The 54,364-nt window shown below is 68.7% G+C and carries 48 protein-coding genes; 21 read left to right on the top strand and 27 right to left on the bottom strand.

Features of this window, described 5'->3' with window-relative positions; genetic code table 11:
- Together OXS49_RS12730 and OXS49_RS12725 are read left to right on the top strand one after the other, a co-directional pair.
- A partial coding sequence (locus OXS49_RS12730; RefSeq protein ID WP_346016944.1) for a hypothetical protein occupies positions 1-279 on the top strand: 279 nt, incomplete at its 5' end.
- Positions 280-634: 355 nt separating this feature from the next.
- A complete protein-coding gene (locus tag OXS49_RS12725; RefSeq protein ID WP_267424591.1) occupies positions 635-1,315 on the top strand; it encodes a VOC family protein in 681 nt (226 codons plus the stop codon).
- A gap of 26 nt (positions 1,316-1,341) precedes the next feature.
- On the opposite strand, the gene OXS49_RS12720 is transcribed toward OXS49_RS12725, so the two are convergent.
- Complete coding sequence (locus OXS49_RS12720) at positions 1,342-1,965, bottom strand: ribonuclease D (protein WP_267424590.1); 624 nt, start codon at positions 1,963-1,965, stop codon at positions 1,342-1,344.
- A gap of 76 nt (positions 1,966-2,041) precedes the next feature.
- Here OXS49_RS12720 and OXS49_RS12715 point away from each other — a divergent pair, with 76 nt between their 5' ends.
- Entirely contained in the window at positions 2,042-2,470 is a 429-nt protein-coding gene (locus OXS49_RS12715; protein WP_244007212.1) for a cupin domain-containing protein, read from the top strand.
- On the opposite strand, the gene OXS49_RS12710 is transcribed toward OXS49_RS12715, so the two are convergent.
- From OXS49_RS12710 to OXS49_RS12690, 5 genes are all read right to left on the bottom strand, one after another.
- The gene (locus OXS49_RS12710) at positions 2,467-3,348 is read right to left on the bottom strand and encodes an EamA family transporter (RefSeq protein ID WP_267424589.1); all 882 of its coding nucleotides are present in this window, start codon (positions 3,346-3,348) and stop codon (positions 2,467-2,469) included. The genes OXS49_RS12715 and OXS49_RS12710 overlap by 4 nt on opposite strands.
- A 513-nt stretch (positions 3,349-3,861) precedes the next feature.
- Positions 3,862-4,101 carry a hypothetical protein gene (locus tag OXS49_RS12705; RefSeq protein ID WP_267424588.1) on the bottom strand — a complete coding sequence of 80 codons (240 nt, stop codon included), beginning with the start codon at positions 4,099-4,101 and terminating at the stop codon, positions 3,862-3,864.
- Between the two features lie 21 nt (positions 4,102-4,122).
- Complete coding sequence (locus OXS49_RS12700) at positions 4,123-4,542, bottom strand: hypothetical protein (RefSeq protein WP_244007206.1); 420 nt, start codon at positions 4,540-4,542, stop codon at positions 4,123-4,125.
- A gap of 570 nt (positions 4,543-5,112) precedes the next feature.
- Positions 5,113-5,841 (bottom strand): acetoacetyl-CoA reductase, encoded by a 729-nt coding sequence (gene phbB, locus OXS49_RS12695; protein ID WP_244007204.1) that lies wholly within the window; start codon positions 5,839-5,841, stop codon positions 5,113-5,115.
- A gap of 115 nt (positions 5,842-5,956) precedes the next feature.
- A complete protein-coding gene (locus OXS49_RS12690; protein ID WP_244007202.1) occupies positions 5,957-7,141 on the bottom strand; it encodes an acetyl-CoA C-acetyltransferase in 1,185 nt (394 codons plus the stop codon).
- Positions 7,142-7,459: 318 nt separating this feature from the next.
- On the opposite strand from OXS49_RS12690, the gene phaR reads away from it, so the two are divergent.
- Together phaR and OXS49_RS12680 are read left to right on the top strand one after the other, a co-directional pair.
- On the top strand, positions 7,460-8,047 hold the full coding sequence (gene phaR / locus OXS49_RS12685; RefSeq protein WP_244007200.1) for a polyhydroxyalkanoate synthesis repressor PhaR: 588 nt from the start codon (positions 7,460-7,462) through the stop codon (positions 8,045-8,047).
- A 95-nt stretch (positions 8,048-8,142) separates the two neighbouring features.
- A complete protein-coding gene (locus tag OXS49_RS12680) occupies positions 8,143-8,457 on the top strand; it encodes a hypothetical protein (protein WP_267424587.1) in 315 nt (104 codons plus the stop codon).
- A 16-nt stretch (positions 8,458-8,473) separates the two neighbouring features.
- On the opposite strand, the gene rpmF is transcribed toward OXS49_RS12680, so the two are convergent.
- Complete coding sequence (rpmF, locus tag OXS49_RS12675) at positions 8,474-8,662, bottom strand: 50S ribosomal protein L32 (protein WP_003601373.1); 189 nt, start codon at positions 8,660-8,662, stop codon at positions 8,474-8,476.
- 310 nt (positions 8,663-8,972) lie between these two features.
- Between rpmF and OXS49_RS12670 the strand changes: the two genes are divergently transcribed.
- Positions 8,973-9,338: a helix-hairpin-helix domain-containing protein gene (locus OXS49_RS12670; protein ID WP_244007195.1), complete on the top strand. Its 366-nt coding sequence runs from the start codon at positions 8,973-8,975 to the stop codon at positions 9,336-9,338.
- Between the two features lie 106 nt (positions 9,339-9,444).
- Here the strand turns inward: OXS49_RS12670 and OXS49_RS12665 are convergent, their stop codons facing one another.
- Entirely contained in the window at positions 9,445-10,116 is a 672-nt protein-coding gene (locus tag OXS49_RS12665; protein WP_244007192.1) for a hypothetical protein, read from the bottom strand.
- Positions 10,113-10,430, bottom strand: coding sequence for a hypothetical protein (locus OXS49_RS12660; protein ID WP_267424510.1), 318 nt, complete (start codon positions 10,428-10,430; stop codon positions 10,113-10,115). The genes OXS49_RS12665 and OXS49_RS12660 overlap by 4 nt, the downstream gene beginning before the upstream one ends.
- Positions 10,431-10,547: 117 nt before the next feature.
- On the opposite strand from OXS49_RS12660, the gene OXS49_RS12655 reads away from it, so the two are divergent.
- The gene (locus OXS49_RS12655) at positions 10,548-13,427 is read left to right on the top strand and encodes a phosphoenolpyruvate carboxylase (RefSeq protein WP_267424509.1); all 2,880 of its coding nucleotides are present in this window, start codon (positions 10,548-10,550) and stop codon (positions 13,425-13,427) included.
- 283 nt (positions 13,428-13,710) lie between these two features.
- Here OXS49_RS12655 and OXS49_RS12650 read toward each other — a convergent pair whose 3' ends face one another.
- The 4 genes from OXS49_RS12650 to OXS49_RS12635 all read right to left on the bottom strand — a co-directional run bounded on the left by OXS49_RS12650 (position 13,711) and on the right by OXS49_RS12635 (position 18,637).
- Positions 13,711-15,423 carry an ATP-binding protein gene (locus tag OXS49_RS12650; protein WP_267424508.1) on the bottom strand — a complete coding sequence of 571 codons (1,713 nt, stop codon included), beginning with the start codon at positions 15,421-15,423 and terminating at the stop codon, positions 13,711-13,713.
- Entirely contained in the window at positions 15,420-16,937 is a 1,518-nt protein-coding gene (locus tag OXS49_RS12645) for an ATPase domain-containing protein (RefSeq protein ID WP_267424507.1), read from the bottom strand. The genes OXS49_RS12650 and OXS49_RS12645 overlap by 4 nt, the downstream gene beginning before the upstream one ends.
- Positions 16,938-17,209: 272 nt before the next feature.
- The gene (locus tag OXS49_RS12640; protein ID WP_244007182.1) at positions 17,210-17,659 is read right to left on the bottom strand and encodes an NfeD family protein; all 450 of its coding nucleotides are present in this window, start codon (positions 17,657-17,659) and stop codon (positions 17,210-17,212) included.
- 3 nt (positions 17,660-17,662) lie between these two features.
- Positions 17,663-18,637, bottom strand: coding sequence for an SPFH domain-containing protein (locus tag OXS49_RS12635; RefSeq protein WP_267424506.1), 975 nt, complete (start codon positions 18,635-18,637; stop codon positions 17,663-17,665).
- A gap of 297 nt (positions 18,638-18,934) precedes the next feature.
- On the opposite strand from OXS49_RS12635, the gene OXS49_RS12630 reads away from it, so the two are divergent.
- The 3 genes from OXS49_RS12630 to OXS49_RS12620 are packed head-to-tail and all read left to right on the top strand — an operon-like array spanning position 18,935 to position 22,150.
- A complete protein-coding gene (locus OXS49_RS12630; protein ID WP_267424505.1) occupies positions 18,935-20,029 on the top strand; it encodes a glycosyltransferase in 1,095 nt (364 codons plus the stop codon).
- 1 nt (position 20,030) lies between these two features.
- Positions 20,031-21,110: a glycosyltransferase family 2 protein gene (locus OXS49_RS12625; protein ID WP_267424504.1), complete on the top strand. Its 1,080-nt coding sequence runs from the start codon at positions 20,031-20,033 to the stop codon at positions 21,108-21,110.
- A complete protein-coding gene (locus tag OXS49_RS12620; protein WP_244007174.1) occupies positions 21,107-22,150 on the top strand; it encodes a glycosyltransferase in 1,044 nt (347 codons plus the stop codon). The genes OXS49_RS12625 and OXS49_RS12620 overlap by 4 nt, the downstream gene beginning before the upstream one ends.
- A 60-nt stretch (positions 22,151-22,210) precedes the next feature.
- Here the strand turns inward: OXS49_RS12620 and OXS49_RS12615 are convergent, their stop codons facing one another.
- The gene (locus tag OXS49_RS12615) at positions 22,211-22,393 is read right to left on the bottom strand and encodes a hypothetical protein (protein ID WP_244007172.1); all 183 of its coding nucleotides are present in this window, start codon (positions 22,391-22,393) and stop codon (positions 22,211-22,213) included.
- A 176-nt stretch (positions 22,394-22,569) separates the two neighbouring features.
- Between OXS49_RS12615 and OXS49_RS12610 the strand changes: the two genes are divergently transcribed.
- The 4 genes from OXS49_RS12610 (at position 22,570) to OXS49_RS12595 (ending at position 28,297) form a co-directional block, all read left to right on the top strand.
- The gene (locus OXS49_RS12610; protein WP_267424503.1) at positions 22,570-23,865 is read left to right on the top strand and encodes an efflux RND transporter periplasmic adaptor subunit; all 1,296 of its coding nucleotides are present in this window, start codon (positions 22,570-22,572) and stop codon (positions 23,863-23,865) included.
- A 9-nt stretch (positions 23,866-23,874) separates the two neighbouring features.
- A complete protein-coding gene (locus OXS49_RS12605) occupies positions 23,875-27,015 on the top strand; it encodes an efflux RND transporter permease subunit (protein WP_244007168.1) in 3,141 nt (1,046 codons plus the stop codon).
- Positions 27,016-27,090: 75 nt separating this feature from the next.
- Positions 27,091-27,648 carry a DUF4337 domain-containing protein gene (locus tag OXS49_RS12600; RefSeq protein ID WP_267424502.1) on the top strand — a complete coding sequence of 186 codons (558 nt, stop codon included), beginning with the start codon at positions 27,091-27,093 and terminating at the stop codon, positions 27,646-27,648.
- 121 nt (positions 27,649-27,769) lie between these two features.
- Entirely contained in the window at positions 27,770-28,297 is a 528-nt protein-coding gene (locus OXS49_RS12595; RefSeq protein WP_244007166.1) for a phosphate-starvation-inducible PsiE family protein, read from the top strand.
- Positions 28,298-28,492: 195 nt separating this feature from the next.
- Here OXS49_RS12595 and OXS49_RS12590 read toward each other — a convergent pair whose 3' ends face one another.
- Positions 28,493-29,014, bottom strand: a complete 522-nt coding sequence (locus tag OXS49_RS12590; RefSeq protein ID WP_267424593.1) for a TspO/MBR family protein — start codon at positions 29,012-29,014, stop codon at positions 28,493-28,495.
- Positions 29,015-29,096: 82 nt separating this feature from the next.
- On the opposite strand from OXS49_RS12590, the gene OXS49_RS12585 reads away from it, so the two are divergent.
- Positions 29,097-30,302, top strand: coding sequence for an aminotransferase class V-fold PLP-dependent enzyme (locus tag OXS49_RS12585; protein ID WP_267424501.1), 1,206 nt, complete (start codon positions 29,097-29,099; stop codon positions 30,300-30,302).
- A 40-nt stretch (positions 30,303-30,342) separates the two neighbouring features.
- Here the strand turns inward: OXS49_RS12585 and OXS49_RS12580 are convergent, their stop codons facing one another.
- The gene (locus OXS49_RS12580) at positions 30,343-32,016 is read right to left on the bottom strand and encodes a methyl-accepting chemotaxis protein (RefSeq protein ID WP_267424500.1); all 1,674 of its coding nucleotides are present in this window, start codon (positions 32,014-32,016) and stop codon (positions 30,343-30,345) included.
- A 363-nt stretch (positions 32,017-32,379) separates the two neighbouring features.
- On the opposite strand from OXS49_RS12580, the gene OXS49_RS12575 reads away from it, so the two are divergent.
- The 3 genes from OXS49_RS12575 (at position 32,380) to OXS49_RS12565 (ending at position 35,217) form a co-directional block, all read left to right on the top strand.
- Positions 32,380-32,844 carry a hypothetical protein gene (locus tag OXS49_RS12575; protein ID WP_267424499.1) on the top strand — a complete coding sequence of 155 codons (465 nt, stop codon included), beginning with the start codon at positions 32,380-32,382 and terminating at the stop codon, positions 32,842-32,844.
- Between the two features lie 102 nt (positions 32,845-32,946).
- A complete protein-coding gene (locus OXS49_RS12570) occupies positions 32,947-33,876 on the top strand; it encodes an AEC family transporter (protein ID WP_267424592.1) in 930 nt (309 codons plus the stop codon).
- Positions 33,877-33,987: 111 nt separating this feature from the next.
- Positions 33,988-35,217, top strand: coding sequence for an acyl-CoA dehydrogenase (locus tag OXS49_RS12565; protein WP_244007162.1), 1,230 nt, complete (start codon positions 33,988-33,990; stop codon positions 35,215-35,217).
- Between the two features lie 217 nt (positions 35,218-35,434).
- On the opposite strand, the gene OXS49_RS12560 is transcribed toward OXS49_RS12565, so the two are convergent.
- The 3 genes from OXS49_RS12560 to tcuA all read right to left on the bottom strand — a co-directional run bounded on the left by OXS49_RS12560 (position 35,435) and on the right by tcuA (position 40,817).
- The gene (locus OXS49_RS12560; RefSeq protein ID WP_267424498.1) at positions 35,435-35,926 is read right to left on the bottom strand and encodes a VOC family protein; all 492 of its coding nucleotides are present in this window, start codon (positions 35,924-35,926) and stop codon (positions 35,435-35,437) included.
- A gap of 68 nt (positions 35,927-35,994) precedes the next feature.
- Positions 35,995-39,159 (bottom strand): double-strand break repair protein AddB, encoded by a 3,165-nt coding sequence (addB, locus tag OXS49_RS12555; RefSeq protein WP_267424497.1) that lies wholly within the window; start codon positions 39,157-39,159, stop codon positions 35,995-35,997.
- 164 nt (positions 39,160-39,323) lie between these two features.
- Complete coding sequence (gene tcuA / locus OXS49_RS12550; protein WP_244007159.1) at positions 39,324-40,817, bottom strand: FAD-dependent tricarballylate dehydrogenase TcuA; 1,494 nt, start codon at positions 40,815-40,817, stop codon at positions 39,324-39,326.
- Positions 40,818-40,935: 118 nt separating this feature from the next.
- Here tcuA and OXS49_RS12545 point away from each other — a divergent pair, with 118 nt between their 5' ends.
- Complete coding sequence (locus OXS49_RS12545; protein WP_244007158.1) at positions 40,936-41,589, top strand: GntR family transcriptional regulator; 654 nt, start codon at positions 40,936-40,938, stop codon at positions 41,587-41,589.
- 151 nt (positions 41,590-41,740) lie between these two features.
- On the opposite strand, the gene OXS49_RS12540 is transcribed toward OXS49_RS12545, so the two are convergent.
- The 8 genes from OXS49_RS12540 to OXS49_RS12505 all read right to left on the bottom strand — a co-directional run bounded on the left by OXS49_RS12540 (position 41,741) and on the right by OXS49_RS12505 (position 51,452).
- Positions 41,741-43,048: an MFS transporter gene (locus tag OXS49_RS12540; protein WP_267424496.1), complete on the bottom strand. Its 1,308-nt coding sequence runs from the start codon at positions 43,046-43,048 to the stop codon at positions 41,741-41,743.
- A gap of 24 nt (positions 43,049-43,072) precedes the next feature.
- Entirely contained in the window at positions 43,073-44,455 is a 1,383-nt protein-coding gene (locus tag OXS49_RS12535; RefSeq protein WP_267424495.1) for a 2-hydroxycarboxylate transporter family protein, read from the bottom strand.
- A 360-nt stretch (positions 44,456-44,815) separates the two neighbouring features.
- On the bottom strand, positions 44,816-46,447 hold the full coding sequence (locus OXS49_RS12530; protein ID WP_267424494.1) for a porin: 1,632 nt from the start codon (positions 46,445-46,447) through the stop codon (positions 44,816-44,818).
- A 942-nt stretch (positions 46,448-47,389) separates the two neighbouring features.
- Complete coding sequence (locus OXS49_RS12525) at positions 47,390-49,024, bottom strand: porin (protein WP_267424493.1); 1,635 nt, start codon at positions 49,022-49,024, stop codon at positions 47,390-47,392.
- A 406-nt stretch (positions 49,025-49,430) separates the two neighbouring features.
- A complete protein-coding gene (locus OXS49_RS12520; protein ID WP_267424492.1) occupies positions 49,431-50,120 on the bottom strand; it encodes a metal ABC transporter permease in 690 nt (229 codons plus the stop codon).
- Positions 50,121-50,186: 66 nt separating this feature from the next.
- Positions 50,187-50,573 carry a LysR family transcriptional regulator gene (locus OXS49_RS12515; RefSeq protein WP_244001660.1) on the bottom strand — a complete coding sequence of 129 codons (387 nt, stop codon included), beginning with the start codon at positions 50,571-50,573 and terminating at the stop codon, positions 50,187-50,189.
- A gap of 50 nt (positions 50,574-50,623) precedes the next feature.
- The gene (locus tag OXS49_RS12510) at positions 50,624-51,220 is read right to left on the bottom strand and encodes a HupE/UreJ family protein (RefSeq protein WP_267424491.1); all 597 of its coding nucleotides are present in this window, start codon (positions 51,218-51,220) and stop codon (positions 50,624-50,626) included.
- 76 nt (positions 51,221-51,296) lie between these two features.
- A complete protein-coding gene (locus OXS49_RS12505) occupies positions 51,297-51,452 on the bottom strand; it encodes a hypothetical protein (RefSeq protein ID WP_267424490.1) in 156 nt (51 codons plus the stop codon).
- A 387-nt stretch (positions 51,453-51,839) separates the two neighbouring features.
- Here OXS49_RS12505 and OXS49_RS12500 point away from each other — a divergent pair, with 387 nt between their 5' ends.
- On the top strand, positions 51,840-53,327 hold the full coding sequence (locus OXS49_RS12500) for an ABC transporter substrate-binding protein (protein WP_267424489.1): 1,488 nt from the start codon (positions 51,840-51,842) through the stop codon (positions 53,325-53,327).
- Positions 53,327-54,271: an ABC transporter permease gene (locus OXS49_RS12495; protein WP_244001652.1), complete on the top strand. Its 945-nt coding sequence runs from the start codon at positions 53,327-53,329 to the stop codon at positions 54,269-54,271. The genes OXS49_RS12500 and OXS49_RS12495 overlap by 1 nt, the downstream gene beginning before the upstream one ends.
- Positions 54,272-54,364: the final 93 nt, after the last annotated feature.

The raw sequence follows: 54,364 nt of genomic DNA, 5'->3' as shown, positions 1-54,364 counted from the left end.
CCATGGGTTCTGATCAATGAGGGTTGGTATAACTCGCTTGTCAACGCCACCATTGATGAGAATAAATCAGAGGTTGATCTTGTTGCGTCTGGATCGAGCGAAGGCGTTTTTATTAAAAAGCAGTTCAGTTATAAGACAGGTAGAGAGGCATACAGCAATAATGATGGCGTTGTGTATGTGCGAGATACCTACGGTGTTGGCGTTTATTTGAGACACGACCCGAGTTCGTCGCGCGGATTTCGCGTCCGGACAGCATATCCGCGAACTGAAGGAGACTGATATGCAAAAACCGCCTGAATTCAAAAAATTTTCACTCCAGTTTTACTCTGGCATATTGGAAGATGTTGAAAATTAAGAAGAATTAATTGATAGTGTTTTATCCCCATTTTCGGATCCACAACAACGAGCACGACTACGTTCATATCTTGATGCCATAACTCGGGATGATATAGACGACCAAGAATTGCAGGCTATCTGGTGGTCATCTTCCGCAGACACGGTGTTTCGCGACAGCTATGTTCTACGTCAGCTTTTAAAAATGGCACGAGACCGAATTTAATCTTATTTCAATAGTTAGCCCGCGCCAAAATGATGACCTGGCCCGATGACGCTTCAGAATTAGGGGCATACTAAGATGTCGATCGAGCCAAATGTCATCGCCCCATCCTTCCGCTGTGATGCTTACCTCGACCACCTCGTCGTCGTCGCGCCAGATCTTGCGGAAGGTGTCGCGCATATTCGCGACTGCCTCGGCCTTACCATGCCCGAGGGCGGCCGCCACCGCGAGATGGGCACCCGCAATCACCTGCTACGCCTCGGCGAAGCGATGTTCCTGGAGGTGATCGCCGTCGATCCCGAAGCGCCTGCCCCACCCCACGCCCGCTGGTTCGGACTGAGCGACCCGGCACGCGTGCGGGCGGACTGGGAATCAGGCCGACGGCTGCGCGGCTTTGTCGCCCGCACGGACGATCTCGACGGCGTGCTCGCCGCTGATCCGAACCTTCTCGGGCAGGCTGCCACGATGACCCGTGGCGGCCTTTCGTGGCGCTTCGGCGTCCGCCCGGACGGGGCCTGGCCGGCGGACGGCGCAGCGCCGTACGTGCTGGATTGGGGACCGCGCGGCAGCCCAGCCCGGACGATGCCGGATCTCGGAGCCCGGCTCGATGCGCTTGTCCTTACGCATCCGGATCCAGACGCCGCGCGACAGCTTCATACTGCGCTCGGGCTGGCGGAGCCTCCGGAAATCGTACAGGGCGACGGCCCACGCTGGACCGCCCGGATCACGACGCCGTCCGGCTCCAGCACGCTGACCTGACGGGCCAGCAGCCCGACTCCGTAGCCTCAGCTATGCGAAAAGATATCCACCTCGGGCCAGCCGTCGAGGTCGAGGCGGGCGCGGGTCGGCAGGAAGGCGAAACAGGCGGCGGCGAGGTCGGTCCGGCCTTCCCGAGCTAGCATCGCGTCGAGCCGGTCGCGGGCCGTGTGAAGGTGGAGCACGTCCGAGGCCGCGTAATCGAGCTGCGCCTGTGACAGAGTCTCGGCGCCCCAATCCGAGGATTGCTGCTGCTTCGACAGGTCGACGCCCACGAGTTCGCGCACCACGTCCTTGAGCCCGTGGCGGTCGGTATAGGTGCGGGCGAGCTTCGAGGCGATCTTGGTGCAGTAGACCGGCTGCGGCATCACCCCGAGGGCCTTGTAGAGCGCGGCGACGTCGAACCGCGCGAAGTGGAAGATCTTCAGCACACCCGGATCCGCCAGAACGCGCTTGAGCACCACGGGCTCCGGGCCGCTCTGCGGGATCTGCACCACGTCGGCGGTGCCGTCTCCAGTGGAGATCTGCACCACGCAGAGCCGGTCGCGATGGGGATTGAGCCCCAGCGTCTCGGTGTCGATGGCGACCGCCCGGCCCGCATCGTAATCGGCGGGCAGGTCACCGCGGTGGAGGCGTACGGTCGGGCTCGGCATCAATCTCGGACCTTGCGGGTTTCCGGCCGGTAGCATCGGTGCCAAGTGTCAGCAAGTAAGCGACGAGGAGACGGGCATGACGGCGGCGGAGGTGATCGCGACCCTGGGGCTGAAGCCGCACCCGGAGGGCGGCCACTACCGCGAGACCTTTCGCGATCCGCACACCGTCAATGGACGCTCGGTCGGCACGGCGATCTATTTCCTGCTCGATGTCGGCGAGGTCTCGGCCTGGCACCGGGTCGACGCCGCCGAGATCTGGCACTGGCACGCCGGGGCGCCGCTGGTGATCACCACGAGCCCGAACGGGCACGATGCCGAGGCTCGGCATCTCGGGCCGGACCTCGCCGCCGGCCAGCGCCCGCAATGCGTGGTCCCGGCGGGCCATTGGCAGACCGCCACCAGCCTCGGCGCCTGGACGCTGGTGGGCTGCACGGTCTCGCCGGGCTTCGAGTTTTCGGGATTCGAGATGGCGCCGCCGGATTGGCGGCCGACGCCGCGGGGTTAGGTCTGTTTCGGCGTAGCCCGGGAAGCCCGCACCGCCGTCAGCGCGCCGGCCACGATCAGCAGGCAGGCGAGCGCCAGGGCTGGCCCCGGGCTGGCATAGCCCGTGACCACAAGGACCAGCGTCGAGAGAACCGGCGCCGCGTAGGCCGTGACGCCGAGCAGCCGGACGTCGCCGCGCTTGCAGCCGATATCCCAGAGATAGAAGGCGGCCCCGACCGGTCCCAGCCCGAGCAGCAGCACCGTGCCCCACTGGATCGCGTCGGCCGGCCAGATCGTCGTCTCGAAGACGAGGTGGCAAACGAGGCTGAGCGCGGCCGTCGCGAGGCAGAAGCCCGCAACCGCATCGGTCGGCACCTGTCCAACCCTTGCCGAGAGAACCGAATAGCCGGCCCATACGAAGGCTGCCGCGAAGGAGGCCGCGTAGCCGGGCAGCGCCCCGGCGGGGAAGTCGAGATCGCCCCGTCCGGCGAACAGGGCCGCAACGCCGGCGAGACCCAGGAGCGCACCGGCGAGGTGGCCCGGACGCAGCCCCTCGGATCCCGGCAGGCGGGCGGAGAACAGCACGATCAGCAGCGGCCAGAGATAGTTGATCAGTCCGGCCTCGGCCGGCGGCGCGAGGCGCAGGGCGCTGAAGTAGAGGGCGTGATAACCGAACAATCCCCCGACCCCGAGCAGCCAGACCGGCCAGGGTTGGAGCAGCGCGCGGGCGCGGGCCGGACGCGCGATCCAGACGGCACAGCCGCACAGGCCGCCGAGCAGAAACGTGATGGCGGCGAGCTGGAACGGGGGCACGGCGCCCAACGCCGCCGTAAACAAGGCGAGGAGCGACCAGAGCGCGATCGCGCCGAAGCCCGCCAGGGTCGCGGCGGAGCGGCTCATTGGGCGGGACGTTATCGGCACGGATCCACTCATGACCGGCCGCTACCATGCGGGGCTCTGAGTCGGCGAGCGGGCCACGTCGCTATCACCGCCCAGGACCTGTACCCGCGCGGGCCGTGCGCGCTCGGCTCGGCCTGATCGCGTGGCGCCTGCAGCGCTCCCGCCCGCTGAAGGATGGCGGCTACGATCATCGATCGCTCGAGCCGGTCGTGACCGGGGACGGCGCCATCCTCCGACTGCCGTGCGGGCAGGTCGGCGTCACGGACGTCTTCTCCGGACTGCCCACGACGACTGTCTCGGCCGACTGCGTCGGCACGCCGTCAGTGCGGCTCAGTCGGCCCACAGGGCCACCAGGGAGAAAAAGCCGGCCATCAGGACGTTGACGACGAGGATGCCGGCGATGATCAGGGCGAGCGTCATGGTGGCCTCCGAAGCGGGGCAATCGGGCGGGACATGTGGATTCGAGCGCGGCCCGGTCTTCTGGGACCCCCGCCGCGGGGGTCGGTGGCCGCTTCAGTGTGGGTTGATCACCCGCATGAGATCGGCGAGGTAATCGACGTTCAGCGGCGTCCAGCCGAGCCGGCGCCGGATCAGGCTGTAGACCGTGCAGAGCACGGCAACCGAGCCGATGACGGCCAGCGTGAACCAGTGTATGTCGCCGGTGCCGAAGCCGACCGCGACGCCGATCAGGGCCGTCGTCACGAAGATGATCCGGCTCGGGTTGGCCGGGCCGCGCGGCGTCACGTCAGACATGGCAACCTCCCTCGATCCGGATCAGCGGGCGCGGCAGTTGGGGCCGTACCAAGTCATGGTCCGGTGATCCATGCCGCCGTCATACGATGCGCCACAGACGGGAAAGCGCGTGTCGCCGGTCCGCTGGAGACTCATCGCCTTGTAGAGGTCACGCTGGGCCTCGCGGCGTCGGCTTTGCTCGGCGCGCTGGGCCTGCCAGTACCGGTTGGTGGCGGCCTCCGCGGCCGCGCGGTCCTGATGGAGGCCCATCATGCACTCCGCGAACGCGTCGGTGCCGGGCTCGAAGCCGAAGCCGAAGCATTGGTTCTGATCCATCGCGTGCCGCTCCTGCGGCGTGACGCAGGCGGCGAGCCCCAGGGTGCAGGCGGCGGCCAGCGCGATCTTTGCGGCGGTCGGGAGCCGCCAAGCGTGCCGGCCGCCCGTTTCACCGCCGCACTGCACAGACGTAACTTCGTTCTCGAAAACAGACTGAACGGAGAATTTACCGTAAAATCGTTGCGTCATCACCCACGCGGCCCCGTTTTACTATCGGCGCGGACATCCGCGGCGCGATGGAACGAGACCTATACCGGCGCGTCCGGTTTGTTCGTGCCCCAGAGCACGTGAACAATCTGTTCCCGGACAACCCGCCCTGCGCATCCGCCTGATATGCAGATGACTGTGAGACCGAGACGCAACGGTAATCACGGAAGCTGGCGCGTTACCAGTTTATATAAATTTTTACCGAACAGATAAGCGGCTCTTAGGGTTGTTGCGCCGATAGATACTATACTGGTAGCATAAACACACGAGATATACCGACGAGCCCAAGTTCAGACATGACGACATGCGCATCGCAACCGCAGGCGAACGCACACGGTCAGCCCATTCGAGGGGGCTTTGGCCGGAAGGCGGGGGACGGATACGAAGCGAACGGGCTTCGGCGCCTTTTGGGGCCGGCCGTCGCGCATAGCCTGGCGAAGCTTCGCCGGAAGCGGGCGCGCCGGCGTGAAGCGGCGCGCCCGGGTACGATCAGACGAAGTGCTGACCGCCGTTGATGGTCAGCGTCGAGCCGTTCACGAAGCCGGCCTCGTCGCTCGCCAGATACTCGACCGCATGCGCGATCTCGTCGGCCTCGCCGAGACGGCCGGTGGGGATCGTGGAGATGATCTTGTTGCGGATCTCCTCCGCCACAGCCATCACCATCTCGGTGGCGATATAGCCCGGCGCCACCACGTTGACGGTGATGCCCTTGGACGCGCTTTCCTGCGCGAGCGCCTTGGCGAAGCCGATCACGCCGGCCTTGGCAGCCGAGTAGTTGGCCTGGCCAGCCTGGCCCTTCTGACCGTTGATCGACGAGATGATGATGATGCGGCCGAAGTTGCGGCTGCGCATGCCCTCGATCAGCGGGCGCGTGCAGGTGAACATCGAGTCGAGGTTGGTCTTGATGACCTGCTGCCACTTCTCGAAGGTCATCTTGTGGAAGGCGCCGTCCCGGGTGATGCCGGCGTTGTTGACGAGGATGTCGATCGGGCCGACCTCGGCCTCGATCGCCTTGATCCCGGCCTCGCAGCTTGCGAGATCACCCACGTCGAACTTGAAGACCGGGATACCGGTCTCGGCTTTGAAGGCGTTGGCGGCTTCGTCGTTGCCGGCGTAATTGGCGGCGACCTTGTAGCCTTTGTCCTTCAGCCGCTTCGAGATCGCCGCGCCGATACCGCGGGTGCCGCCTGTGACGAGGGCGACGCGTCCTTGAGTCATTCTTGTTTCCTCCTGTTCGCATCTCGTGATGCCGCGTGCGGATGGCGTCCGCACGCGAATTTTTGTGATCTTGGCTTTAAGTCTTAGTTGTCGAGAAACCGCCGTTACAGAGCGATCAGGTCCGCTCGACGCACATCGCCACGCCCATGCCGCCGCCGATGCACAGGGTGGCGAGGCCCTTCTTGGCGTCGCGCCGCTTCATCTCGTGCAGCAGCGTGACGAGGACGCGGGCTCCCGAGGCACCGATCGGGTGGCCGATGGCGATGGCGCCGCCATTGACGTTCACCTTCGCGTCGTCCCAGCCCATGTCCTTGTTCACCGCGAGCGCCTGGGCCGCGAAAGCCTCGTTGGCCTCGATCAGGTCGAGGTCGGACGGCTTCCAGCCGGCCTTCTCCAGGGCCTTGCGGGAGGCCGGGATCGGGCCGGTGCCCATCACCTTCGGATCGACGCCCGCCGTCGCCCAGGACTTGATCCGGGCGAGCGGGGTGAGGCCGCGGCGCTCGGCCTCCGAGGCCGACATCAGCACGAGGGCCGCCGCGCCGTCGTTGAGGCCGGACGCGTTGGCGGCCGTCACCGTACCCTCCTTGGAGAAGGCGGGCTTCAGCTTGGCCATCGCCTCCACGGTGGCCCCCTCGCGGATGTACTCGTCGGCATCGACGATCGTGTCGCCCTTCCGGCCCGGCACGGTCACGGGGACGATCTCGTCCTTGAAGCGGCCTTCCTTGCGGGCCGCCTCGGCCTTGTTCTGCGAGCGGGTCGCGAACTGGTCCTGCTGCTCGCGGGTGAGCTGGAAGGCCTGGGCGACGTTCTCGGCGGTCTGGCCCATGTGGTAGCCGTTGAAGGCGTCCCAGAGGCCGTCCTTGATCATGGTGTCGATGAGCTTCACGTCGCCCATCTTCTGGCCGGCCCGCAGGTACTGCGCGTGGGGCGAGAGCGACATCGATTCCTGGCCACCGGCCACGATGATCTTGGCATCGCCGTTGGCGATCTGCTGCATGCCGATAGCGACCGTGCGCAGGCCCGATCCGCAAACCTGATTGAGGCCCCAGGCGGTTGCCGCTTCGGGGATGCCGGCCTTGATGGCGGCTTGGCGCGCCGGGTTCTGGCCGGCGCCGGCGGTGAGCACCTGACCGAAGATCACCTCGTCGACCTCATCGGGCGAAACCTTGGCGCGCTCGAGGGCGGCCTTGATTGCGGTCGCACCGAGCTCGTGAGCCGGCACTGCCCCGAAGGCGCCGCCGAACGAGCCGACGGGCGTGCGCGCCGCCCCGACGATGACGATCTCTTCGCTGGCTGCCATGTTGCGTTCTCCTCTCGCGAGCCGGCGCGCCTTCCGGGGCGCGCTCTGTGCTGGCACTGGGATGAAGGGCGTGACATCGGCGAAGTCAAGATTGCGCATCGGACCTTGAAATGATGCCGATGTCGCGTCCGCGAGACTGAAATGTCGCTTGGCCGCGGCGAGGCCTGCATTATTCTGCGTTGAACAGATGCAGTTTGCTGTTTTCTGCGCCGGGGGAAGGCTTTAAGGATCGTGCTGCGGGCGCGAAGATGATCCCGCAGGGCCGCATCGCGCGGACCCTCAAGTCCCGAGGTCGCAAGTCGAGAAAGGCCGTTCCCGATGGCGGATACCGTCAAGGCCACACAGACCGTCATCAAAAAGTATGCGAACCGGCGCCTCTACCACACCGGCACCTCGACCTACGTGACGCTGGAGGACCTCTCCACGATGGTCCAGAACGGCGAAGACTTCATCGTGTATGACGCCCGCACCGGCGACGACATCACCCGCTCCGTGCTCACGCAGATCATCTTCGAGCAGGAGAACAAGGCCGGCGCCGAGAACCTGCTGCCGGTGGCGTTCCTGCGCCAGCTGATCCGCTTCTATGGCGACAGCATGCGCACCATGGTACCGAGCTTCCTGGAATTCTCCATGGCGAATTTCGCCAAGGACCAGGACGGGCTGCGCGAAAAATTCGCGCACAGCTTCGGCCCGGCCGCGTTCCAGAACGCGATCGAGCAGTCGGTTCGCACCAATATGAACTTCTTCGGCGACGCCATGAAGATGTTCACGGGCTTCGCACCACCCGGCGGGGCACAGCCGGCTCCGTCGACCGCTCCTGCGCCCTACGGTGGCGGCGAGCTCGACGACCTGAAGCGGCAGATGCTGGAGATGCAGCAGCGCCTGGAGGCGTTGGCGAAGAAATAATCGCTCGCCCGGCGCGGCCGAATAGAAGTTGACGAACTCTTAATATCGGTATCACCCTTGCGACACCGGCATGGAAACGTGCGGAGCGTGTCGCGATGGTGCGAGTCGAAACAGGCAATCGTCTCGGCCCGGCACAGGTCAGGGCTGTGCGGGCAGCGCCCGGCGCCACGGAGGGTGTCAGGGCTGAGACCGCGCGCCCGGTCGGACGCTCGCTCGTCGTCATCGATGGGGGACGCCCGGAGGGGCGTGAGCGGGCCGTGCCGGCGGAGCGCGCGGCCCTGGGTCAGTCCCGTGCCGGCTTCATCACGCAGCTGCTGACGGCCGATGACCCGACGCTACGTCCGTCGCGCCTGGAACGGACCCGGGTAGCTGCGGCGTGTTACGCGGAGGCCGCGCGGCGCCTCGCCTGAGGCGCCGCGAGAGATCTCAAGCCTCGGCGGACTTCACCTTGAGAACCTGACGGCCGCGGTACATGCCGGTCTTCAGGTCGATGTGGTGCGGACGGCGCAGCTCGCCCGAATCCTTGTCCTCGACATAGGTCGGCGCCTTGAGGGCGTCGGCCGAGCGGCGCATGCCGCGGCGGGAGGGAGAGGTCTTTCGCTTCGGGACGGCCATGTGTGATCCTTCGTGACGCCGCGGACAAAGCGGCGCCCGGGCGGCTCCCCAATCGAGGATCGCCACGCGCACCGCGGGATACGGATGAGGGCGCGCTTATAGCTGGGGCGTCAGCCCGTGGCTAGAGCATCGTCCCGAAAGGTGGTGTCCGGTTCCCGGAAAACGACGATGCGGATCAAAAGGCCGTTATCCCGACCGGACTTCCGAACCGGGATGCGGGACACAACCGTTAAGCGCGGGTTCAAATGCGACGGCGCAGATCTGCGCTGCCGGTGCCGCGCAGCGGGCCGTGACTTTTCGGGAGAACGCCATGGCTTCCTCCACCAAGACCCTCGCACTGCTCGCCCTCCTCTCGAGCCTCGTGGCCGGACCCGTCCTGGCCCAGACCCCCGCTCCGCAGGCGCCCGCCACGGCGGCTCCGACCGTCCCTGCCCGGCCCACGGCGCCGAGCGCTCCGGTCGCCGGCTCGCCGAACGCCGCGAAGACGGCCTTGATCGACCTCAACAGTGCCAGCACCGAGGAACTCGATGCCCTGCCCGGCATTGGCGCGGCCCGCGCGGCCGCGATCATCAAGGGCCGTCCCTATCGGGGCAAGGACGATCTCGTCACGAAGAAGATCGTCCCGAAGAACGTCTATGACGGCATCAAGGACAAGGTCATCGCCAAGCAGAAGTAGCCAGCTCCGGCCGTGCCCGATCGCGTAGCAATCGCGCACGGCGCCGAGCCTTTGATGTGACGCGCGCTCTGACGCCGAACCGGTAACGACTTCGGCGAAGAACGCTTTACTCGGCGATTGCCCCCTGGGGCATGGAAAAGCCCGGGGGCGTCTTCTCGGCCGCCGCTTTGGGCGGCGCGCGCTTCGCGGGGGCCTTCTTCCGGGCCTCTGCCTTCGGCGGAGCCTTCACGGCGGGCGGCGTCTCACAGGCGCGGAACGTGAGCTGCGCCAAAGGGGCACCCTCCTCGCTGACGATCGTCATCGAATCGGGCAGGTTCGGCAGGGTCGGCTGCCACTTGATCGGACCACCCAGCATCGCCTCGATCGCCGCCGGGGCGCTCCCCCGCCGCAACGCCGTAAAATCCGGGCCATACGCGGTGGCGACCTTCCCGGCGATCACGACCAGCAGCACCTCGTTCACCTCGGGCGTCAGCGGCCTCAACGGGTTGGTGGTCTGGACCTGCCCGGCCCGGGCGACCACCATCTTGAAGGCCTTGCCGTTCTCGAAACGCGCCGCGCTGGCCCCGCAGGGCTGCCCGGGCGGGAGGCCGGGCGACGGTGTCGGTTCGTTCGAGGCCGGGGCCGCAGGCGCTTGAACGGGCGGCACCTGGATCGTCGGCGCCTGAGCAGGCGCAGCCGGGACTTGCTGCGCCGGCGCGGCCCAAGCCGCAGGTCCGATCGACAGGGGAAGCGACACGGCAAGCAACAGGGCGGTGCCCCTACGGGTCGGCGACGTCATCGGCTGGATTCCGGAGAATCGCGCCGGGCCGGTTGGGCGCGCCCTGGTCTGGTCAGGGCTCTGATCGGTTCCAATTCGAACGCCTCCAAATCGAGCACGTGCGGATCGGGCAGCCTCTGATCGAGGACCTGCGCCGTCCGATCGATCGGAGTGCTGCGCGGGCCGACCGCGCCGAGGAACAGGTCTTCATCCTCCGAATCAAGCTCGGAGTGCATGCGCAGGGGTTCGCGCCGGCCCCGGGCCGCCATCGCGGCGACGGCTACGATGGCGGCGACGAAGATCAGTATCGCCAGGATGATGATCAGGCGCTCCATGAGGCCGGCAGCTCTAACCCGGTCACTCGGCCGCCGCCAGCCCGGGCTACGCGGAACGCTCCTTGCGTGGCCGATCGCACCGGGTCAATGCGGACTGACCGGAGCCGGAACCGATCGATGCAGCACGAGCCGAGCCGCAAGCCCGAGGATCTTGAGGATCACCTCCTCGGACTGATCGAGGCCGCCCGGGACCAAGCGCGGGAGGATCCGTTCCGCAATCCCGTCCTGGCCGTGACCCTGGCGATCACCCGTCGGTTCGACCGGGGCGAGATCTCGGCGGACGATCTCGGCCCCCTGTTCGCCCGGCTGCGCGCGGAATCCCTGACGGCGCGAGCGGCGCGGCTGCGCAGCTATGTCGGGCTCGCGACCGGGCCCGTCGACCCGGCGGCCGCGGTCCCGGCCCGCCTGGTGACGGCGGCGGCTGACGGTCACGACGGCTTCGACCGCTTCGCGGCCTTCATCCATCGCACCGCTTTCGCGGTTGTGTTCACGGCGCACCCGACCTTCGGCATGCCGCGGGTCGTGGCGAACCTTCTCGCCGAGGCCGCCAGCCTGCCCGACGCGGCCGCCGGTGCCGCGCTGATCGAGCGTGCCGCCGCCCTCTCCACCCGGCCCGACGCGCCCATCACTTTGGATGTGGAGTTCGAGCAGGCCTGCGCGGCGGCCAATAACGGGCGTCTGGCGCTCGACGCCTTCAACGGCGCCCTCCTCGACGCCGCCCGCGCCCGCTGGCCGGAGCGCTGGACCGAGCTGACGCCCCGCCCGTTCGCGATCGCGAGTTGGGTCGGCTGCGACACCGACGGGCGCACCGATATCGGCTGGTGGGACACCCTGCGCTACCGGCTGATCTCGAAGCGCATGCAGTTCGACCGGGTCATGCGCGAGCTCCCCGGGACCGCCGGCTGCCGCACGGTTCGGGCGCTCGCCGAGGACGCGCTGGCGGCGGTGAACCGCCAGCTCGCGGTGGCGCCGCGGCTCGGCGAAAAGCCCTCCCTCGAATCCGTGCACCGCTTCGCTTTGGCGTTGATCATCGAGCGCGAGCGCGCCCAGACCGATGCGGGCGCCCTGGTGGCGGGCCTCACGGCGGCGCTGGAGACCGCCGACGACGCGGCCGACAAGCGCCGGATCGCCATCCTGCGCGCCGGCGTCGCGACGCACGGGCTCTCGAACGCCCTGCCGCACTTCCGGCTCAACGCCAGCCAGATCCACAACGCGGTGCGCCGGGTGATCGACCTCGAAGGCGAGCCCGCCGACGCGGCCCGCCGCCGCTCGCACCTCGCGACCATCCACGCGCTCCTGAACGATGTGCGGCCGGTGGCGGTGGATTTCGGCGCGCTCGCCGCCGAGCGGGCCTCGGCCGCCCGGCTGATGATGACGATCGCGCAGATCCTGAAGCACGTCGACGGCACCCATCCGGTGCGCTTCCTCATCGCCGAGACCGAGACCGGCTACACGCTGCTCGCCGCCCTGTGGCTCGCGCGCCACTACGGCATCGCCGACAAGCTCGAGATCACGCCGCTGTTCGAGACGGCGAGCGCCCTGGAGCAGGGCATCCGGGTGCTCGACGATGCGCTGCGCAATCCGCACTGGCGCCAGTATCTCAAGCGCATCGGCCGGCTGACCGTGCAGTTCGGGTACTCGGATTCGGGGCGCTACGTCGGCCAGCTCGCCGCCACCTTCTGGATCGAGCGGCTGCGCCTGCGCATCACCGAGATGCTGGTTCAGAACGGCCTCGCCGATATCGAGCTCGCGATCTTCGACACGCACGGCGAATCGATCGGGCGCGGCGCCCATCCGACCTCCCTGCGCGACCGCCTCGCCTATCTCGCACCCGAGGATGCCCGGGATCGCGCCCGCAAGGCCGGCATCAAGGTCCGGCTCGAATCGAGCTTCCAGGGTACCGACGGCTACCTGCTCTTCGGGACTGAGGCTCTGGCCGAGGCCAGCGTCGCGCGCATCGCCGAGCACGTCTACGCCCTCGACATCGCGGAGGACGATTCCTTCGCGGATTACGCCCTCGGCGACGAGGATGCGGGGGCGGACGCGAAGGACGACCCGATCTATTCCGAGCCCGACTTCGCCCTCGAATTCTTCACCGCGGCCCGCCAGGACATGGAGGCGCTGGTGGACGATCCGGGCTACGCGGCGCTGCTCGGCACCTTCGGCCCGAGCCTGATCGACCGCACCGGCTCGCGTCCGGTGGCGCGCCAGAGCGACAATGGCGGCCCGGCCCGCATCACCCACCCACGCCAGATGCGGGCGATTCCCAACAACGCGATCCTGCACCAGCTCGGCTTCCTGGCGAACGCCCTCCACGGGATCGGCCGGGCCGCCCAGCGTGGACCCGACCTGTTCCGCGACCTGCGCCGCGACTCGGTGCGCTTCTCCCGGGCCTTCCGGCTCGTGCAGCACGCCGCCTCGGTGGGCGATCTCGACGTGATGCGCGCTTATATCGACACCCTCGACCCGGCCGTGTGGCTGGAGCGGGCGCGGCGCACACAGAAGGATTTCCGCCGGGACGAGCTGGTGGTGATCGCGGGCGCCCTGGAACGGCTCGATCTCGCCTCCGCGCTGCGCAGCCTGTTCGGGCGCCTGACCCGCGACTGGCTGGACCTGACGGCGGCGGCACCGGACCTGCCCGTCATGTCGGCGCGGCTGACACTGCTCCACGCCCTGCGGCTGGCGCTGATCCACCGGATCTGGTTCCTCGCGGTCCACATCCCGGGCTTCCGGCCGCAGGCGGGCATCTCCCGCGAGCAGCTGCTGGAGCGCTTCCTGCGCCTCGACATCGACGGCTGCCTGAAGCTCCTCGACGAGATCTTCCCGGTCACGCCGGATCCGACGCTGGGTCTGAACTTCGGCGAACCGGCGGGCCCGCGGGATGTCGGCACCTATGAGGCCGAGCACGCCAACCTGTTCCAGCCGATCCGCCGGATGTTCGATCAGGTGCGGGAGATCTCAGGCATGATCCAGCACGAGGTGGGGGCGTTCGGGTAGGTCCGAGCGGGTGACAGGCCGATCGCCGGGGCCGGGCCGGCGATCGTAAACCTGGGCGCTTCAGCAATGCCGCACGCAGGCCCCGGCGTCTGGTCGAGGTCCCGCGCCATCAGTTCTGGTCTGGAGGCGGCTTTGGGCGGTTTGCTGCCGGTCCGCTGATGGACCGCGAAGCATGATCGCAGACGTCGTCTTCACGTCCGCCTACGACGGGTCTCAGACGGCGCGTTGCTTACGGTGCGAGGTCGGCGGCCTCGGAGGAGGCGGCGCTCGGCGGATGCCGGCATCACCAGCGGCGAGGCTGGGCGGGTCGGTTACGGGTTGCTGGCGATTTTGCGTCGGGCTGACTGCCGATCCGGCGCAGCACGCGACAGAGCTGCTCCGCCGAGTAGGGCTTGTGCAGCAACTCGAAGCCATGGCTGCCCTCCTCGGCCAGAACGTGGCTGTACCCGGAGGTGAGCACGACCGGCAGGTGCGGCAGGCGGCTGCGCAGCACCTCCGCCAACGCGATCCCGCCCATGCCGGGCATCACCACATCCGAGAACACGGCATCGAACCCGTCGCCGTCTGCCCCAAGACGGTCCAGCGCCGCCTCGGCGTTGGCCGCCCATTCGGTCGCGTAGCCGAGATCGTGCAGGATCTGGGTGGCAAAGCGGCCAACCTCGACGTTGTCCTCGACCACCAGGATGCGTCGGCCCGCCCCATCGATCGAGGCGTCGAGGATCTGCGGCTCGCGGGTCGGCTGGGCCGGCGCGGCGACCTGGGGCAGGTACAGCGTGAAGGTGGTGCCTGTCCCCAACGCACTCACCACGTCGATGTCGCCGCCGGATTGCTTGGCGAACCCGAACACCTGGGACAGGCCCAGCCCGGTTCCCTTTCCGACCTCCTTGGTCGTGAAGAACGGCTCGAAGATCCGGTCGATCTGCTCCGCCGGGATGCCCATACCGGTGTCGGTAAGCGACACCGCGGTGAAGTGACTGCGCGAGCCGGCATGGCCGCGGATCCCCGGCATCGGCGCGTCGCAAGCCAACCGCAGCGTCAGGGACCCCTCGCCATCCATCGCGTCGCGGGCATTGACGGCCATGTTCACCAGCGCCGTCTCGAACTGGCTACGGTCGCAGTGGATGAAGCACGTGCCTTCGGGCAGATCGACGGCGACGTGGATGCGGGACCCGGTGATGGTGTCGAGCATATCGGCGACGCCGCGTAGGCAGTCACCGACCTCGAAGGTCTCGGGCTTGAGCGCCTGCCGCCGGGCGAAGGCGAGGAGCTGACCGGTGAGCTTGGCCGCGCGATCCACGGTGTCGGAAACCGCGTCCATGTAGCGTCGGCGCCGATCCTCGGCGAGATCCGGACGACGCAGGAAGTCCACCGACGAGCGGATGATGGTGAGCAGGTTGTTGAAATCGTGCGCCACGCCGCCGGTGAGCTGGCCGACGGCTTCCATCTTCTGGGACTGCCGCAGGGCCTCTTCGGCGATCGCGCGCTCGTCAACCGCCTCGGCGATCCGGCTCTCCAGCGTCGCGTTCAGCTCGCGCAACTGCGTTTCGCGCGTGTGCAGCTCGTCGAGCCGCCCCCGTGCCTCGTACTGGCGCCTCCGGCCGCGCAGGGCGGTCGCTGCGACGCTGATCAGTGTCGTCGGATGGAACGGCCGCTCCAGGAAGCTGACGTTGCCGAGGATGCGCGACAACCGGGTCGCGGTCGGGTTCCGGTCCACACCACCCTGACGGGTGAGCATGATGAACGGCATGTCCGACCATGCCGGCTGCCCGGAGATCCAATGGTCGAGCCCGGTGAGGTCGGCGGTCCGGACCGCCTCCTCGGTGATCAGCACCGCCCCGGCGGTCTCGCCGAGCGCGTGCACCAGTTCGGGTAGGCCGGGGACGATCACCGCGGTGAGGCCAGCCCCTTCGAGCAGCGCCTGGGCCAGTTTAGCGTCACGTCCGTGCGGTGCCAGGATGAGAATGTGCTCGGATGATGCCTCGTGCGGCGGCGTCACGACAGGTCGCTGCCGTGCAGCTCCGTGTCACCATCGCGCTGGATCAACTCCGGCGTGCCGCGCAGGACACCTTGAAAACCCTGCAGCGGCTCGCCGACCTGCAGGCCGGTGCTGGTGATGCGGTACTCGCGGATCGTGTCCTCGTGCGCGCCGGTGCGCTTCTTCACCACCGAGATCGCGCGGCGAACCGTCCCGACGGCCTCGAAGTAGCGCAACAGCACGACGGTGTCGGCGAGGTAGGTGATGTCGACCGGGCTCTTCATATCGCCGACCAGCCCGTGCTGGGCGACCGTCAGGAAGGTCGTGGCACCCTGGCGGTTGAGGTACTGCAGCAACTCGTGGACGTGCAGGATCGGCACGCCCTCGCCGAGCATCGCAGCCCGGTAGCCGTTGAGGCTATCGATCACCACGGTCTTGGCCTGCGCTTCGTCGACCTGCCGACGCACGAGGTGGGCAAACTCGCCCGGCGACAGCTCGGCGGCGTCGACCTGCTCGATCGTCAGCAGACCCTGGTCACGCAGGCCGGCGAGATCGAAGCCCATCGCCTTGGTGCGCTCCAGCAAAAGCCCGAGTTCCTCGTCGAACACGAACATCGCCGCCTTCTCGCCCCGTGCGGCCGCGGCGGCGACGTACTGGACCGTGAGCAGGGATTTACCCGCGCCGGCCGGCCCGAGCAGCAGGGTGCTCGACCCGGTCTCGACGCCGCCGCCAAGGAGGGCGTCGAGTTCGGGGATGCCGCTGCGCACCGTATCGCGGGCGAACGTGGTCTTGTGCTCCAGGGCGATGAGGCGCGGAAAAACCTCCACGCCGCCGGTGGCGATGTTGAAATCGTGGTAGCCGCCGCGGAAGCGTTGCCCGCGGTACTTCATCACCCGAAGCCGCCGGCGCTCGGCGCCGTAATCGGGCGCCAGCTCCTCCAGGCGGATCACCGCGTGGGCGACGCTGTGCACGGTTTTGTCCAGTGCATCCGCGGTGAGGTCGTCGAGCAGCAGCATGGTCGTGTTTTGTTTGGCGAAGTAGTGCTTCAGCGCCAGGATCTGCCGTCGGTAACGCAACGAGCTACCGGCGAGCAGGCGGATCTCGGACAGGCTGTCGAGCACGACGCGGGCGGGCTTCACCGCATCGACCTGCTCGAAGACTGCCCGTGTCGCCTCGCCGAGTTCGAGATCCGAGGCGTACAGCAGGGTCTGCTGCTGCTCGGCATCGAGCAGGCTCTCGGGCGGGATCAGCTCATAGATCGTGACCGCGTCGGGCAAGCTCCAGCCGTGCGAGTGGGCGGTCTCGTGCAGCTCGTCGGTCGTCTCGGACAGGCTGATGTACAGGCCGCGCTCGCCCCGACGGGCACCCTCCAGCAGAAACCCCAAAGCGATCGTGGTCTTGCCGGTGCCGGGGTTGCCCTCCAGCAGGTACAGGCGGTTCCGCGCGAGGCCACCCCCGATCACGTCGTCGAGGCCGGTGATACCGAACCTCGCCTTGTCCACGGACACGGCCTTCTGATCGGCATCAGCGGACATGGACGGTCAGCTCTTTCATCAGGGCGGGCGGCAGCTCGGAACGACCTTCGCCATGAAGGCACCAAGCCGGATTTTCCGGCCTGGATCACCAACGCAGATCAGTATGCTGCCTCAGCGTCAGCGGACCATGTGATCGTCCACCGTAGCGGTTACACCCCCCGACCTGATGTTGACGAGAGGTGGACGAGCGGCCGCTTTGGGCAGGCGCTGACACCGGTCCGAGCGGGCGGGCTGGGTCGGAAGCAGTCCCCGCCAGCAGCGCCCAGCGCTCCTCAACCCGCCTCCACCCGCAACACCGTGCCCGACAGCCCCACCACCCGCACGCGCCGGCCCACCGGCAGATCCGGCCCTTCGATCCGCCACAGCGTGTCGTCGAAGCGGATGCGCCCCGCCCCCTGCACGATTGGTTCGGCCAGCACGCCCTCGCGCCCGATCAGGCCGCGGTCGGCGCGGTTCAGGACCGCATCGTGCGGTCCGGCCCGGCGGTGCAGGCGGGTGGCCAGCGCGACCAGGGCGACGGCCAGGGCTGAGAACAGCAGGGTCTGGCCCTGCCAGGGGATCGGGATCACCATGGTCGCGAGTCCGGTCGCCAAAGCCGCCAGGCCGAGCCAGATCAGGAACACACCCGGCACCAGGATCTCGGCACCCGCCAGCACCAGACCGGCGATCACCCAGCTCCAGGCCGGCCCGAGCGCCGCGACGACCGCCAGGGGATCGACCACGGCTCAGGTCCGCGGCGCGACGTTGGGCGGGGTCCCCGCCCGCCGCTGTGGCGTTCCCTCGCCGAACACCGCGCGGGTGAGCTCGCCGATGCCGCCGAGCGTGCCGGCCAAAGCCGCCGCCTCGATCGGCACCACCACGACCCGCTGATTCGGCGCGGTGGCGAGCGCCCGCACCGCGTCGACATACTTCTCGGCCACCAGAAAATTCGCCGCCGCGATGTCGCCCTCGGCGATGGCCCGGCTGACCAGATTGGTCGCCTGCGCCTCGGCCTCCGCGGAGCGCTCGCGCGCCTCGGCGTCGCGGAACGCGGCCTCCTTGCGGCCCTCCGATTCGAGGATCGCGGATTGCTTGCGCCCCTCCGCCCGCAGGATCTCGGCGGCGCGCTGGCCCTCGGCCTCCAGGATCGAGGCCCGCTTCTCGCGCTCGGCCTTCATCTGACGGGCCATCGCCCCCGCGAGGTCCGGCGGAAGCAGGATGTCCTTGATCTCGATCCGGCTGATCTTCACGCCCCAGGGCGCGGCGGCGGCATCCATCACCCGCAGCAGCCGCTCGTTGATCTCGTCGCGGTGGGCGAGGAGCTGATCGAGATCCATGCCGCCGACCACCGTGCGGATGTTGGTCATGGTCAGGGTGGTGGCCGCGAGGTCGAGATTCGAGACCTCGTAGGAGGCGCGGGCCGCGTCGAGCACCTGGTAGAACACGACCGCGTCGATCGTCACCCCGGCATTGTCGCGCGTGAAGGCCTGCTGGCTCGGCACGTCGATCACCTGCTCCATCACGTTGACCCGGCGGCCGACGCGCTCGACAAACGGGATGATCAGCGCAAGGCCGGCCCCGAGGGTGCGGGCGTAGCGCCCGAATCGCTCCACCGTGAAGACATAGCCCTGCGGCACGATCTTCACCCCGGCCGCGAGGGTGAGGATCACCAGAGCCGCGGCACCGACCGCGAACACGCTCAGCCCGAACGGAAGATTCATCGCTCGCCCCTCCCCAACCCTGCAGATCCGGCCGCCGGCATCGCCGCGATGCCGGCTCACGCCCGCGTCGGACGATTGGTTCGGATGAACCGGTATCACAACGGCTTGATCATCTTTGGTTCAGGCCACCGCGCTTAGGAAGGTTGGCAGCGTCGCCCCCGTCGTCGCCTCGGCCCGTCGATGCAACGCTTGCTGAAGAAACCTGCGACATGATAGCCGCAGCCGCGAAGCGGAAATTAGTCCTTCCAGTTCGTGGTGATCGGTAGATATCCCTACCCTATCAGAGTTGGTGCGCGCGTGAAGATTGCTGTCCTCGCACATCTCAAATACCCGATCGGCCAACCCTATGCCGGCGGTCTGGAGATGCACACGCACCTGCTGACCGTCGCGCTGAAGCGGCTCGGACACGATGTGACCCTGTTCGCCAGCCGCGGTTCGGACCCGGCCCTCGACCCGGTGATGCTCTGCGATCCCACCGGGGACGCGCTTCTGGACCCCGAGCGCGAGGCGGCGATCGACCGCGCCGAGCACGACGCCTACCGGCGGATGATGGACATGGTCGCGGCCGGCGGGTTCGACCTCGTGCACAACAATGCCCTGCACGCCCTCCCCCTGCAGGAGAGCGCCCGGCTCGGCCTGCCCTGGGTGACGGTGCTGCACACGCCGCCCTTCGAGGCCCTGGTGCGCGGCATCGTGCAGGCCGATCCCGACATGGCGTTCCTGGCGGTCTCGCCGTCCCTGGCCCAGGAATGGGCCACGCTCGTCCCCGACGCGCAGGTGGTCGATAACGGGGTCGATCTCTCGAACTTCGCCTTCAACGCGGCGGCCGACGCGTCGCCCTACGCCTTCTGGTCGGGCCGGATCGTGCCCGAGAAGGGGCTCCACCTCGCCATCGACGCCGCGCGGGCGGCCGGCCTGCCGCTGGTCTTCGCGGGGCCGAAACTCAACCCGGCCTATTGGGACGCCCAGATCGCGCCGCGGCTCGGGCCGGACCTGACGCATCTCGGCCATCTCGCGCACCGGGATCTGGCGCATCATCTCGGCCGCGCCCGGGTGGCGATCGTGTCGCCGCGCTGGGAGGAGCCGTTCGGCCTCGTGGTGGCGGAGGCGCTGGCCTGCGGCACGCCGGTGGCCGCCTTCCGCCGGGGCGCGATGCCCGACATCCTCGATGCGCAATGCGGCCGGCTGGCCGATCCGGACGACGCGCAGGCGCTCTCGGTGGCGATCCGGGAGGCCGCGTGCCTGTCGCGGCGCGCCTGCCGGGACCGGGCCGAGGCGCTCTACGACGCCTCCGCCATGACCGCGCGCTATCTCGATGCCTACGAGGCCGTCATGGCACGCTGCGCCGAGCGGGCCCAACCGGCCCTGCGCGTCGCGGGCGGGCGAGGCTGAGATGCGCGGCCGGCCCGATCTCTCCCGCTGCGTCGTCTGCATCCCGGCTCGGAACGAGGCGGAGCGCCTGCCGCTCCTGCTCGCGTCGCTCGACGGTCAGGCCGGGCTGGCGACGCGGCTGCGCGTCGTCATTCTGGCCAACAATTGCACGGATGGGACAATCGCGGCTCTCCGGGCCGGGCAGGCCTCGGGCGCCTGGGCGGCGCTGGAGATCCGGCTGATCGAGGCGGTTCTCTCCGGGGCGGACGCCCATGTCGGCACCGCGCGGCGCATGGCACTCGAGACGGGCGCGGACTGGCTCACCGACGATGGCGTCCGGGACGGGGTTCTGCTCACCACCGACGCGGATGCCCGCCTGCCGGCCGACTGGGTCGTGGCGAACCTGCGGGCGCTCGAGCACGCGGACGTCGTCGGCGGCCGCCTCGTGATCGACGAAGACGGCGATGCGGATTCCCGGCTCGCCGATCTCCACGCCCGGATCGAGCGCTACTGGTCCGGGGTCCGGCGCCTGGAGGATCTGCTCGATCCGCCGCCCTACGACCCCGCCCCGCGCCACGGCGACCATACCGGTGCGAGCCTCGCCGTCCCGGTGGCGCTCTATCGCGCGGTCGGCGGTCTGCCGCCGCTCCCCTGCGGCGAGGACAACGCGCTTGTCGGGCTGCTGCGTGCCCACGGGGCCCGCCTGCGCCACTGCCCGGACGTGCGCGTGCTGGTCTCGGCCCGGCACCAGGGCCGGGTCTCAGGCGGGATGGCCACCGAGATGGCGCGCCGCGCCCGCGTGCTCGCCGGCGAGGCCTATCGGCTGCCGGAGGCCGCCCACTGGCAGGCGCTGATCCTGCGCCGGGCGGCCCTGCGCCGGGCCTTCCACCTCCAGCCCCCGGCCCGCGCCGCCGCCTGCGCGCGCCTCGGCCTCGGCACCGACGACCTCGCGGCAATCGGCCCCTGCCCCAACGACATCGCCTTCGTCGAGCGCACCGACCGGATCCTCGAATCGCGCAGCCCGCCGGCGCGGGACTGTCCCCTCGACCGGGCGCTCGCCGACCTCGACGCCCTGGCCCTGTCGCTGAAGGACGCCGCGTGACCCGCGGCATCGGCTGGTACGTCCACCATCAGGGCGCCGGCCATCTCCAGCGAGCCCGGGCCGTGGCCGCCGCACTGCCCCGACCCTGCACGATCCTCGGCACCCTGACCGGCTTCGACACCGCCGGGCTCGACAGCCTCGACCTGCCCGACGACCGCCCGCTCGGCGACGCGGCCTTCGAAGGCCGGGACGGCGCCGCCGAACGGCCGGAGGCATTCCATTACGCACCCCTGAACCATCCCGGACTCCGGGCCCGCATGGCGCGGATCGCCGAATGGGCGGCGCGAACCGACCCGGCGCTCCTCGTGGTCGACGTCTCGGTGGAGGTCGCGCTGTTCGCGCGCCTGCTCTCGGTCCCGACGCTGGTGGTGCGACTCGCCGGCACCCGGACCGACCAGCCACATCTTGAAGCGTTTCGGAGTGCGAACCGGCTGCTCGCACCGTTTCCCGAGGCGCTGGACGGCGCGGGCGTGCCCGACTGGGTCCGCGCCAAGACGGACTATGCGGGTTTCCTCGGCGGACCGGCCCAGGCCACCTTCGAGGCGAGCCGCGACATCGTGGTGGTGTTCGGGCGCGGTGGCGCGGGAGGCGACCTGCCCGCCCTCGCTGCGGCGGCGCGGTCCGTGCCCGACCGATCCTGGCACGTCCTCGGACCGGTCTCGGGCACCGGCCCGACCCCCGACAACCTGCACCTGCACGGCTGGGTCTCGGACGTCGAGCACTGGATCGCCCGAGCGGACCTGCTGGTCGGCGGCGGCGGCGACGGCGTCGTGGCCCTCGCGGCGGCCCATGCCCGACGTTTCCTCTGCCTGCCGGAGACGCGGGCCTACGGCGAGCAGACCGAAAAGGCCGCCGCCCTAGCCCGGCTCGGTGCCGCCATCGTGCACGAGGGCTGGCCGCCGGCCCCGGCATGGCCGGATCTGATCCAGGCGGGGCTCGCCCTGGATCCGACGATGATCGGCCGGTTGCATGCCCCGTCCGCTGTGGCCGACTGTGCCGCGGCGATCGACGCGCTGGCTGCGTCGTTCGAGCGCGCATGAAAAAGGCGCCTGCCGGATCGGCAGACGCCTGCTCGGCGCGACGGACCTCGGTGCCGGATCTTACGAGATCAGGTCGAGCTTGGACGCCTCGATCCCATCGGCCCGAATCGTGTCCGGAACCGCCGAGAAATCCCGATATCCGGCCTCACGCGCCATGGCGTCGAGGGCGGTCTGCTCGTCGTTGGCAGCGCCGGTCCAGAGCACCGCGCCGCTCTTCGTCTGCTTGATCTGAAAGATGCTCATCGAACCTTCTCCGGCGACGAGAGAACCAGTGTGGAGACAACGCCGCGGTTCGCGGCAGGTTGCAGGCAATGCGTTGGAAAAGCGGTCGGCCTCGTCGCTCCAGCTCATGCGGCGCGTGGTCCGGCGACGGCCTCGTGGGCTGGCGCTATACTCGACTGCATAGAAGACCCTGCGCCATGAAATCGCCGACCTACTCAGCGAGGGAGCTGCGTAACCAATCGAGCGCCGACCGTGAGGCCCCCGTCGTGACATCTTTCCGTTGGCGTGCGCATCGCCTCGGCCTCCTGTGCGGGCTCGCGGTTCTCGCCGCGGCACCGGTTCTGGCCGTCGAGAGCGCCGCCGTTCCAGATGCCGCCGCCATTGCCCCCGCGGTCACCGTCGTTCCGGCCGAGAGCCGCGAGATCGTCGAGCGGGCGATCGTCACCGGCACGCTCGTGCCCCGGGACGAGATCCTGGTCTCCCCCGAGGTCGAGGGGCTGCGCATCACCGAATTGCTTGTCGAGGAGGGCGACCGCGTCACCAAGGGTCAGGTGCTTGCCCGGTTGTCCCTGGAGATGCTCGCGACCCAGGAAGCCTCGAACGCGGCGGCGATCGCCCGGGCCCAGGCGGCGATCGTCCAGGCTCAGAGCCAGATCGTCCAGGCGGAGGCCGCCAACGTCGAGGCCAAGCAGGCCTTGGAACGGTCCCAGTCGCTCGCCAAGACCGGCAACGCCACCGCGGCCGTGCTGGAGCAGCGCGTCTCGGCGGCACAGGGAGCGGAGGGCCGCCTCGCCGCCGCCAAGGGCGGGCTGCAATCGGCCCAGGCCGACCTCGCCACCGCCCGGGCCGCCGGCTCAGAGATCGCTCTGCGGCGTGCCCGCGCCGATATCCGGGCCCCGGAGGCCGGGATCGTCAACCGTCGCACCGCCCGGATCGGCGCCACCGCCACCGCCGTCGGCGAGCCCCTGTTCCGGCTGATTGCCCGCGGCGAGATCGAACTGGAGGGCGAGGTGCCCGAAACCTCGCTGGCGCGAATCCAGGTCGGCAACCCAGCGAGCCTCGATCTGGATGACGGCCGGCATCTCCAGGGCAAGGTGCGCCGCGTCTACCCGGAGGTCGACCGCGCGACCCGCCTCGGCAAGGTCCGCATCCGCCTCGGCGACGATCCGGCCCTGCGCATCGGTGCGTTTGCCCGCGGCAGCGTGGAGGTGGCGCGCCGCACGGGTATCGCGGTCCCGGTCTCCAGCCTGCTCTACGCGGCTGACGGCCGGGCCAGCGTGCTGGTGGTGAAGGACGGCCGCGTCGAGGCGCGGACGGTTACCCCGGGCCTGTCGGCGGACGGGTTCACGGAACTCCGCTCGGGCGTCGCCGCGGGCGAGAGCGTGGTGGCCCGCGCCGGCAGCTTCCTGCGCGACGGCGACCGGGTGCGCGCCGTTCCGTCGCCGAGCAATACCCCCATGGCCGCCCCGATGGCCGACGCGGACCCGCGGTAGGACCGATCCATGCGCCTCAACGTCTCCGCCTGGGCGATCCGCAAGCCGCTGCCCTCGGTGGTGCTGTTCCTCGTCCTGATGATCCTCGGGCTGGTGAGCTTCCGCGCCCTGCCGATCACCCGGTTCCCCAACATCGACATCCCGATCGTTTCGGTGACGATCACCCAATCGGGCGCCGCGCCGGCCGAGCTTCAGACCCAGGTCACCAAGTGGGTCGAGGACTCGATCGCGGGCGTGAAGGGCGTCAAGCACATCCTGTCGACCATCACGGAGGGCATCTCCACCACCACGATCGAGTTCCGCCTGGAGGTGAATCAGGATCGGGCGACCAACGACGTCAAGGACGCCATCGCCAAGATCCGCCAGAACCTGCCGCGGACCATCGACGAGCCGATCGTCTCGCGCGTCGAGATCGCCGGCCTGCCGATCATGGTCTACGGCGCCTCCGCGCCCGCCATGACGCCCGAGGATCTGTCGTGGTTCGTGGACGACGTGGTCGCCCGCGGCCTTCAGAGCGTGAAGGGCGTCGGCGGCGTCGAGCGCCTCGGCGGCGTCGCCCGCGAGATCCGCGTCACCCTGAAGCCCGACCGGCTGCTGGCGCTGGGCATCACTGCCGCGGACGTGAACCGCCAGCTCCGCCTGACCTCGGCCGACATGGCCGGCGGCCGGGCCGAGGTCGGCGGCCAGGAACAGTCGATCCGCGCGCTCGCCGCCTCGGGGAGCCTCGACACGCTGGCCAAGACCTCGATCGTCATGCCGGGCAACCGCAAGGTCCGCCTCGATGAGCTCGCGACCCTGTCGGACACCGCCGAGGAGCCCCGCACCTTCGCACGCTTCAACGGCGAGCCGGTGGTGGCCTTCGCGATCTCCCGGGCGAGCGGCGCCAGCGATGCCGTCGTCGCGGAGGGCGTGGCCAAGAAGATCGCGGCGCTCCACGCGGCGAACCCGAACATCCACTTCGATCTGATCGACACCAGCGTCGACAACACGATCGGCAACTACCACTCGGCCATGATGGGCCTGATCGAGGGCTCCCTCCTCGCGGTCGTGGTGGTGCTGCTGTTCCTGCGCGACTGGCGCGCCACGCTGATCGCCGCGGTGGCGCTGCCGCTCTCGGTGCTGCCGACCTTCTGGGTGATGAGCGCGCTGGGCTTCTCGCTGAATGCCGTCAGCCTGCTGGCGATCACGCTGGTCACCGGCATCCTGGTGGACGACGCGATCGTGGAGATCGAGAACATCGTCCGCCACATGCGGATGGGGAAATCGCCCTATCGGGCCGCCCTGGAGGCCGCCGACGAGATCGGGCTCGCGGTCATCGCCATCACGGCGACCATCATGGCGATCTTCTCGCCGGTCTCCTTCATGGGCGGCATCGCCGGCCAGTATTTCAAGCAGTTCGGCCTGACCATCGCGGCCGCCGTGTTCATGTCGCTGCTCGTGGCGCGGCTGATCACGCCGCTGCTGGCCGCCTATTTCCTGCGCGACCACGGGCCGGACCACGCGCGGGACGGCGTCGTGATGCGCGGCTACACCCGCCTCGTGGCGTGGTCGGTGCGGCACAAGTTCATCACGCTGGTGCTCGGCATCGCGTGCTTTGCCGCCTCCATCGCGTCGACGGGCCTGCTGCCCGCGGGCTTCCTGCCGGCGGAGGATCAGGCGCGCACGCTGTTCGTCATCGAATTGCCGCCCGGCGCGCGGCTGCCCGATACCGTCCGGGTCAGCGATCGGATCGAGGCGAAAATCCGGGCGCTGCCCGAGGTCAAGAGCGTATTCGTCGACGGCGGCCGGCAATTGCCCGGCAAGAAGGAGGTGCGGCTCGCGAGCCTCACCATCAACCTCACCCCGAAGAACACGCGGCACCGCACGCAGAAGCAGGTCGATGCCGAGGTCGCCGCGATCCTGCGTGAGGAGCCGGATCTCCGCTTCTGGGCCCTGCGCGAGAATGGGCAGCGCGACCTGGCGCTGATCATCGCGGGCCCCGACAAGGCGGTCGTCGCCGATGTCGCCGCGCGGCTCCAGCGCGAGGCGGCGCAGATCCCGCACCTCGTCAACGTCATGTCGACGGCGCCGCTCGACCGCACCGAGGTCCGGATCCGGCCGAAGCCCGCGGTCGCCGCCGATCTCGGCGTCTCTACCGACACGATCGCCGAGACGGTGCGGGTCGGCACGATCGGCGACATCGGCATGAACCTCGCCAAGTTCAACGCCACCGACCGGCAGATCCCGATCCGCGTGCAGCTCCCCGAGAGCCTGCGCGGCCGGCTCTCCGAGTTCGAGACGCTGAAGGTGCCGGTGAAGGGCGGGGCCGCCGTGCCGCTCGCCACCGTCGCCGATATCAGCCTCGGCCAGGGGCCGACCGGCATCGACCGCTACGACCGCGCGGTGCGCGTCGCCCTCGAAGGCGACATGCAGGGCACGGACGCGCTGGCCGAGCTGATCAGCCAGGTGATGAATCTCCCGGCCGCGAAGAACCTGCCGCCCGGGGTGACGATCAGCCAGACCGGCGACGCCGAGGTGATGGGCGAGGTCTTCGAAGGCTTCGCGCTGGCCATGGGCGCCGGCCTGATGATGGTGTTCGGCGTGCTGATCCTGCTGTTCGGCAACTTCCTGCAGCCGCTGACCATCCTGTTCTCGCTGCCGCTCTCCATCGGCGGCGCGATCCTGGCGCTGCTGATCTGCCACATGCCGATCTCGATGCCGGTGGTGATCGGCATCCTGATGCTGATGGGCGTGGTCACCAAGAACGCCATCATGCTGGTGGATTTCGCCGTGGAGCAGATCCGCGCCGGGGTCGATCGCAACGAGGCGATCGTCGATGCCGGCCGCAAGCGCGCCCGGCCGATCGTGATGACCACGATCGCCATGGCGGCCGGGATGGTGCCCTCCGCGCTGGCCTACGGGATCGGCGGCGAGTTCCGCGCGCCGATGGCGGTGGCGGTGATCGGCGGGCTGATCGTCTCGACGGTGCTGTCGCTGGTCTTCGTGCCGGCGATCTTCGTGCTGATGGACGATCTCTCGCGCCTGCTGAAGCGGCTGTTCGGCCGCTTCGTGGGCGAGCGGGACGATCCGGAGGATGCAATGGCGTTCGATCCGGCGCATCCGGCCAATGACGGGCGTCCCGCTCCGACGCCGCGGATCGCCGCGGAATAAGGCGATCCGCATTGCGCACCGCGCCGCGATGCGCTGTGACTCCCGCCGACGAATCGAGCACGGAACGGGGTAGCGATGTCGGGTGGTCACGGGGCGGTCGAGGGATCGAACAAGCGCGTGGCGCTGCTGATCTCGGTCCTGGCGCTGTTCCTCGCCTTCAGCGAGACGCTGGGCAAGGCGTCGCAGACGGAGTCGATCGGCGCCAACGTCGAGGCTGCCAATCAATGGGCCTATTTCCAGGCCCGCACGATCCGTTCGACCGTGCTCAAGACCGCCGACGAGGCCCTGGCGCTCGTGCCACCCGGTCCGAATCAGGATGCGATCGCGGCCAAGCTCGCCGAATGGGCCAAGACCCTGGCGCGCTGGGATTCCGAGCCGACGACCGGCGAGGGTCGCAAGGAACTCTCCGAGAAGGCCAAGGCCTCCGAGGGCCGGCGTGATCTCGCCTTGCTGCGCTACCACCACTACGAACTCGCCTCCGCGGCGTTCCAGATCGGCATCGTGCTGGCCTCCGCGGAGGTGATTACCGGGATCGCGATCCTGGTCTTCGCCGGCGGCTTCCTGGGGCTGGCCGGCGCGGCGCTCCTGGGCTTCGGCTATCTCGCGCCGCACGCGCTGCCGTTCTTCCACTGAACACCGACCACCCGGAACGGCGGCCCGACGCCGTGAACGATCACGATTGATCCGTCCGACACCGACGCACTGGACGCCCGCGCCAGAAGCTTATGTTGTCGGCATCTTCCAGGGGGGAACGATGTCAGACCATTCCGAAGGCCAAGGTCGACTGACGCGCGCCGCCAGCGCGATCTTCCTGCACACCGAACACGCGATCTACGCGGCGCTCGGGCTCCTGCTGGCGCTCACGGCCCTGGTCGCGCTGATCGACGCCGCGGGTCTGACCTGGGAAGCCCTGCGCGCGCTCGGCGGCGCACAGCAGATCCTGGAGGTGGTCGACCGGCTGCTGTTCCTGCTGATGCTGATCGAGATCCTGCATACGGTGCGGGTCTCGATGCAGTCGGGCACGCTGACCTGCGAACCGTTCCTGATCGTCGGGCTGATCGCCTCGATCCGGCGGGTTCTGGTGATCACCCTGCAATCCTCGGAGATCATGCACGCCAAGGATTGGTCCCCCGAAAAGCAGGCGCTGTTCCAGGCCTCGATGATCGAGCTGGGCGTACTGGCCGGGCTGATCCTCACGATGGTGTTCGCGATCTTCCTGCTCCACCGCGCCCGGGACGACGGCCGGCCGGCCGGCGAGGAGAAGCCGAGCGGCGAATCCTGACCGCATCGCGGCTCGGCGGCAAAGCAGAGCCGCACGTGCTCGGCTCGAGTCCAAGAGCCTCGTCTGGCTCGATACTCTGGCGATCGCACGGAAGCTGCAGGCGGACGGGTTTTCCGACGTCCAGGCCGACGCGGTTGGTCGGCGCAATCGTAGCGGTGACCAAGGGGCTGCACCGATCAGGCGCGCAGGAATCGCTCAGTTCATACGCAGGATCGCAGCGTTGAGCAGCGTCGCGAAGGCGACCCAGACGGCGTAGGGCACGAGGAGCCAGGCCGCCAGCCGGTCGAACCGCCACGTCAGCCGGATGGTCCAGAGCACCATCACCAGCAGCATCGCCACCACGACAAGCCCGGCGCCGATCGCGTGGGCGGAGAAGAAGACCGGCGTCCACGCGGCGTTGAGCGCGATCTGGACCAGGAAGGCCGCGAGCGCCAGCCACCAGCCCATGCGGCTCGGCCCGGTGCGCGGCATCGCGCCGAGCAGCCGCCAGAGCGCGATTGCGATCATCGTGTAGAGGATCGTCCAGGCCACCGGGAAAACCCAGTCCGGCGGGTTGAACACCGGCTTGTTCAGGCTCGCGTACCAGCCGGGAATCTCGGCCTGGGTCGAGACCGAGCCGATCGCCGCGGTCGCCGCGATCGGCAGGATCGCCGCCGCGAGCCGGAGCCAGCGCGGTAGGGCGGAGCCTTCGGGGACCTGTGTGGCGGCGGCTGTCATCGTGATGGTCTCCGGGGCGTGCGGCTTGTCGGGGGCGGCGGCCCATGGCACGCGCCCCTCTCCATCCGCCGAGAATCGCCAGATGACACAGCCTTACGCGCCGCAGACACCGACGGATACACGGCGCGACGGAACGCCGGCTTTCGCGCGAAAGAGCCTTGCCGCCCAGGCGATGGGCCGGATCGAACCCGAGACCCGGGCCGTGGTGATGCCGCTCCACGTCGCAACGACCTTCATCCGCGACCCCGACAATGGCTACAGCTCGGGCTACTGCTACGCCCGGCCCGACAACGCCACGGTGCGCGAGGCCGAATCCGTCCTGGCGATGCTGGAGGGGGCCGAAGCCGGCGCCCTGCTGTTCGGTTCCGGAATGGCGGCGGCGACCGCGGTGTTCGGCGCCCTCGAACCGGGCGACCATGTCGTCGCCGGCACCGTCATGTACTGGGCGCTGAAGCGCTGGCTACGCGAGGAGGCGCCCCGGCGCGGGCTGAGCCTGACCTTCGTGGACACGGACGATACCGAGGCGCTGCGCAGCGCGGTGCAGCCGGGAGAGACCAAGTTGGTCTGGATCGAGACCCCCGGCAACCCGCTCTGGACGGTCACCGACATTGCGGCGGCCGCGGAGATCGCCCACGCTGCCGGAGCGCGGCTCGCGGTCGATTCCACCGCCGCCTCGCCGGTCCACACGCGCCCGCTCGAACTCGGCGCCGATATCGTGATGCATTCGGCCACCAAGATCCTCAACGGTCATTCCGACGTCGTCGCGGGCGTGCTGGCGGGTGCGCGGGACGACGCGTTCTGGGCGCGGATCCGCGGGATCCGCGCGGGCAGCGGCGGGATCCTGGGGCCGTTCGAGGCCTACCTGCTGATGCGCTCGCTGCGCACCCTGCACCTGCGGGCGGCGGCGCAGTCCGCCGGCGCCCTCCGGCTGGCCGAACGCCTGCGCGGGCATCCGCGCGTGACCCACGTCCTCTATCCGGGCTTGGCCGACGATCCCGGGCATGCGGTCGCCCGACGCCAGATGCGGGACGGGTTCGGCTTCATGCTGTCGATCCGGGTCGCGGGTGGCGAGGCCGGTGCCATCGCGACGGCGGCGCACGTGCGGCTGTGGAAGCGCGCCACCTCGCTCGGAGGCGTCGAGAGCCTGATCGAGCATCGCGCCTCGGTGGAGGGTCCGGGCAGCCCCTGCCCGCCGGACCTGCTGCGCCTGTCCACCGGCATCGAGGATACGGACGACCTGTACGCGGATCTGGATCAGGCGCTGCGCGCGAGTCACACGGCGCTCTGACCAGTCCGTGTCGCGGAACTACGCGCGGCGGCTCGCTCGCTCAGGCAGCCTTCACGCTGCCGAGGAACGTGCCGACTTCCTGCGTCAGACTTTCGGAATGCCGCGACAGGCCCTGCGCCGCACTCAGAACCTGGGCGGCGGCCTCGCCGGTCCGGCTCGCTCCCGTGCGGACACCCGCGATGTTCCGGGTCACGTCCTCTGTGCCGCGGGACGCCTCCTGCACGTTGCGGGTGATCTCCCGGGTCGCCGCGCCCTGCTCATCCATCGCTGCGGCGACAGCCGTCGCGTAGCGCGACATCTCGCCGATGATCCGGCTGATCGCCGCGATCTCAACGACCGCCTCGTCGGTGGCGCTCTGGATCTCGCCGATCCGCTCACCGATCTCACCGGTGGCCTTCGCGGTCTGCTCGGCCAGTTCCTTGACCTCGCCGGCGACCACCGCGAAGCCCCGCCCGGCGTCCCCCGCCCGCGCCGCCTCGATCGTCGCGTTCAGCGCCAGCAGGTTGGTCTGGCTGGCGATGTTGGCGATCACGTCCACGAAGGTGGCGATGCGGCCAGCCGTGGAGGCCAGGCGGCGGACCGTGGCGCCGCTGCGCGTCGCGCCCTCGACCGCCTGTTCGGCGATCTGCGCCGAGTGGGTCACCTGCTCGACGATCTCCTGCACGGAGGCTGCCATCTCCTCGGTCGCGGATGCCACGGTCTGCATGTTGCCGGAGGTTTGCTCGGCAGCGCCGGCGACCGTCACGGCCTGCTGGGTGGCTTGGTCCGCCACGCCCGTCATGGTCCGGGCGGTGACCTCCATGTCGCCAGCCGCTTCCGCCAAGCTCAGGGTCAAGGCCGAAATCGTATCCTCGAAGCGTGAGGTGATCTGATCGAGCAAAGCGGCGCGGCGTGTCTTGGCTTCGGTCTCGACGGCGGCGGCTTCGTCGGTCGCCTGTTTGGCCACCATCGCATCCTTGAAGATCTGCACGGACCGGATCATCGCGCCGACCTCATCCCGCCGTTCGCCTCCGGTGACGGTCGCGGTCAGATCACCGGCGGCCAGCCGGCCCATCAGGGCAGTGGTGTGATCGAGGGGACGGATCACGCGGATCAACACGGTGCGCAGGCCGAACAGAAGGGCCAGGCCCGCGGCCACCAGGAAAGCGATCAGGATCAGTCTGGCCTGAGACGCCGCCTCCCGCGCATCCTCGTACTCGGCGCGCGTCGCCCGGAGTTGCAGGTCCGTCAGCTTCGACAGGGCCGCGACGGTCGGCGCCATCATCTGGTTGAGGCCGAGATGCGCCGTGCTGTAGCCGTCGAGGTTTCCTGCCCGGAGCCGCTCCAGGATTCCGGCAACGATCGCCGCGTTCCGATCGATCTGCGCCTGCATGTCGGCCGCCAGCCGCTTCTCCTCCGGCGTGAGCTTGGTTGCGAGATAAGCCGCCCATTGCTGGTTGAGGTTGGCCAAGCCGGCCTCGATGCGGCCCGCGGCCTCGTGGGGCTTGGCAGCCTGTTCCCGCACCTCGCGCGAGGCGTCGACGATCCGGTCGTAGTCCTCGCGGATGCCCAGAAACTGGCTGAGCGGCACCACGCGATCCTCGTACGCCGACCGGAGACTGTCGTTGCTGCCGGACAGGGCCAGCTGACCGATCACGACGGAAGCCAGCAGGAGGGTTCCGAGCAGGGTCAGCAGAACAATCAGTCGCCCTTTGATCGTATCGACCCTCATCATGTTCGCTCCCCCGACATAGACGTGATGCCATAGGGCCATACCGACCTGATTTCTAGTTTTTACAACATTCAAGCTGATATTTTATTGCGTGCTGTCTTGGTGATCACGCCATCACGCCACGCGAACCCAATATCAGTTTACTAATATCTATATTGTAAGCCCAAACGAGTATTTGTACATCTGGCATCTCCAGCGGACGGCAGCCGGGTCAGAGGGACTGTATCGCCCAATTCAGGCGCCCCCGAAGGGTGACACGGAGATCCGCGCGGCGCCGTTGCCGCTGGCGGGTGCCGAAAGGCAGATTGGCGCGTTCTGACCGGGTAGCCTTCCGCGGGCCTCCCTCTCTCGCGAGTCACGACCACCATGAAGCCGACGTCCTCCGCCCTTGCCGCCCTCCTGCTCGGCGTCATCGCCGGACCTGCCCGAGCCGACGCTGTTCCGGATCTTGATGTCGAGCAAACCTGCCGTTCGGCGCAGGTCGCCAACACGTCGATCAGCGATCAGGCCAATTACGACGGCTGCCTCCGCTCGGAGCGGGAGGCCAAGAAGGAGGCCGCTCGGCACTGGGACAACTACACCCCGGCGGCCAAGCGGCAGTGCCAGAACCAGTTCAAGGCGGGCGGCTACCCCTCCTACGTCGAGATGGTGACCTGCCTCGAACTCGCCTCGGGCACGGTCCCGACCCAGAGCAACGACGGCGGCGCGGCCGTCGGCGGCCCCGGGTCGCCGCGGGACGTGAAGGCGCAGCGGGAAGGCGGCGCCAACCTCACCAAGGAGCCCCCGGCGAGCCAGCGCACGAACCCCATGAAGGTGCTGGACGGCAAGTAGGCCGGCGGCCAGCCGCCGGCGTATGTCCTAGGCGCCGGCGCGCGAGCCGGCGAACGCGTGCTATGGGCCGAAGTCCAGCCCCTCAACACGCCGCCCGGATCCGTGAACGCCCTCGCCATCATCGCTCCGATCTTCGGGATCGTCCTGATCGGCTGGATCGCGGCGCTCGCGGGACTGCTCTCCGACAAGGTCAGCGAGGGCCTGTCGGAATACGTCTTCGCGGTCGCCGTGCCGGCACTGATCATCGCGACGCTGACGAAGCCGGGCATGAGCGGCACCGTGGCGTGGTCCTACTGGGTCTCGTATTTCGGCGGTGCCGGCCTGTCGTGGTTCGTCGGCACGCTGATCGCCCGGCGGCGCGCCGGGATCGAGCGGCGGGGCGCGATCCTGCACGGCTTCGCGGCGAGCCAATCGAACACCGTGTTCGTCGGCGTGCCGATGATCCTCCAGGCCTACGGCGAGGACGGCGCGTTCCCGCTGTTCATGCTGCTCGCCGTCCATCTGCCGCTGATGATGGGCAGCGCAACCTTCCTGATCGAGTCCGATTCCGGCCTGCCGATCCTGGCGCGGATCCGGGGCCTCGCCCTGGTGCTGCTGAAGAACCCGATCTTCGTGGCGCTCCTCGTCGGCATGGCCATGAAGAGCCTGGGTGTCACCCCCGCCGGGATGGTCCGATCCCTGATCGATGCCTTCGCGGGCACCGCCTCGACCTGCGCGCTGGTGGCACTCGGCGCCGGGCTGAAGCGCTACCGGGTTCTGTTCGATCTCAAGGGCGCGCTGGTGATCGCGCTGCTGAAGACTATTCTACACCCGCTGGCGGTGTGGGTCCTGGCCTTCCACGTCTTCAACATGCCTCCGGCCTATGCCGGGGTCGCCACGCTGTTCGCCGCCATGCCGGTGGGGATCAACGCCTACCTGCTGGCGGCCCGCTACCGGACCGAGACCGGAATGGTGGCGGCCTCCGTGCTGGTGTCCACCCTGCTGGCGCCGCTCACGACCCTGGCCTGGTTGAGGCTCCTCGGCCGGGCGTGACGACGGCGCCCCGGCGTCACCGCGCGCGTTGGACGACGGCCGGTGCGGGTCTACTGTGTCGCCAAGCGCGAGCCCGCGAGGCTCCACGCAACCCTGCAGGCGAGGATCCCCATGAACGCTCCGATGCGCCCCCCGGGCAGCGCCTCCCCCTCGGCCCCGGCCTCGGCGGCCTTCGTCTGGGACGATCCCTTCCTGCTGGAGGACCAGCTCACCGAGGATGAGCGGGCGATCCGCGACGTCGCCCAGAGCTTCGCGCAGGAGCAGCTCCTGCCCGGGATCGTCGAGGCCTACGCCACCGAGAAGACCGATCCGGGCCTGTTCCGGAAGATGGGTGAACTCGGCCTGCTGGGCGTCACCCTGCCGGAGGAATACGGCTGCGCGGGCGCCTCCTACGTGGCCTACGGCCTCGTCGCGCGGGCGGTCGAGGCGGTGGATTCCGGCTACCGCTCGATGATGAGCGTGCAATCCTCCCTCGTAATGTACCCGATCCACGCCTACGGCTCGGAGGCGCAGCGCCAGAAATTCCTGCCGAAGCTCGCCTCGGGCGAGTGGATCGGCTGCTTCGGCCTGACCGAGCCCGATGCCGGCTCGGACCCGGCCGGCATGAAGACCAAGGCGGAGACAATCGACGGTGGCTACCGGATCTCGGGGGCCAAGATGTGGATCTCGAACGCGCCCTTCGCGGACGTGTTCGTCGTCTGGGCGAAGTCCGAGGCCCATGAGGGCGCGATCCGCGGCTTCATCCTGGAGAAGGGCATGAAGGGCCTGTCCACCCCGACCCTCAAGGGCAAGCTCAGCTTACGCGCCTCCACCACCGGCGAGATCGTCATGGAGGGGGTCGAGGTCGGCGCGGACGCGCTGCTGCCCAACGTCTCCGGGCTGAAGGGGCCGTTCGGCTGCCTCAACCGGGCGCGCTACGGCATCTCCTGGGGCGCGATGGGCGCCGCCGAGGATTGCTGGCATCGGGCGCGCAGCTACACGCTGGAGCGCAAGCAGTTCGGCCGGCCCCTGGCGCAGACGCAGTTGGTCCAAAAGAAGCTCGCCGACATGCAGACCGAGATCGCGCTGGGCCTCCAGGCGTCGCTCCGGGTCGGCCGGCTGATGGACGCGGGCAAGATGGCCCCGGAGATGATCTCACTGATCAAGCGCAACAATTGCGGCAAGGCGCTCGACATCGCCCGCACGGCCCGCGACATGCACGGTGGCAACGGCATCATGGGCGAGTATCACGTGATGCGCCACGCCCAGAACCTCGAGACGGTCAACACCTACGAGGGCACGCACGACGTCCACGCGCTGATCCTGGGGCGGGCGCAGACGGGGTTGCAGGCGTTTTTCTGAGGGGGTGACGGGTCGTTCTTTCGCTGCGGGTACGATTGTTCACGCATCGCCGGTTCAGACGCGCGCTCCTCCCCTTGCGGCTACGATCTTCAAACGTCTCTCTTTGGAAAGCAGACGCGCCAACTCCGCGCGTCTGCTTTCCGACCAAAATGTGTGAATCCGGTAGCCCCTTGCGGGGAGGGGAAAAATGCCGGCCGGGTTTGCTGGCGCGAACGCCTCAACCGTCTGCCGGAGCGCGAATGCCCAGATTCTCAGCGAGGCGGACGAGATACCCGTCCGGATCCTGCACGAGGCATTCCCGCTGGCCGTGTTCCACGTCTCCGACCCGATACCAAGCCGCGCTCGGCGCCTCGAACAGCGGCCAGCCCGCTGCTTCGAGCGCAGCGAGGACCGGATCCAGCGGCTCGATCATCGTCTGCAGATTCATGCCCCGGCCAAGCGGATAGTCCAGCGCGGCGGCTTCCCAGCTGCCGTTGCGTTGGCACAGCATGATCTGCGCGGCGCCGCGCGTCAGGAAGGCGAAGCGCGCGGCCGGGCGATCGTACGCGACCGCGAAGCCGAGCAATCCGCACCAGAAGCGCAGGCTCGCATCGAGATCGGTCACGGACAGCTCCGGCACAAGCGCTCCGATGCCACCCTGCGGCGCACCGCCCGAGCCGGGGGATCGCGCCCGAGCGGCCGGATCGGTCAGGGTTTTCACGTCAGACATCGGACCGCTCCGGAACGGCCGCATCGGGGGCCGAACGCGATCCTACCGCGATTCGCCGCCATGTCGGCTCATTCCCCGCCCTCATCCCCGGCGAGCGACCATTCCAGCACCCGGGCGAGATGGTCGTAGGACCCGTACTGGCTCGCGTATTGCGGATAGGGCCGGGCCGTGTAGGCCGCCTCCCCGGTCATGAACCGCGCGATCAGGCCCCGCAGCCGCTCGGCATGCTCGGCGACGATCGCGGCGACGTCGCGCGTCTCGCCCCGGGGCGGCTTGACCGGCAGCGGCAGGAACGGTTTCCGGCCGCCCGAGGCGTGGATGTAGAGCAGGTCGGGCGGCGCCTTGACCTTCGGCAGATCCGCGAAGGCACCGTGCATCAGCATCGCCGCCTCCAGGGTCAGCTGCGGCGAGAACCCCGAAAAGATCATCTTCGCCGAGGGCGGGGCACCGGTCTTGTAGTCGACGATGCAGGCGCTGCCGTCCGGGCGCAGCTCGATCCGGTCGGCCCGCGCGCGCAGCGTGAAGCTCTCGCGGCCCATCGGGATCACCCAGCGGCCCGACACCTCCGGATGGATCTGGCTCAGGCCGGGCCGGCGCTGCGCCTCCCAGTCCAGATAGGCGCCGGCCATACGCTGGTAGCGCGGCCACCACTCGGCGTAGAGGTTCGGGTACTCCGCCTCGATCTCCGCGAAGGCGTTCAATGCGAGATCGAACAGCCGCTCCGTGGCATCCCGGGGTAGGTCCCGCGGATGGCGGCGGGCGAACTCGGCGAAGACCTCGTGCACCAGGGAGCCGCGGGTGGCGACGCCCGGCGCCGCCGCCAGCGGGTCCAGGGGATCGAGCCCGAGGACGTGGCGGGCGAAGATGCTGTAGGGGTCGCGCACCAGCGTCTCGATCTCGGTGACGCTGAGCGAGCGCGGGAACAGGGCCGGATCCGGCTTGGGCGCGGGCCGCTTCAGCCGCGGCTGCGGCGGGGCGGCGTCGAGCCGGGCGGCGAGGCCGGCAAGACGGCGGCCCGCCACGAGCACCGCGTCCCAGTTCGTATCCCCGGCCAGCGCGCGCAAACGCTGGATCAGCCGCGACGGCACGGTCGGCGCGCCCTCGCGCTTCAGCGCCCGCGTGATCACCGCGTCCCGGCAGCCTAGCGCCTGCACGAAGTCGTGCGCCATCTGGCCGATCCGCCGCTCGGGCGGGTTGAGGCCGACCCGCTCGCGCATCGGCCGGTTGAGGAACGCATCGGTCAGGGTGCGCACCGGCCAGACGCCCTCGTCGAGGCCGCCGAGCACCACCCGGTCCACCGAGAGCAGGCGCGCCTCCAGCAGGCCGAGGATGCGCAGCCGCGGATGCGGCGCCTCGCCCGAACAGGCGACCACCCGCTCCCGGGCGAGCGACGTGAAGAAGGTCGCGTAATCGTCGAACCGACCAGGCATCAGGCCGGGCTCGGCCAGTTCCAGGTCGTCGAACAGGGCGTCGAGGCAGGACAGGGAGCCGTCCGACTCGGCCTCGGGGGCGTCCTCCGGCCCGGAAACCAGACGGTCGCAGGCCTCCCGGTGGCGGGCGGCCGTGGTCACCAGATCGCAATCCTCCGCGCCGTCCGGCCCCGGGAAATCCTGGAACACGTGGTCGAGCCGATCGAGCAGGTCGGCGGCGAGGTCCCAGTCGATGTCCTTGAGGCGTCGCTTGGCCCGGGGCCGGTGCTCCGGCGGCCCGGCGCGCTCCGCGGCGAGCGCATTGCGCAACCCCGAAAAGCCCGGCGCCGGGACCGGGCCGCGCAACAGGCCGATCTCCAGGGCCGCCGTGCCCCGGACCACGTCGGCGCGCGGCAGGCCGAGCTGGGCCATCGGATGCGAGAGCAGCGCGATCAGGCGGGCCGGGATCGCGTCCGCCTGCTCGCGGGCAAGGTCGGCGGCGAGTTCGGCGGCCAGCCGCGCCAGACGTCCGGCCGGGCTTCCGGCCAGCGCCAGGCCCGCCGAATCCTCCGCCACGATGCCCCAGCGCAGCAATTCCACAGCCACCCGACCGGCGAGCCCCCGGTCCGGTGTGACCAGGGCCGCGGTGGCGCCGGGCGTCTGGAGGGCCTCGCGCAGCGCCACGGCCGCGATCAGCGCCTCTTCCCGCTCGTCGGCGGCCTCGACCAGCGCCAGCCCGTCGAGGCCGAGGCGGGCGGTGGTGTCGCGCTCGGACGGGTCGAGCGCCGCCCAGGCGTCCGTGGTGTCGGCCGGCCGCAGCGCCTGCGACAGCAGGGCGGCCCGGGCCACCTGCCCGGGATCGGGTTCGCCGAGGGCGACGATCTCGCTGCGGGCGAGGTTCAGATTGTCCGGCCCAAGCAGCCGGTGCGGCACCGCCTGCGGGTGGCCGTGGGCGATGATCCGCGAGAACCCCTCGCCGGTGTCGATACCGTCCCAGCCGGCCGCGTCGAGATCGAGGTCGAGACCGGGCAGCACTACGGCACCGCGGGGCAGCTTCGCCACGGCGGCGATCAACCGGGCGGTGGCGGGGACAGAACCCAGCGACCCGGCCACGATCACCGGATCCTGCGTGCCGCCGCGCGACAGGCGCCGCTCTTCCGCCAGGATAAGGCCGCGGGCACGCGCGACGGGATCGGCGAGTCCCCGCTCGGCGAGCAGCCTCGGCCAGTTCTCGGCGGCGATCTTCACGAAATCGAGGGTCAGGCCGAAATAGCGGGAATACTCGGCCTCCACGGCGGCGCCGATCTCCGACCAGGGCAGACCCTCGACGGTGAGTGCGTCCATCAGCCGTTCGAGGTCGCCCGCGAGACCGATGGCGTCGGCCGGGGAGGACGGGACGAGGAACGGCACCTCGGCGTCCAACGGCAGGAGGGTGCGATCCACCGTCCTGGCCCAGGCCTGGACGAGGCGGGCGAGGATCAGCCGGCGCTCCAGCGGGGCCATCGGGGCGCTGAGCGGGTCGGCATTCGCCTCCAGCAGCGGCTCGGCGGCGAGGTCGAGTTCCGCTTCGTCGGCCTCGCCGAGCGGGATCATCCTGGGCAGCAGGGTGGCCTGGCCGGGGGCATCGCGGCCGAGCCTTTCGGCCAGGATGGCGGACAGCGCCCGGGTGGCGCGGCGGGTCGGCAGGTAGAGGGTGACGGCAGCCAGCGCCAGCGGATCGTCCGCCACCGGCCCGACGAGCCGGCCGGACAGCAGCGCCTCGGCCAGCGTCGGCAGGAACGGGACGCCGCGGGTGATGGTGAAGACGGCCTGTCGAGCGGGCATGCCCGGGGTTCTACGCCCACGGCGAGGCTACGGACAGGGGGCGATGGGGGATGAGGTGAGGAATCAAGGCGCTTAGCCGGAGCATGTCCGGACGGAACGTCGCCGCCGCGCCCCCTCCCCCGCAAAGGGCAGAGGGAGAGCGTCGCGATCTTATTGGGACGCTTTCAGCTCTTGGCTGCCGCCGCGCCATACCCCGCACGCCGGCCGAACACCACGCCCGAGGTCAGCCCCGAGCCGCCCGGATAGCCGTTGAAGAAGACACCGCCCACCATCTCGCCGCAGGCGTAGAGGCCGTGAATGGCGCTGCCGTCCTCCCGCTTCACGCCACCGTCGTCGCCGACCTCGACGCCGCCGTAGGTGAAGGTGATGCCGCCGGTCACCGGATAGGCCTTGAACGGCCCGGTCTCGATCGTCTGAGCCCAGTTCGACTTCGGCAGCGCGAGTCCCTTCGTGCCCCGCCCGTCCTTCACGGTCGGGTCGAACGGCATCGCCTGGTCCACGGCGGCGTTGAACGCCGCGACCGTCCGCTTCGCCCCATCCCTGTCGATGCCGTCGAGCATGTCGAGGAGCCCGTCCAGCGTCTCGGATTCGACGAAATGCGCGTCGTGGAACCGGTACTCGCTGTAGAGCAAGTGATCGACCTTGGCGTCGAAGATCTGCCACGCCACGTGGCCGGGCTGTTCCATGATGGCGCGGCCGAACTGGGCGTAGGTGTAATTGCGAAAGTCCTTGCCCTCGTCGACGAACCGCGCGCCGTTCGCGTTGAGCATCAGCCCCAGGAAGTAGCAGATCTTCCGGTAGTGCTTGCGCTCACCGTGGGGCAGGTCGAGGTTGCCGTAATCCGGAGTGTGCAAATCCATCGGCGTGGCGTGGCAGCCGCCATAGAATCCGTGCGCCTTCGCGCCCAGCGCCAGCGCCATCTCCAGCCCATCGCCCTGATTGTGCGGTGTGCCGCGGACCCGGGCCTTGTCCCAGCCCTCGCCGATGTAGCGTGTCCGCAGCGCGGCGTTCGACTCGAAGCCGCCGCAGGCCAGCACAACCGCTCTCGCGCGGACGTCACCCTGCGGTGTCTGCACGCCGACGACCCGCCCATCCTCGGCGATCAACCCCGTGGCCGGGCAGCCATAGCGGATCTCGCCGCCGGCTTTGGCGAAGGCCTCAAGCTCCGCCCGGGCAAGGCCAAAACCCTCATCGTGCGTGGCCAGCGTCAGGCCGCCCCAGAACACGAAGCGGCCGTCCTTTTCGAAGGACTGGCGGGAATAGATCGGCTCGAACTTCACACCCTGCGTGCCGAGCCAGCGCAACGCTGCGCCACTCTCGTCGATCAGGATGCGCTGCTCGCGCGAGAGCGGCCGCCCATCGTTGAAGCCGAGGAGATCCCGCTCGAACGTTTCAGCCGTGTAGGCGCCGAAATCGGTGCGCGGCAGGCGGGGATCCTCCGGATCGGCCAGCAGCGGGATCAGATCGTCGTTGCCCTCGTACACGAAGCGCATGGCACCGGCCGTGTAGGCCGTATTGCCACCCGCCAGATCCTGCTCGGCCTTCTCGATCATCAGCACCGAGGCGCCGCGCTCAAGGGCCGCGAGGCCGGCGCTCATGGCGGCATTGCCCGAGCCGACCACCACCACATCCCATTGCGCATCGCCCGCGTGCTGCATCGCCGTCTCCCCGCCGCTCATCCTCGATGACGCGATTGTATACTCTTGTATGCAATCTGTCGCAAGCGTTCCGGCGGCCGGTCTTTCAGGGTAAGGCCGAGCCGGAGGAGAGCCGCGGATGAAGGCGAGCGAGACGGAGCGGCTCAGCGGTGCCGGCGCCTATGAGCGCCTGCTGCGGGCGATCGAGGAGGGCGAGCTCGCGCCGGGCAGCCGCCTGCGCGAAGCCGAACTGGCGGAGCGCTTCCAGATCAGCCGGACGCCGGTGCGCGAGGCGTTGGGGCGGCTGGAGGCGCAGGGGCTCGTGGCCCACGAGCCGCACCGGGGTGCCAGCGTGGCGCAGCTCGATTATGGGCAGGTCAGCGAACTCTACGACATGCGCGAGGTGCTGGAAGGGACGGCAGCCCGCCTCGCGGCGATCCACGCCAGCGCGGTCGAGACCGAGATTTTGGAGGAGATGGTCGCCCGGGACCAGGCTTTGCTCGGTGACGCGCCGGCGCTCGCCCGGACCAACCGCCTGTTCCATCGGCAGATCCACGGGGCGGCGCGCAACCGCTTCCTGCAGGGCACCCTGGAGACGATGCGCCTGTCGCTGGTGCTGCTGCCGGGCGCCACCACCCTGGCGGCCCCCGACCGCGCCGCGGATTCACTCGCCGAGCACGCCGCGATCGTGGCGGCGATCCGCGCTCATGACGGCGACGCCGCGGAGGCTGCGGCGCGCGCCCATATCCGGGCTGCCTTCAAGGCCCGGATCCGGATCTGGCAGGAGAGCTGAGCAGCGTCGTGGTTTCGAAAGGTCGAGACCTTTCGCGGGTCCAGGGCAGAGCCCTGATGAACGTCTCAGGGCGAGATATCTCAGGATTTTGCCTAAGACCCCGCCAAAGGGAACGCCCTTTGGAAATCCAGATGTCGGGTCGAACGGGCGCTCAGGCGCGGGCGGGGATACGCTCCACCTGTGATTGCCCACGGAACAGGCTGAGCGTCGCGACGATCCCGCAGGCAGCGGCCGCCATCAGCCAGTAGCTCGGCGAGGCCCGGTCGCCGGTCTTCTCGATCAGGAAGGTCGAGACCATCGGGGTGGCGGTGCCGAACAGAGCGGTGGCGAGGCTGTAGGCCAGCGAGAAGCCGCTCGCCCGGACATGGGCCGGCACCACCTCGGAGAGCGAGACCACCATCGCGCCGTTGTAGACGCCGAAGAAGAACGAGAACCACAATTCGACCGCGAGCATCTTGCCGAAGGTCGGGTCCGCCACCAGCCAGTGCAGGGCCGGGTAGGTGGTCAGCAGCGACAGGGTCGAGATCGTCAGCAGTACCGGCTTGCGGCCGATCGCGTCGGAGAGCGCACCGCCCACCGGCAGCCAGATGAAGTTGGTGATCGCCACGCACAGCGTCACGATCAGGCTGTCGGTCTCGGTGAGCTTGAGGACAGTCTTGCCGAAGGTCGGGGTGTAGACGGTGATCATGTAGAAGGTCACCGTCGTCATCGTGCTCAGCATCATGCCGAGGAGCACGATCCGCCAGTTGGCCGCGACCGTGGCCAGGATCTCGCGGGTGCCGGGGTGATGGGTGCGCTTGGCGAAGGCCTGCGTCTCCTGCAGCGAGCGCCGGATGAAGAAGATGAACGGCACGATCAGGCAGCCGATGAAGAACGGGATCCGCCAGCCGAAATCGCCGATCTGCTGCTTGGTCAGGACGGCGTTCAGCCCGTAGCCGATCAGCGCGGCGAACATGATCGCCACCTGCTGGCTCGCCGACTGGAACGCGGTGTAGAAGCCCCGTCGCTGCGGCGTGGCGATCTCGAACAGGTAGATCGAGACGCCGCCGATCTCGACGCCCGCCGAGAACCCCTGGAGCAGCCGGCCGACCAGCACGATCAGGGGCGCCGCGACGCCGATCGTGTCGTAGCTGGGGCAGAAGGCGATGAGCACCGTGCCGCTGGCCATGATGGCCAGGGTGATGATCAATCCCTTCCGGCGGCCGATGCGGTCGATATAGGCGCCCAGCACGATCGCCCCCAGCGGGCGCATCAATGCGCCGAGCCAGAACGTGCCGAAGGTCAGCATCAGCTCGGTGGTCTCGTTGCCCGAGGGGAAGAACGCCCGCGAGATGTAGCTGGCGTAGAACCCGAACAGGAAGAAGTCGAACATTTCCAGGAAGTTGCCGCTCGTCGAGCGGAGGATCGCGCCGATCCTGGACTTGAGGGTCGCCTCGACGGCGCCTGGATCACCGGCCATGGTCTACGCTCCCTATGAGGCCGGTCAGACCCCGATCCACTTCATCGCGATGATCGTGCCCGTCACGGTGAGCGCGCCGCCGATGCGGGTCGCGATCTGCGCGAAGGGCATCAGCGCCATCCGGTTCGCCGCCGTGAGGATCGCGACATCGCCGGTACCGCCCTGGCCGCTGTGGCAGGCGTTCACGATGGCGGTCTCGATCGGGTACATCCCGAGCCAGCGCCCGACGAAGAAGCCCGTCACCATCAGCGTCGCCACGGTCGACACGATGGTGATCAGGTTCACCAGCGTGAACGCGGCCATCAGCTCGTGCCAGGGGGTGAGCGCCACGCCGATGGCGAAGAGCAGCGGGTAGGTCATCGAGACCTGCACGAACTTGTAGACTACGAAGCCGCCGGCCTGGAGATGGGGCGACACCGCGCTGGCAAGCTTGGCGAACACCGCCAGGAACAGCATCGCCACGGGCGCCGGCAGGCCGACCAGGTGGTGGGCCATGACGCCGAGCAGGTAGAGCGTGATGGCGGTCAGCCCCGCCGCGCCGATCGTGGCGGGATCGATCTGGCCCCGCGCCGCCTCGGACTTGGCCTGCGCGTCGCTGGACTTGAGGCCGTCCGAATCCGGCTGGAGCCGTCCCTCGCCGGTGAGGTGGGGGTAGCGCTTGCCCACCGAGTTCAGGGTACCCGCGAAGATGATCGCGGTGAGCGACCCCAGCATCACCGGCGGCAGGACCTGGGCGAAGATCACGCCCTGCTGCTGGCCGAGGATCGCCGCGTAGCCGATCGAGAGCGGGATCGCGCCCTCGCCGACGCCCCCGGCCATGATCGGCACCACGATGAAGAAGAAGGTCTTGTAGGGGCCGAGGCCGAGCAGCGTGCCGACCAGCGTCCCCACGATGGCCGCCGCCACCGAACCGGTCGCCAGCGGCGCGAAGATCTTGAGGAAGCCCTTGATCAGGACCTCGCGGTCCATGCCCAGGATCGAGCCGACGATGATCGTGGCGATGTAGATGTAGAGGAAGTTGGTGAACTTGGTGAAGTCTGTGATCGCCTTCACCATCTGCGGTGGGACGAGCGCGTAGTAGACGAGCGCCGAGGGGATGAAGGTCGCGAAGATTGCGCCCGCGCCGATGTTCCGGAGGATCGGGATGCGCTTGCCGATTTCCGCGCAGGTGAAGCCGCCCATCACCAGCACGGCGATCATGGTCGGCCCATCGGGCTTGATCTCGCCCTCCTGGACCAGGATGACGATCAGCGCCGCCAGGATGACGTAGACCGGCAGCGGTATGATGCCGATCTTGGTGTCGACGAGGCGCCACCAGCGATCCGGCCAGAACCGGGCCGCGCGCCTGTCCTCGACGCGTGTCTCGACCGCTGACGGGATCGGCCTTGGCGAGGCGGTGCTGGTCATGGACGTCCCCCCGGATGCCTCTCGGCGCGTCGGCAAGTCATAGCCTCCGCGCATGATTTCGCGCCGGCCGATGACCGTCGCGTCACGTCACGACCCGCACAGCCGGCGGAAATAAAGTGACATTCGGCGTATCAGCGCGGACGGAGGGCGGCAACGCGCTGCCGGGAACAAAGCGCCCGACCTGTTCCGCGGGTGGGGATTAAGGGCGCACGCACCACGCGGGCGACACAAGCCGCCGGGTTCTTCACGGCACGCGGACGCTCACCCGAGCGAGACCCGTGTCCACGAAGAAAGGCCCGGCGCAGAGCCGGGCCCGATTGTCGTTGGCGTCGGCGGGAGTTCCCCCGCCATTGCAGGGGATCAGAAGTCGCGCTGGACGCGCAGGCGAACCGAGGGGACGGAGTCCTGGGTCACCGTCCGCGGCACGAACGTTCCGGCGTTGATCCCGGCGACGTTGCTGTAGGCCGTCGGGCTCTTGTCCTTGTCGATCACCCGACCGTTCTTGACGCCGATCTGCGTGTAGTAGCCCTCGACGCCGATATCGAGATCCTTGACGGGCGACCAGATCAGGCTCGCGCCGGCGACGATCTGATAGGTGTTCCGCAGCGCCTCGCTCAGGTTGTAGAACCGCGTACCAGGGGCGCCGACCGCAAGCGAGCCGCCGATATTGGCCAGGGACGAGGCCACACCCTGGGCGGCGCGGGCGCTCTGCGAGAAGCTCTGCTCGCCGTAGCTGGAGAACACGGCCGAACGCCATTCCGGCGTCCAGTAGTGCAGGTAGGACCCGACCACCGTGAAGCTCTGCGAGGTCTGCAATTGCCCGGTGAATGGGTTGATCGTCGCGTCGGAGAAGAACTGGTTGAACTTCTGGCCCTGAAGGGTGGCCGTGGTCTGCGTGTATGAGCCGGTGAACGCGGAGTAACCGGTATAGAGCTGCGCGCCCTCGCCATAGGCACCCTGCAGATACAGAGCGTCGCCCGGCGCGATGAACGGTGCGTTGACCTTCAGGCCACCCTGAACAGCCCACCCCTGGGTGTTCCGGGCATGCGCAATCGGAGCGATCGGCTGACCCGACGCCTGACTCTCGTTGCCGACGTTGAGTTCGTGGGTCGCGGCGGAGAGCTGGGCCGAACCCCAGGCCTGATCAAGGCGTAGCGCACCGACGAAGTCGGGGAGGCGCGTCCGCTGGATGGTGTCGACGTAGCCGTAGCCGGTCGGGAGGCCGCGGGTGTTGTAGGTGATGAAGACCGGCGTCGGCTGGTTGGTGACCGCCAGGACCGCCACACCGCCGATCCCGCCATTCGTGGTGACGCCGACACTGTAGGGCGAGAAGATCGGGGTGCGGCGGTAGATCGGGTCTTCGACCGACAGCGTCGCCGACAGGCCGTTTCCAAAGGCGGCCGTGTAGGCCAGCAGGTTCGTGGAGGCGACATCCGATCCCGCGGAAGCGCCGGCGAACTCGAAATCATGCGCGTAGAAATCGAAGAACGAGGAGGCGCGACCGGCGGTCAGACCCGCGAACTGGATGAACGCCTTGTCGACATTCACGAACTGCGAGTCGCGGCCGAAGCTGTCGTTGCCGAGGCCGGGATAAGCTTGGCCGATGCGCTGCTGGGTGCCGGACTGACCGACGCCGGAATAGCCGGTGCGTGCGCCGGCATCGAGGCGGGTGAAGGCGCGCAGCGTACCGTAGGCGGTCTGGGTGCGGGCATCGAGGTTGATGCGCATCCGGCCCTGGTAGCCCGACGTGTCGCCGTTGCCGGTCCCGCGCGAGTTGCTGGTCATGTACCCGCCCTCGAACCGGGCGCGGCCCGAGATGCGCAGGCAGGTGTCAGTACCGGGAATGTAGAAGAAGCCGGCACCGTAGGCGGTGCAGACGCGGACGTACTCGATCGGCACCGCCTTCTTGACCGGAAGATCGGCGGCGTGCGCGGCACCCACCGCCGCGAACGCGGCGGCAGAACCGAGCAACGAGCTCTTCAAGAGCTTCATAGATATCTCCAAGGCTTCGAGACCCGATATCGCTATCCACGCAGTCTATCACTGCGCTAACAGCTTATTTTTTGCACAACTCGCCTCTTGAGGGCGAAGCCGTTCGGGATCTCGAGGTCGAGATGCACCGATGCGTGAGCACATTGTGCAAACGAGGCCGCATCCGCAACTTTGATCGAAGATAAACAATAGTGTCGGTGGGGAGCGTTGCATGCTTGCCACAAAATTAAGACTTATATTAAAACGCGGCAAATTTCTGCTTTAGCGATTTCTGATAATATCCAATGACGTACTATTTTATCTGTCTTTGTTAGAACGGCGGAGGAGTAATTGAGGTGGCAATTGTTGTGTCGCAGTTTACGGTGCGCCCGAACCGTGACGCTGCGGTCGTGGCGCCGCCGATCCGCACCCTATGCGGGCATCGCCCACCGCTACGCACAACCGAATTGGAAAAGGTGTCGCCACCGCGGATCCACTGCGGACTGCGTAGCGACTCTGATTCTCGGCCGGATCGCGGCGCGACCGCGCTTTGCGTCAGAAATGCTCGGATCGGGCGCCTGGGCGGCCACCCCTTGGAACCACGGCTCGGCTCACCTTGCGCCGAGGGGCAAACGCCACCGGGCCGCCAAAGCGGCCGGCCTGGGCGAGGAATCCGACAGGCATCATCGAGGATGGCTGCCCCGCGCCGCGCCAGTCCGCGCACACACGGAAAGTCCGGGTCGCAACGCCAGCGCCCAGCAGCGGCGGGGATTTGCGCCGCGCAGGCCGGGTCCCGCGCACGGCGCCACGGGCCGCAAGGCGGCGCGGATGCGCTCTGCCTGACCTTCGGTAGGCACGGGATCGTCGAACCGCCCGGCGCAACAAAAAAGGCCCGGCCGAAGCCGAGCCTTGAGCTGTGATGGATGAGGCAAGCGGCCGGGGCGGAAGCCCCGGCGCCTGGGATCAGAAGTCGCGCTGGACGCGGAAGCGGACCTGCGAGACCGAGTCCTGCGTGGCGGTACGGACCGCGAAGGTGCCGTTGTTGATGCCGGCGATGTTGGCGTAGGCGGTCGGGCTCTTGTCGAGGTCGATTGCCCGGCCGTTCTTCAGGCCGATCTGAGTGTAGAACGCCTCGACGCCGATATCGAGATCCTTGACCGGCGACCAGATGATGCTGCCACCCGCCACGAACTGGTAGGTGTCGCGCAGCGCCTGGCTCAGCTGGTAGAACCGGGTGCCGGGCGTGCCGACGGCGTTGGCGCCGAACGGGTTGCTGCCGGCCAAGCCGCTCACGAGGTTGTAGATCGCGCCCTGGGCGAGGCGCGCGCCCTGCGAGAAGCTCTGCTCGCCGTAGGAGCCGAAGAAGGCCGAGCGCCATTCCGGCGTCCAGTAGTGCAGGTACGACGCGACCGCCGTGAAGCTCTGCGAGGTCTGCAGCTGGCCGGTGAACGGGTTGATGGTCGCGTCCGAGAAGTACTGGGCGAACTTCTGACCCTGGATGGTCGTGGTGCTCTGGGTGTACGAGCCGGTGTAGGCGGAGTAGCCGGTGTAGAGCTGCGCGCCGTCGCCGTAGGCACCCTGCAGGTACAGGGCGTCGCCCGGGGCGATGAACGGCGTGTTGATCTTCAGGCCGCCCTGCACCGCCCAAGCCTGAACGTTGCTCGTATGGGCCGGGACGACGATCGGACCGGTGCCGGTGCTGGCGGCGGTGGAGAGGTTGCCGACGTTCAGCTCGTGGGTGGCGGCCGAGAGCTGAGCCGAGCCCCAGGCCTGATCGAGGCGCACGACGCCGACGAAGTCGGGCAGGCGCGAGCGCTCGATGCTGTCGACGTTGCCATACCGGCCCGGGCCGACGAAGACCGGGGTCGGCTGGTTGGTCACACCGAAGTTCGAAACGGCGCCGGTGTTGACCGTCGCGGAGATGTTGGTCGGCGAGAAGATCGGGGTGCGGCGGAAGACCGGGTCTTCGATCGAGATCGTGGCCGACAGGCCGTTGCCGACCGTGGCGGTATAAGCCAGCAGGTTGGTCGAGAACACGTCCGAACCGGCCGTCGCGCCGGCGAACTCGAAATCGTGGGCGTAGAAGTCGAAGAACGAAGAGGCGCGACCGGCGGTGAGCCCGGCGAACTGGATGAACGCCTTGTCGACGTTCATGTACTGCTGGTCGCGGCCGAAGCTGTCGGTGCCGATGCCGGCATAGGCCTGGCCGATACGCTGCTGGGTGCCGGAGGTGCCGACGCCGGAGTAACCGGTACGGGCACCGGCATCGAGGCGCACGAAGGCGCGCAGGGTGCCGTAGGCGGTCTGGGTGCGGGCATCGAGGTTGATGCGCATCCGGCCCTGGTAGCCCGACGTGTCGCCGACGCCGTTCTGGCGCGAGTAGCTGGTCTGGTATCCGCCCTCGAACCGGGCACGGCCCGAGACGCGCAGGCAGGTATCGGTGCCGGGGATGTAGAAGAAGCCGGCGCCGTAGGCGGTGCAGACGCGGACGTATTCGATCGGCACGGCCTTCTTGACCGGCAGATCGGCGGCGTGCGCGGCGCCTACCGCCGCGAACGCAGCAGCCGACCCGAGCAACGAGCCCTTCAAGAGCTTCATCGATATCTCCAAAGCTTCGAGACCCAATAATGCGGACGTGCCCGGTTGACCGGATCTAGCCGCACGTTTTGTAGATTTGGCCTGCGTCTTGGGCGGCAGGCTCTTGCGGGCTCTCGCTTGGCGATGCCCCCGTGCACACTCACCATGTGCGAACGGGTTACGGGCGGCAACGTGGATTCTCGCTTATGGCCCCGGTTCCGACTGCATGTTGCCTGCTGGCAACAATTTCGGAGCGCATTGGCCACTAACCGGCGTCCGGAGCCCGGTTTCGCGCGAATTTTTAGAGCGTCTTTGGACTCGAATAGCCCGGCGCCCGTATTCGCGCGCCGGACGAATCGCGCACAGGGCCTCCTGCAGCCGTGGTTGCTGCTGGCCCTGCGCGCGACAGCCGCGTTACATTGCCGGCTTACATGGGCGGGGTCAGGCCGTCCTTGCCGACGGCGACCCGGCGGGCCGTCAGATGGCCGTCGTCTTCGCGCGCGACGAGCACGAAGGCCCGCGCACCCGGTGTGAGGGCCGAGGCGTCGGCCGGCGCGAAGCTGACGACGGGCGCCTGCGGCGGCACCAGGATCTGGAGGGACTGGCCCTTGCCATAATCCACCGTCAGCGTCCGCTCGGCTCCGCCGCCGCTCGCCGTCACGGTACCGTTGGTCATCGCGCTCTTCACCCGGGGGGCGTCGGGCGCGGTCGAACGCGCGTCGGCCTTCACGGTGCCGTTGGTCATCGCACTCTTCACCCGGGCGCCGCCGGCCGTGTGGTCCGCGATCATGTCCCAGTCGTAATGCCCCTCGCCGGTGCCGCGCATCGCCTCGGGGAACAGAACGACTTCCAGTGCCACCGGGGGCTGGCCCTTGGTGGCCGTGCCGATGAACACGCCGTCCTTGATCTGATCGAGGCTCGCCGGGATGACCCACGAGACCTTCGCGTCCGCCGGCAGCGCGACCACCTCGGACTTGCCGTCGACGGTCTTCAGCGTGAAGCCACCCTGCTCGACCGCCTCGACCGTTCCCCGCAGGCGTTCCACCTTCGGGGCCGCCTGCGCCCCCGTTGTGACAGCCAGAAGGCTCATGAGGGCGAGCGTCGTGAACTTAGCCATGTAGGGTCCTCTTGTTGCCGCCGGGATTGTCGCGACCGGCAGCACGTGGGGCAGCGTGCGGTGCATTCAGCCCCTGGAGGCCTGTGACACGCACGCTCGCTTATCGCGCTTACGCCCGGGCCGGTTACATGCCCCCGCCTGCCCCAGCCGGTTCAAGTACGGAGCGGCCGCCGCTTCAGCAGCCGTTTCGACAGCCCGGTACCGGGCCACGACATCGGCTCCGAAGTCCGAGAGGCGTGCACCGCCTCCGGCCCGTCCGCCGGTCTGCGCCTCGACCGCCGGGCGGCCGAAACCGGTGTTCATCGCCTCGACCAGCAGCCATGCCCGTCGATGCGACATGCCCAGGGCACGGCCGGCGCCGGCACTGGACCCGTGCTCGGCGATCAGTTCGAGCAACCGAACTTTGCCGGGACCAAGCCGGTGCCCGGGTCCCAGATCGATACGGATGCTCAAGCGCGGCCCTGCATCGGGCTTGCGCGCCGGGGACGGGTCGGCCGTCTCGGTCAGGCGGGCAGCACCAGCAGGGCGAGGCCCGCCATCGCGACGCCGGCCCCGAGGACCGGCGCGGCCCGGGTTGCACCCAAGCGGGCACCGGCCACGCCAAGGCCGATCCCGGCCGCATGGAGGAGCGCGGTCGCCGCCAGGAAGCCGAAACCGAACGACAGGCCGGAGGCCGTCTCCGGCATCTCGGCCCCGTGTGTATAGCCGTGGAACACCGCGAACACCCCGACCAGGGCGGCGAGCACGGCCACCGGCGCCCGCAGGCCGACCATGGCGGCGAGGCCAAAGACCACGATGGACAGCGCGATCCCGGTCTCGGCGTAAGGCAGTGCGATCCCCGCCATGCCGAGCCCCGCCCCCGCGCTCATCAGCGCCAGGAAGGACAGGGGCAGCGCCCACAAGGCGCGCCCGCGCCGGAGGGCCGCCAGCAGGCCGACCGCGACCATCGCCAGCACGTGATCGGCCCCCATCAGCGGATGCAGGAACCCCGCCTCCGCACCGGTGGCGGCGCCATGACCCGGATGGGCGAGCGCCGCCTGCGGTAGCACCGCAAGAACGGCCGGGAGGGCGGCGAGGGATGCAGAAAGTTGACGCTTCATAGGATGTCCTTCGCTGATCCTGAATAATGTAGCGCCCATCCGCCGCCGCTGCGAGGGCCGCGGGCGTGTCCATGATCTATAAGGTCATCGCCTCATGGACGGCGTTGCACTCGAACGGCGCCATGATGATGGGCCCCACTTCGTGGATGAGGTGCCGCATCATCCGGGCCACCGTCTGGTCGACCCAGGTTGCTGCGCCGCGTTCCAGCGTCCGATCGATCAGCACTGCCACGCCGGACGGCGAGATGTTGAAACAAGCCCCGAAACGGCATGGCCGTCCTCCGGCGTCACCGCGGCGATCGTCGGCTTCGTGACGATACGGGGGTGGACCCGAACCGTCTCGGGGCGGGGATCCTGCGCCCGAGCCGGCGTGACGATCGGGCGCGCGAGGCCGGTCAGGGCAGCCAGTCACCGCGGAGCCGGATATCGAAACAGCCGCAGCGCGACACGTCGCTGAAGCCGTTTTGATGGTTTGAATAAAAGATGCAGCTTGATCGTCTGGCACGGATGCTGCCTTGGGATTGTGCATGCCACGGCGGTGCGCGACATTCTTCACCGCCTCCGGATCGGCCGCGGCCGATCGCATCCCGCCACCCGCGCCAGCCTCCGGACCGATTTCATGTTGCGTCTCGCCGTCTGCCTCCTCGCCGGACTGATCGTGTCCGGCCCCGCCGCGGCGCAGACGCTCCGCTACGGCATGATGGAGGATCCGGACGCCCTCGACCCGACGCTCGCCCGCACCTTCGCGAGCCGGATGGTGTTCGCGGCGCTCTGCGACAAGCTCGTGGATATCGGGCCCGACCTGAAGCCGGTGCCGCAGCTCGCGACATCCTGGGAGCTGTCGCCCGACGAGAAGGCTCTGACTATGCACCTGCGGCCGGGCGTGCTGTTCCACGATGGCGAGAAGCTGGACGCGGCCGCGGCCAAATACTCGATCGAGCGGCATATGAAGTTGCCGGGCTCGCAGCGCCGCTCGGAGATCGCGCCGATCGACTCGGTCGATGTCGTCGATGACCTGACCTTTCGCATCAATCTGAAGCAGCCCTTCGCGCCGTTGCTCGCGCAGTTCACCGACCGCGCCGGCATGATGGTCTCGCCCAAGGCCGCCGAGCGACTCGGTGACAAGTTTGCCTCCGCGCCGGTCTGTTCGGGCCCGTACAAGTTCGTGGAGCGGGTGCCGCAGGACCGGATCGTGGTCGAGCGCTTCCCCGACTACTGGAACAAGGATGCGATCCAGATCCAGCGGATCGAGTTCCGGCCGATCCCCGACGCCACCGTGCGGCTCACCAACCTGCGCGCCGGCCAGCTCGACCTGCTGGAGCGGCTCGCCCCGACCGACGTGGCGCAGGTGAAGCGGGATGCCAAGCTCAAGCTCGACTCGACCACCGAGCTTGGCTTCCAGGAGATCCTGTTCAACCCCCACAAGGCCGGCTCGCCGGTCTCCGACCCGAAGGTGCGCGCCGCGTTCGAAGCCGCCATCGACCGCAACGCCATCAATCAGGTGGTCTACAACGGCGAGTTCCTGGCCGGGAACCAGTGGGTCAACCCGAAGAACCCGAACTACGTCGCCGAGTACCCGATCCCGAAGCGCGACGTGGCGAAGGCCAAGGCGCTGCTCGCCGAGGCCGGCAAGCCGAACCCGCAGATCACGCTCACCGTCTACGCCAACAGCGAATCGCCGCAGTTGGGCCAGGTGATCCAGGCCATGACCAAGGAGGCGGGCTTCGACGTGAAGATCCAGGCGGTTGACTTCACCACGGCGCTGGATGCCGCCGACAAGGGCAATTACGAGGCACAGCTTTATTCCTGGAGCGGTCGCTCCGACCCGGACGGGAACACGTTCAGCTTCCTCGCCTGCAATGCGGCGCTGAACTATCCCAAATACTGCAGCCCGGAGGCCGACGCGGCCCTCCAGGCCGAGCGCGGCACCATCGACCCGGCCAAGCGCAAGGCCGCCTGGAAGATGCTGGCCGATCACGTGCTGACCGACCGGCCCGGAATCTACATCCTGCACCGCAAGCTGCTCTGGGCCTACAGCCAGAAGATCTCGGGCTTCGTGCCCTACCCGGACGGGCTCGTGCGCTTCCCCGGCCTGAAGCTCAACTGATGCTGCGGTTCCTGGTCCGACGCCTCGCTCTGGCGGTCCCGACGCTGATCCTGGCCTCGATGATCATCTTCGCCCTGCAACAATTGCTGCCCGGCGATGTTGCCACGGCACTGACCGGCGAGGAGCGCGATCCGCAGGTGATCGCCTTCATCCGCGAGAAGTACCACCTCGATGAGCCGCTGCCCGTGCGCTACGCCTACTGGGCCGGCGGCGTGCTGCGGGGGGATCTCGGCGAGTCGATCCGGCTGCAGAAGCCGGTCTCCGAGCTGATCGTCGAGAAGCTGCCGGTGACGCTCGAACTCGCCTGTCTGGCGATGCTGGTGGCGCTCGCTATCGGCGTGCCGATGGGCGTGCTCTCGGCGGTCAAGCGGGGCCAAGCCGCCGACACGATCGCCAACGGCATCGCCCTGTGGGGCCTGTCGGTGCCGAATTTCTGGCTCGGGATTCTGCTGATCCTGCTGTTCTCGGTGGAACTCGGCTGGCTGCCGGCCTCCGGCTACGTCTCGCCGTTCGAGAGCCTGTCGGAAAACCTCGCCGCGATGGTGATGCCGGCCTTCGTGCTCGGCAACGCCATCGCGGCGGTGATGATGCGCCACACCCGCGCGGCGATGCTGGGCGTGCTGGGTTCCGATTACGTCCGCACGGCCCGCGCCAAGGGCGTGTCGCCGCTGCGGGTGACCCTGCGGCACGCGCTGCCCAACGCCGCGATCCCGATCATCACGCTCGGCGCTCTGGAATTCGGGCAGCTCCTGTCCGGGGCGGTGCTGACCGAGCAGGTGTTTTCCGTGCCGGGCTTCGGCAAGCTGATGGTCGATGCCGTGTTCAATCGGGATTTCGCCACCGTGCAGGGCGTCGTGATCTGCACGGCGGCCACTTACATCGCCCTCAACCTCGCCGCCGACCTGCTCTCGGCGGCCGTGAACCCGAAGCTGAGGCGGGCATGATGGCGGTGTTCGAGTGCAACGCCTCCCCTCCCCCCTCTGCGGGGGAGGGTGGCCCCTGCGTCAGCAGGGGTCGGGAGAGGGGAGCCCGGGCTC

The organism is Methylobacterium sp. GC_Met_2, assembly GCF_026540795.1.
Taxonomy (GTDB): Bacteria; Pseudomonadota; Alphaproteobacteria; order Rhizobiales; family Beijerinckiaceae; genus Methylobacterium.
This window is presented reverse-complemented; position numbering and strand designations above follow the sequence as displayed.

Coding starts and splice junctions, on each gene's coding strand:
- OXS49_RS12680 (WP_267424587.1), top strand. CDS start 8,143: ATGGTGCGAGTCGAAACAGGCAATCGTCTCGGCCCGGCACAGGTCAGG.
- OXS49_RS12665 (WP_244007192.1), bottom strand. CDS start 10,116: ATGACGTCGCCGACCCGTAGGGGCACCGCCCTGTTGCTTGCCGTGTCG.
- OXS49_RS12545 (WP_244007158.1), top strand. CDS start 40,936: ATGAAGGCGAGCGAGACGGAGCGGCTCAGCGGTGCCGGCGCCTATGAG.
- OXS49_RS12605 (WP_244007168.1), top strand. CDS start 23,875: ATGCGCCTCAACGTCTCCGCCTGGGCGATCCGCAAGCCGCTGCCCTCG.
- OXS49_RS12565 (WP_244007162.1), top strand. CDS start 33,988: ATGAACGCTCCGATGCGCCCCCCGGGCAGCGCCTCCCCCTCGGCCCCG.
- OXS49_RS12610 (WP_267424503.1), top strand. CDS start 22,570: ATGAAATCGCCGACCTACTCAGCGAGGGAGCTGCGTAACCAATCGAGC.
- addB (WP_267424497.1), bottom strand. CDS start 39,159: ATGCCCGCTCGACAGGCCGTCTTCACCATCACCCGCGGCGTCCCGTTC.
- OXS49_RS12585 (WP_267424501.1), top strand. CDS start 29,097: ATGACACAGCCTTACGCGCCGCAGACACCGACGGATACACGGCGCGAC.
- OXS49_RS12660 (WP_267424510.1), bottom strand. CDS start 10,430: ATGGAGCGCCTGATCATCATCCTGGCGATACTGATCTTCGTCGCCGCC.
- tcuA (WP_244007159.1), bottom strand. CDS start 40,817: ATGCAGCACGCGGGCGATGCGCAATGGGATGTGGTGGTGGTCGGCTCG.
- OXS49_RS12625 (WP_267424504.1), top strand. CDS start 20,031: ATGCGCGGCCGGCCCGATCTCTCCCGCTGCGTCGTCTGCATCCCGGCT.
- OXS49_RS12705 (WP_267424588.1), bottom strand. CDS start 4,101: ATGTCTGACGTGACGCCGCGCGGCCCGGCCAACCCGAGCCGGATCATC.
- OXS49_RS12720 (WP_267424590.1), bottom strand. CDS start 1,965: ATGCCGAGCCCGACCGTACGCCTCCACCGCGGTGACCTGCCCGCCGAT.
- OXS49_RS12500 (WP_267424489.1), top strand. CDS start 51,840: ATGTTGCGTCTCGCCGTCTGCCTCCTCGCCGGACTGATCGTGTCCGGC.
- OXS49_RS12575 (WP_267424499.1), top strand. CDS start 32,380: ATGAAGCCGACGTCCTCCGCCCTTGCCGCCCTCCTGCTCGGCGTCATC.
- OXS49_RS12615 (WP_244007172.1), bottom strand. CDS start 22,393: ATGAGCATCTTTCAGATCAAGCAGACGAAGAGCGGCGCGGTGCTCTGG.
- OXS49_RS12690 (WP_244007202.1), bottom strand. CDS start 7,141: ATGGCAGCCAGCGAAGAGATCGTCATCGTCGGGGCGGCGCGCACGCCC.
- OXS49_RS12560 (WP_267424498.1), bottom strand. CDS start 35,926: ATGTCTGACGTGAAAACCCTGACCGATCCGGCCGCTCGGGCGCGATCC.
- OXS49_RS12525 (WP_267424493.1), bottom strand. CDS start 49,024: ATGAAGCTCTTGAAGGGCTCGTTGCTCGGGTCGGCTGCTGCGTTCGCG.
- rpmF (WP_003601373.1), bottom strand. CDS start 8,662: ATGGCCGTCCCGAAGCGAAAGACCTCTCCCTCCCGCCGCGGCATGCGC.
- OXS49_RS12580 (WP_267424500.1), bottom strand. CDS start 32,016: ATGATGAGGGTCGATACGATCAAAGGGCGACTGATTGTTCTGCTGACC.
- OXS49_RS12520 (WP_267424492.1), bottom strand. CDS start 50,120: ATGGCTAAGTTCACGACGCTCGCCCTCATGAGCCTTCTGGCTGTCACA.
- OXS49_RS12595 (WP_244007166.1), top strand. CDS start 27,770: ATGTCAGACCATTCCGAAGGCCAAGGTCGACTGACGCGCGCCGCCAGC.
- OXS49_RS12530 (WP_267424494.1), bottom strand. CDS start 46,447: ATGAAGCTCTTGAAGAGCTCGTTGCTCGGTTCTGCCGCCGCGTTCGCG.
- OXS49_RS12670 (WP_244007195.1), top strand. CDS start 8,973: ATGGCTTCCTCCACCAAGACCCTCGCACTGCTCGCCCTCCTCTCGAGC.
- OXS49_RS12655 (WP_267424509.1), top strand. CDS start 10,548: ATGCAGCACGAGCCGAGCCGCAAGCCCGAGGATCTTGAGGATCACCTC.
- OXS49_RS12645 (WP_267424507.1), bottom strand. CDS start 16,937: ATGTCCGCTGATGCCGATCAGAAGGCCGTGTCCGTGGACAAGGCGAGG.
- OXS49_RS12590 (WP_267424593.1), bottom strand. CDS start 29,014: ATGACAGCCGCCGCCACACAGGTCCCCGAAGGCTCCGCCCTACCGCGC.
- OXS49_RS12715 (WP_244007212.1), top strand. CDS start 2,042: ATGACGGCGGCGGAGGTGATCGCGACCCTGGGGCTGAAGCCGCACCCG.
- phaR (WP_244007200.1), top strand. CDS start 7,460: ATGGCGGATACCGTCAAGGCCACACAGACCGTCATCAAAAAGTATGCG.
- OXS49_RS12725 (WP_267424591.1), top strand. CDS start 635: ATGTCGATCGAGCCAAATGTCATCGCCCCATCCTTCCGCTGTGATGCT.
- OXS49_RS12600 (WP_267424502.1), top strand. CDS start 27,091: ATGTCGGGTGGTCACGGGGCGGTCGAGGGATCGAACAAGCGCGTGGCG.
- OXS49_RS12635 (WP_267424506.1), bottom strand. CDS start 18,637: ATGAATCTTCCGTTCGGGCTGAGCGTGTTCGCGGTCGGTGCCGCGGCT.
- OXS49_RS12710 (WP_267424589.1), bottom strand. CDS start 3,348: ATGAGCCGCTCCGCCGCGACCCTGGCGGGCTTCGGCGCGATCGCGCTC.
- OXS49_RS12540 (WP_267424496.1), bottom strand. CDS start 43,048: ATGGCCGGTGATCCAGGCGCCGTCGAGGCGACCCTCAAGTCCAGGATC.
- OXS49_RS12510 (WP_267424491.1), bottom strand. CDS start 51,220: ATGAAGCGTCAACTTTCTGCATCCCTCGCCGCCCTCCCGGCCGTTCTT.
- OXS49_RS12535 (WP_267424495.1), bottom strand. CDS start 44,455: ATGACCAGCACCGCCTCGCCAAGGCCGATCCCGTCAGCGGTCGAGACA.
- phbB (WP_244007204.1), bottom strand. CDS start 5,841: ATGACTCAAGGACGCGTCGCCCTCGTCACAGGCGGCACCCGCGGTATC.
- OXS49_RS12495 (WP_244001652.1), top strand. CDS start 53,327: ATGCTGCGGTTCCTGGTCCGACGCCTCGCTCTGGCGGTCCCGACGCTG.